This window comes from Terriglobia bacterium (genome assembly GCA_020072845.1).
GTDB lineage: Bacteria > Acidobacteriota > Terriglobia > Terriglobales > Acidobacteriaceae > JAIQGF01.
Genome location: JAIQGF010000015.1, coordinates 1 through 57,671, shown reverse-complemented (window position 1 = coordinate 57,671; position 57,671 = coordinate 1). Strand labels below are relative to the sequence as shown.

The window sequence follows — 57,671 nt, the reverse complement described above, 5'->3', positions numbered from 1 at the left end:
TGGATCGATCCGGCGCGCGGTATCTCGGTGCAGCAACAGTTGATCGAGCCCAGCGGCGACTACCGCCTCGCCAAGTACAGCGACATCAAGATCAACCAGAACATCCCGAACGACATCTTCAAACTGAAGACCTCCGGCAAGACGAAGTGGGTGCGTCCGCAATCGGAATAGCTGGCAGGATCATTCCGGGACGGCAACGAAGCAGGGGCAGAATAGGGAATTTTTGCATCTGCGGGCCGATTCTTTTGTGGAACGTTGGTAGTTCCAAGCTTATACTCGCACTCAGAAACGGGGATATTGTCCCCAGCCAGGCAACAAGGACAAAGCACACGAGCATCCAATGGCTGGTTACTCAGGACCAGCCGCGACCAAGCTTTTATGGCCAAAGTTTTCACTATCCCCGTCACGCCGAATCCTTCACGCCGCAACAAGCGCGACCGCACCTCTGACCCGCGTTACGTCGAGGGCCAGCGCTTGCTGGTGGAAGCGATGAAATATCTGGCACAGAGCAACAAGGACGCGAATCGCGCAGCCATCGACTTTCTCTTCGAGCACTTCCAGACGAATTTCCGCAGCAGCGACACGCCGCTGAATTTGTAGTCAACCGTCGTCCGTTTTCGGTCTTCAGCCAATCCGCATGTGGCCAGAGGACTGACGACTGAAGACTGAGGACTGACGACTCGCACACATCGCCGCGGCGAAGACAATCACCACCGGGTAGCACTCCAGCACGTAGCGCGGCTCGGGATAGGCGAGCGCGGTCATGATGAGGGTGCGCAGGACCACGAAGCCGGCCAACATCCCGGCGTAGCGGATTTCCCGCCAGACGCCGACAGCTCCCAGCAACGCGAGGCCGATGTACATGCCGTTGATCGCCGCCAACGTCACCGACCAGGCGAAGTCGTGGGGATCGTCGCGGAACCTCCACCAGTGCGTGTCCAGCGGCAGCATCTCGGTGCGCGGGCGCAGCCAGAGGTCGAGAATGCGCAATACCGGCAGCTCGACGTAGTAGCGGAAGGGCTTGCGTCGGATGCGCTGGCGAGCGAGTTGCCCAAATTGCGCGTCGAGTTCGCGTGTCATGGTCACGGTTTGGTTGTAGCGGTCGAACACTTCCTGCGTCGCGCGGCGCTCGCCGGCACTGTCGAAGGCGCGATCGGGCAGGGCGTTGATGTCCATCACCGCGTCGTCCATTTTGAAACCGATGTCCTCCAGCGAGGAGTAATCGGCCAGCCAGGTGCGCATCCAGCGTTCGAAGCCGGTGGCGTAGTACTCTCCCGGTGCATTGGCATGAATGGGCGCCAGCGGCATGAATTGACGGAAGGCGCGCCAGTTGCGGGCCGTCCAGGGCGCCAGCGGGAGCAGCGAACAGATGGCCAGCACCACGCCCGCTACCATCGTCTGCCGCGGATTCCCTGCGAGCCGCAAGAGCAGGAATCCGCCGATCGCGATCAGGACGATGCCGCCGTCAGGGCGCAGGTAAATGCCGGCGGCGATGGCCAGCCCGCAGCCAGCCCAGTTGCCGATGCTGACCTCTTCCGTATTCTGCTGCCATGCTCGGGCGGCAACCGCGAAATCAAGCGCCATCGCCGCGAAAAAGATAGCCAGCGTTTCGGTCAAGGGCACAGCGGTGTAGTTGGCGTGAAACGGGCACAGGGCCGCCAGCGCAAACGCCCATTTCGCCGCTTGCCGTGAGCTGAAGTGAACCGCGCCGGCGGTCGCGCGCCGCGCCAGGTCCGCGATGATGAAGCAGGTTCCTACGTCAATGAATACCTGCGCAAAGCGGACGGCGTTGTAATGCTCCACCCCGAGCACCGCCCACATTCCCGCCAGAAATGCCGGGTAACCGGGCAGCCGAATGTAGGTGGGGACGGGGCCACTCGGCCCGCTGAGCCCATACACGTGGCGCAGCAACCAGTTCTTGGCAAGATCGCCATAGACAATGCCGTCCGGCGTCAGATTGGGAAAGCGAATCACGAAGAGCAGCCGCAGGGCGAAGGCCGCGCAGGTCAACCAGAAGAACCACCGGCGGTGCGACCGCAACAACCCGCGCCAGCTCCGATCGTCAGCCGTTTTGGTGCTATTCTGCATCCAATAACCAGGGTCTTTCCCGAGTGACACTGCCACGAACATGCCGCCCCGCGCTGGGGCGGGGGCATCCGTCCGGCACCCCATTTTCATGGAAGTGCGGCGCGGTGGCGCGCAATCGTGTGCGTCATTGTAGGATAAGTAACCGGAATTCATGGCCAAGCCGATTTTTTACGACCCGCAGCACAAACGGTGGAAACGTCTCCGCCGGCTGATGGACGTGTTGGGCCTGGCCGTTTCGCTGCTGATCGTTTTCTTCCTGGTGAGCGCGCTCAGCGGCGTCAGCCTGACCACGCTGCTGCTGCCGGAACAGCACCGTCCTTACAAGGCTCTGAAAGAGAAAGAGCGTAAGCGCCCCAAGGCACGCGCAGTCACCACCAAATCGAAGAAGCCTCCCACCGAACTGGTGCTGAATTCCGGCGACGGCGTGCGCGCCGCGTTTTACGTTACCTGGGACGCCGCTGCTTATTCCTCGCTTCGCGAGTACGTCCGCCAGATCGACATTCTCTATCCCGAATGGCTGCACGTGCTCACCCCCGATGGGCGCATCCAGGCGGTGGACCCGGAACTGAAGTTGTTCAACGTGGTGCAGGGCGCCGCGGTTCATAGTCCCGACAGCAAAGAGCGGCCGGTCATGAAGTTTCTGAAGGACGAAAACGCCGAGACCGAGGTGCTGCCGCTGGTCAACAACTTCGATCCCACGAAGAACCAGTGGGTCTCGAATATTGAGCCGTTCCTGACCAGCCCCGAGGCGCGCGCCGGTTTTCGACGCGAAGCCGCGACCTTGCTCGCCAGCGATAACTACAAGGGACTCACGCTGGATTTTGAAGGCTTCCCGCGTTCTGCGCAGCCCGGCTTCCGCCAACTGGTGGATGAACTGCACGCCGACTTTCAGGCCAAGGGCATGAAGTTACACATCGCCGTCCCGATCAACGACGACGATTTCGACTACGCGTACCTGGCCGCCCACTCCGACGGCCTCATCCTGATGAATTACGACGAGCACTTCCAGGGCGGCGATCCCGGGCCGATCGCCTCGCAGGATTGGTTCACCAAGAACCTGGTGGATGCGCTGAAGGTCATTCCCAAGGACAAACTCATCTGCGCCATCGGCAGCTACGGTTACGACTGGTCGCTGGTCGAGCAAAAGAAGGGGAAGCCGAAAGTTGACAGCGCGCGCAGCATTGACAACCAGGAAGCCTGGCTCAGCTCCTCCGACTCCGAAGCTCCGATCACCTTCGATCCCGACAGTCTGAACCCGCATTTCGCGTACGAGGACGAAAAAGGCAAGCGTCACGACGTGTGGTTCCTCGATGGCGTCACCGCGCTCAACCAGATGCGCGCCGCCGTCAAACTGGGTATCAACACTTTCGCCCTGTGGCGGCTCGGTTCAGAGGACCGTTCGCTCTGGCCGGTATTCGACCTGCCCGGCACAGTCGGCGTGGTGCAGGACCTCCGCCTGGTGCCTCCGGGGCAGGACGTGGACATGGAAGGCGCCGGCGAGGTGATCCGCATTGGCAATCAGCCGTCTTCCGGCGAACGGACCTTTACCCTGGATCCCACCACCGGCCTCATCACCGACGAAAAGATGACGGTGTTGCCGCGGCCCTACCAGCTCGATCAGTACGGCGCGAATCCCAAGCAGATAGTCCTGACCTTCGACGACGGGCCCGATCCTGACTGGACGCCCAAAATCCTCGACGTGCTGAAGCAAAAGAACGTTAAGGCGGCGTTTTTCCTCATCGGATTGCAGGCGGAGAAGTACCCCAATCTCGCGCAGCGCATTTACGCCGAAGGCCACGAGATCGGCAACCATACCTTTACCCATCCCGACATCAGCAACATCCGCAAATCGTATATGCGCGTGGAGCTGAACCTGGCCGAGCGGCTCTTCGCCAGCCGCTTGGGCGTCAAGCCGCTGCTGTTCCGGCCGCCTTATTCGATTGACCAGGAACCCGACACCGCGGACCAGGTGCGCCCGCTGGAGATCGCGCAGCAGATGGGATACATCACCGTGGGGGACAAGATCGATCCCCACGACTGGCAAGACCATCCGGCAGCGGAGATCGCGAGCGATGTCATGGCGCACCTGCCGCCCTGCGATCCCGACGACCAGCGCTGCGGCAACATCGTCCTGCTGCACGATGGCGGCGGCAACCGCGGCCAGACCGTGCGCGCGCTGCCCATGATCATTGACGGCCTGCGCCAGCGCGGTTACCAGATCGTCCCTGTGTCCCAACTTCTGGGCAAACCGTACGACGAAGTGATGGTTCCGCTGGCGCCGAACGAGCGCTGGTCGGCGCGCATTGACAACTTCGGTTTCCTGCTATTCGGTCTGATCGGCTCCGCCATCGTGATCATCTTCTTTCTCGGTGACGTGCTCATGTCGGCGCGGCTCTTCCTGGTCGGCGCGCTGGCCATCTTCGACCGCTTCCGTCACCGCATCCGCCAGCGTGACCGCGCGCAGATCGAGGCGGCGCAGGCCTACAAGCCGGCTGTTGCCGTGGTGATCCCGGCATTCAACGAGGAAAAGGTCATCGAGCGCACCGTCCGCGCCGCGCTCGATTCGGATTACCCCAAGCTGCGCGTCATCGTGGTGGACGACGGATCGGACGACCGCACCCTGGAAGTCACCCAGAAGGCCTTTGCCGCCGAAATCCGGAGCGGCAGGGTCACCGTGCTTACCAAACCGAACTCCGGCAAGGCCGAGGCGCTCAACTACGGGCTGGAATTCGTGCACGAAGAAATTTTCGTTGGCATTGACGCCGACACCGTGATCGCGCGCGACGCCATCTCCCGCCTGGTTCCGCCCTTCCTCGATGCCCGCGTCGGCGCCATCGCCGGCAACGCCAAGGTCGGCAACCGGGTCAACTGGTGGACGCGCTGGCAGGCGCTGGAGTACGTCACCAGCCAGAATTTCGAGCGCCGGGCGCTCAACGTGCTGGGCGCGGTCAGCGTTGTGCCCGGAGCGATCGGGGCGTGGCGGACCGCGGCCGTGCGCGATGCCGGCGGTTTCCACGTTGACACCGTCGCCGAAGACGCCGACCTCACCATGGCGCTGCTGCAGCGCGGCTTCCGCGTCGAGTACGAAGACCGCGCCCTCGCCTATACCGAGGCGCCGATGAACGCCCGCGGCTTAATGCGGCAGCGCTTCCGCTGGTCCTTCGGCATCATGCAGTCGGTGTACAAACACCGCGCCGCCTTTGGGCGCAAGGGCGTGCTGGGCTGGGTGGCACTGCCCAACATCGTCATTTTCCAGATCCTGCTGCCGCTGGTGTCCCCGTTCATCGACATTATGTTCGTCTTCGGCGCTCTCGAGTATGCTGTCGACCGCTACTTCCATCCCGAAACCGCCGACTTCCGCAGCTTCGAGAAGCTCGTCACCTACTTCGCGATGTTCCTGATCATTGACTTCATCGCTTCGGCGCTCGCCTTCGCGCTGGAACGCCGCACCGCCGACAACCGCGAGGACTTCACCCTCCTGCTCCATGTCTGGCTGCAACGCTTTGCCTACCGCCAACTGTTTTCGATTGTCCTGATCAGGACCCTGAAGCGAGCCATGACCGGCAACGCCTTCAATTGGGACAAGCTGGAGCGGACGGCAGCCATGTCGTATGCGAAGGTAGGTAGTCGGTAGCCCGTAGTCCGGCAGGGACTTGATTGCATCACGGACTACTGACTACCGACTACGGACTACCACGTACTTCAGCACCCGTTTTCGCCCCCGCGCGTTTATCATATGCAATGCAATCCGGAAGGCACGGCAATAAGGAGGCGACATGGGCCTGATCATCCTGGTTGGCGTTGTCGTAGTCATCGCCGGCATCCTCATCGGCCTTTACAACAGCCTGGTGCAACTGAAAATCCGCGCCGACTCGGCCTGGTCCGACATTGACGTGCAGCTCAAGCGCCGGCACGACCTGATTCCCAACCTGGTCGAGACCGTGAAGGGCTACGCCGCGCACGAGAAGAGCACGTTCGAGAACATCGCCAAGTGGCGTTCGGCGGCGATGTCGGCTACCGCGCCGGCGGAACGCGCCCAGGCGGAAGGCCAGCTCACCATGGCGCTGAAGTCGCTGTTCGCCGTCGCCGAGGCCTACCCGCAACTCCGCGCCAACGAGAACTTCATGTCGCTGCAGAAGTCGCTGGCCGACATTGAAAACGACGTGCAGAACTCGCGCCGCTACTACAATGCCGTGGTGCGCGACTACAACACCCGCATCCAGACATTTCCGGCCAACATGTTTGCCGGCGCTTTCGGCTTCCAGGCACGCCAGTTCTTCGAGCTGGAAACGCCGGCGGACCGCGAAGTCCCCAGCGTGAAGTTCTGATGAGCGGCAACGCCAACATGCAATCAATCAGTGTGGCTCGGGTCTTCGACCCGGGTTCGCGGGTCAAAGACCCGCGCCACACCGGCCGGTGGCTGCGCCGTGCGACTTTGCTGGTCATATTGCTGTGTTGCCTCTGCTCTCCCGCCCTGGCCCGCAACTGGCGCATCGCCGACTTCCATTCCACGGTTGCGATTGACGACCACGGCGGCGTCAGCGTCAGCGAGCGCATCACACTGGTCTTTGTGGGGCAGTACAACGGCATCTGGCGCAGCATTCCGGTCGAGTACCCCGGCCCGGGCGGCACCAATTACTCGCTCTTCTTGAAAGTCGAAAGTGTCACCGACGAGAACGAGCGTCCGCTGAAGTACGAGATCAGCCGCGACGGTCCCTACAAGAAGGTCAAGATCTACATTCCCGGCGCGGTGGACACCAGCAAGACCGTCCTCATCAGCTACAGCACGCCCAACGCCGTCCGCTACTTCGACGATCACGACGAGTTCTACTGGAACGTGACCGGCAATGACTGGCCGGTTCCGATCGATCACTCTTCCGCCCTCGTCTCGCTCCCCGCCGCCGCCGCCGGAGGCCTGCGCGCGCAAGCCTTTACCGGCGCCTACGGTTCCACCAGCCGGGAGGCCACCGCCGATGTGCGAGGCTCGCACGTCGAATTCGAAACCACCAACCCGCTGCCCATGCGCGGCGGCCTGACGGTGGATGTATTCATCCCCAAGGGCATCCTGCATCGGCCCGGCCCGCTCACTCGCCTGGGCTGGTTCCTGCGCAGCAATCCCGTGGTCTTGCTGCCGCTGTGGACATTGCTGGTGATGTTCACGCTCTGGTACTACAAGGGCCGCGACCCCGATCCCGGCCGCTCCGTCGCTCCCCAGTACGAGCCGCCGAAGGACATCACGCCGGCGGAAGCGGGCACCCTGCTCGACGACCGCCTCGATCCACGCGACATCACCTCCACCGTGGTTGACCTGGCCGTCCGCGGCTTCCTCAAGATTGAGCAGGTCGAGACACCCGGTTTGCTGTTTCACGGCAAGGACTATGTCCTCCACCTGTTGAAGCCCAACTCGCAATGGGGAGACCTGGCGCCGTTTGAGCGCGTCATGCTGGAAAATATTTTCTGGGGCGGGGAAAACACCAACCTGTCCAGTCTGAAAAACCGCTTCTACACCGCGATTCCCGTTATCCAGCAGGACATCTTCTCGGCTCTAAAGCGCAAGGGAATGTACTGGCTCGATCCGCAATCGGCGGCCGGATATTCCGTTCTCGGCGTCATCGTCAGCTCCGCCCCGTTTGTCATCGGCCAGGTTGCCGGCGCCATGAACTTGTTCGAATCGGGATGGCTGGCGGCGCTTTCCATCGCCGTGGCTGTCGTCATCGTCTGGTTATTCGCCCGCCAGATGACCTGCAAGACCGTGCTCGGCGCGCGCACCCGCATCGAAATCCTCGGCTTCCAGGAGTTCATGGACCGCGTGGATCGCGACCGCATCCAGCGCATGCCGCCCGATACCTTCGAAAAGTATCTGCCGTACGCGATGGCCCTCGGCGTCGAGCATCACTGGGCGCAGGCGTTCGCCGGCATCGTGCAACAGCCGCCGAGCTGGTACTCCGGCCCGACCGGCGGCGGCATGTTCAATCCCGTGTTCTTCTCCAGCAACATGCATAGCATGGCACAGACCGCGCATGAAGCCTTCGTGGCCGCGCCGCGCGCCAGTTCCACCGGATCCGGCTGGGGCGGAGGGGGAGGCGGGGGAGGCGGATTCTCCGGCGGCGGCTTTGGCGGGGGAGGCGGCGGCGCTTTTTAGGGCCGCCAGGCGCGAAGAGATGTTCGTGATGCGCAGGCCCGTCGCCTCGGCGGGGCTGCCCCGGATCGGACGCAACTCACCATGCCGTCGGCGCCCGCGTCCCCGGCCTCGGAAGCCGCCGTGGGTAGCCGCCATGACAAGGAGGGCTACGCCTTGATTCTTTTGGTTGCGCGCGCCCTGTGATATAACCCCCCCAGCAATTCAGCTCTCCAGTTTCTGGGAACGATGGAGGAGGGTTTCTTGCCCGACGCGCGCACCGGCCGACGCTTTCCCCTGACCCTGCCAGTCAAGATCAAGGGCGGCAATTCGCGCCGTTCGCAGGCTGCCACCACCAACAACCTGAGCGCCGCCGGCGTCTTTATCAGCACCGACCTGCCGTTCCGGAAGGGCTCGAAGCTCAATTTTCAGATTACCCTGCCCGCGCCCGTCATCGGCTCCAAGAGCGACGTGGAAGTCAAGTGCTCCGGGCGCGTGATACGCGTGGACACGCCGACGCGCGGACAACGCCGGGGTGTGGCTTGCGTGATCGATTGTTACCAGTTCGTGCCGCAGCGCAAGTCGCGGGAGGCCAAGTAAATGCTCAAGATGGTCCTGGCCGATAAGCAGGCAATCTTCCGCGCCGGAATCGCCAAGGTGCTAGGCGTGGAAGATGAGATTCGTATCGTGGCGCAGGTGCAGTCCTCGGACCAGATTTCCATGTCGCTGGAAAAGTTTCGGCCCAACGTGCTCGCCTTTGCCGGCAACCTGGCTCCCAATCTGCAGGAGTTGATCGGCATCGCCACTCGCACCAAGACCCGCCTCATCATCCTCGCCGAGACCGGCGAGAACGGCCATGCCTACGTCAACGCCGGCGTGCACGGCGTCGTGTACCGCAACGTCACCGGCCCGGCTTTATTGGAGTGTGTCCGCAAGGTAGCTCGCGGCGAAACCTGGATCCAGCCGCAGACCCTGGCGCCGGAAGAGGCGGAGAACGACATGGTCGGCGCCCGCGTCCGCGACCGGCTCACGCCCAAGGAACTGCGCATCGTCGCCCTTATCGTGCAGGGCTACAAGAACAAGGACATCGCCGCCGAACTCGGCACCACCGAGCAGGTGATCAAGAACTACTTGCGCAATATCTACGACAAGATTGGCGTCTCCGACCGCTTGGAGCTGGCACTGTTCACCATCCACCACCGCATCCTCGCCGAGGCCGCCGCCGCTACGGGACGCTAACGCCACCTTGCTTAGCGGCGTTCTGCCGCAGAGTACAATCCCCGCGTCCATACTCGCGGTTCATACGCACGCCCAGCGGCACGCGTCGGCGTCTCTGCAAGCACGTTCTCCCGGCACGATGAGATACGTGCATCCGACGCCAGCGCACAAGCAGAGCGCCATGCGGAAGTTGGAGAAGTTCAATGCAGAGCAGGATTCACAGCACTCGCAAGATGAGGGGGCCACAAAAATTCCCACAGGCGTCTGTTTTGGTGCTTCCCTCACGAGACGGAACTTGCTCGCAAGTAATTGAACTGGCGGAGAGGGGGGGGGATTCAACACCGCGCCTAAACAGCATCTCGCGTGCTGTGAACCACTTCGCGTTGAAATCAGCTACAGACAAGCATTTCAAGCGTTTTTCCGTAGTTGACCTAGTATCCTCGCTTATACGCTGTGAAGTGGATTACCGCACTAAACGGTATCACTAGGTATCACTGGCTGGCTGCTCTTGAAGCGAGAGCGTAGCGTACAGACCTCCTGAACCTGTCGATGGAGAACTGTACGTGGGGCGGGATCCTCTTGAAGCGTTTCCTCCACTCGGTCGTGTTCATCACCGTGAAGATGTCTCCATAGAAGCGGTCGAGGCCGAAGAACCTCTGAATGTTCTCTCTGTCGGTCGCCAGCATGAGGTAGGCGTTGTTGTAGGTGTTCCGCGCGACGCGGGTCTCGGCTGTGGTCGGCTTTCGCCGCAATAGCCTCTCTGCCAGCGTCCAGCTCGGCGGACGTCCGCCTTTCTTGCCGTTCTTTCTGGCTGCCGCCGTTTTCGCCTTCGAGCGGCTCTTGCCGCCGATGCGTCCACCGATGCGTCCGAGTTCTGCTGGCGTTTCGCCCAGCCACGATCTGATCTGTTTCGCCATACGCTGCACCCGTACACCCAACACAATTATATCAAGCTTTCGGTTATTCGCTCCGATGATAATAACCTAAAGCCTAGGAAATCGCGCAAGCCGCGTGAAATCAACAAGGCATTCGTCTTGGCGGAAAACCGGAAACACTTAAAGCAATCGGCAGCCACCGAAGCCGGGCCGAAAACTGCCAGCGCTGCCTCGTAACACACACCGGGAACAGTGGCAGGCAGAAAAAAGATGGCGAGTAGAAAATTACAAAGTTTCTTGATCTTCACGTTGGTGCTCGCCATCGTGATCTGCCAAACCGGGGCTGTCCTGCACCGACAGCCCCGGCTGCCCACTTTCCTCAAGGCAGAAGCAAATGGCAGGCACACCAGAACATGAAAATCTCCTAGAGCGCCTCGATCGAATGGATCACGCCATAACGGCGCAGGCTCTCGCCTCCCTGCTCGGACTAAGCCCGATCACTATTTACAAACTTGCTGCTCGCGGCGATCTTCCATCGCTTCGAATAGCGACATGCGTCCGGTTTGATCCGCGGCAGGTTGCGCGCTATCTCCGAGGCGAGCGATGAACGGCAAGCCAAAATCTCATCGCGCCTCCATTCTGGCTGCCTCGTACTGTACGCATCCTGATATTGATGCCGCGGATTCAATGCTGTTTGTTTGCCTGGCTGCGTATGCCGATTATGGAACTGGATCGAATAGTCGCCCAGGCAATGAGAGCATTCAGCATGCGATGAAGCTAACGAACAACCCGTCCAAGATTCGCATCACCAAGAACATCGAGCGCGGATTGATCGAGCGCACGTTCCGTGCAAATGGTCGTAAGCAAGCCAGCATCTATCGGCTTTGCTTCGAGAGTCCTCACTTCCCAGATCAAGCTCCCAACGGTGAATGGTTGATCGAGAAACCGGACCATGGAGATGATCCGGATAAAACCGGACCATGGAAACCGAATTCGGGCCAGAAACCGGACCATGAATCGGCAGAAACCGGACCACGGACGCAGCTAAACCGGACCACCGATCAGCAGAAACCGGACCATAGCTGCGGTACGCACAACAAGAGAGCAATAGAGGAGAAACAGAGGAGTAACAGTTGCGCAGCCCCCTCCCCCTCTTCTCACGTAGAAAAGCAAAAGCCCAGCACTTTGGTTGAAACATTCTATGGAGAGTGTCTGCGTATCTGGAGAGCTAAGCACGGAGAGAAAGCTGGACTGTTGTTTCCAACCTTTGAACGCAAGCTGGCTGCACAACTCCTTGAACGGCATGGAATGGAACTGGTGCTCGCCAAGTTTCAGGATTACATCAAGCCTCGTAACGATCCGAAAGATACATGCGCCTTGCTTCACTTTATCGGCAAAGGAGACAAATCTTGGTAACGACAGCCGCTTTGGTTGAAAACATCCGCGACGCCGAAAGCATCGGTGGTTATACCACCGTGGACGGACACGTCCATGCAGTCCGGTCGCCGCGCCGACCATGTTGTGAAAACCCGAATCCAATTCGGTTCACGGTGTGCCTTCCTCCAGATATCAACCTTAATGGCGGTGTCGAATGGTTCACCTTGGAGTCTGGAGTAAAGCAAGCTAGCGGCAGTTTCGGCACACGTGAACGGCGGAATACCGCTCCGGAAAAGTTCCAAGCGGTAGGACAGGCTGGAATCGAATCAGGATGCATGAACATCTGCGCGTAACGTTCTCAAGATCAACATGGCTCGGCCCAAGCGGACAAGGAGAATGAACATGGATGTCCAGATCGACAACTTGAAAATCGAAGTGAACGAAGAGCCCACCGACGACGCACCCGTAACCCTGGCGTACATTGGTGACCGCCTGTTCCGGAAATCGACGCGCTCACTCCAGTGGCATGAACTGATTGCGGCACCGCCGGAACTGAACGCGAAGCTGAACCGGGCAGAAGAGGCGTTCGAGAAATGCCTGTCCTGAGCAAGTGGCCTTATGCCACCAGCGCGTGGAAGAACCGAACCCGGCCTGCTTTCCTGGCCGCCAACGCGATATGCCAACACATTGACGACCGCACAGGCCGGCAGTGTGATCGGCCCGCCGTGATCGTCCATCACTTGTAGGATCCGAAGGATCGCCCTGACTTGGCGTTCGACTGGGCCAACCTCGTGGGAGTCTGTCAGGCACACCACCCTGGCCAACACAGAGGGGAACCCAGCCCGGAGGCTGGGGGATCTTACTATTGTCACACCATCCAGCACGGCGTGATGGGTTCGCCCGTAGTAGTCCACGAGCACGGCGGACCCTATCCCATGTGGCATAAGGCGTACAAAGAGGGAGCCTGGAAGCCACCCGCCGACAGAGATCGGTCGCCCTGGATCGCCACCACCACGGCTGTCGGTGATGCTGCTCTCGACCGTGCTTTGGCTGAGTCAGATTAAGGAACCATCGGGAGCCAGATCGAGGAACCATCGTCTGACACGCGCGTAGGGATCACCCGGAATCCTGCATAGGATCGTCTGTAGGCAGTGTTGGCTGCTCCTACCCTGGTATCACGTGTCCTGTGTTGGCCTGTGTTGGCAAGCACGCCGATCTACTCCAGTTAGCAGATCGCGGCCTGGGAAAGTCCCGCACTCAGTTCGATGGCCGACGCACGCAGAGACACGCGGAAACACCGAGGGGGCAACACACCTGGCTGTGTCCGGCTAAGTGATTGAAGGGTATGGGTGTTGAAGGATCATTTCTGAACACGCCGGAAACCCAACGTGTAAATTTGTGCACACTACCGCGATTTCGAATTTTTTGAACCTCGAATTCTTCAGGTAATTCAGCCAACATTTTCATCCCGAGAATGTCCACCAGCCCATTCAGAAAATGGCCTGTGCCGCAGACCCCTCTGCCAAAAACTTTTTGGTGTAACAGCTACTCCGCAACTATGTGATACGGAGCATTCAACGCTCCTGAGAGAGCAGCTGCAAAGGCTGTTGGAAAGGAATCATCGTGGACCTCCAGGTCATCAGCACACAGCACAAATTCTACCGAGTGGATGTCGATGCGCTCTGCCACATCTTGCTCGAACTTTTCCCCGAAAACCTGAAGCGCATCAATCCTGCGCCAGTGAACCTGGCTGGACTGCACGGTAATGTCCAGGTTCCGCGTCCGGCGGTCGCGAGCGAGTGGGGACTGGCCAAGTCGTACGGCGACATCAACAAGGTCGTCGGGTTGCAGATCACGCTGGCTGGCGGCGAAGTGCTCGCAGTCGGCGGGCCTGCCGACAAGATCGTCGAGAACTGCAAGCGAAGCTTGGCTGGACGCCCTGCTTCACTTCCGTCTGACCTGCTGATCAGGCTGTACGCGGAGGCCACGGGGCAGATGGACTCCGACGTGATCAGGGAGAGGGAGCACCAGCAGAGGATGGCTCTCCAAACGAAGCTGGAACAACAGAACGCCAGGACGACCCCGGACGCAATCGCTCAAGTCGTGGCCGAGGGGCACAAATAAATGGAACCGGACGCGGAAATTAAGGCCGAGATCGAGCGACTGACGCAAGCCGCGCTGCTGAGTCTCGAACGCAGCGGAGAGGATCTTGAAAGAATACGCACCGCCAACCAGCGGATGCGGGAGGAAAGCAATGCCAAACAGCAAAATTGAAAGACGCAATTTCATCAACATTCGCGCCGAGAGCCAGGGCGAGGAATTCTGCTTGATCGGCTACGCCGCGCTGTACAACGTCGAGTCGAGAGACCTCGGCGGATTCCGCGAGATCATTCAACCAGGCGCGTTCGACCGCTCGTTGTCGGAGGGCGACGAAGTCTACTTCGCCTTCCAACATGATCCCGGCCAGATTTTGGCGCGGACGAGCAACGGCACACTCGCGCTGTCGTGTGACGACAAGGGTCTTAGGTTCAAGGCCACGCTGAATCGCAACATCGGCGCGCACAGAGACGTTTACGAGAGCTGCAAGTCCGGGTTGTACACGGAGTGCAGCTTCGGCTTCATGGTTCGCGACGGCGGACAAAAGTTCAGCGGCAACGTCCGCACTCTGACCGACGTGAAGCTGGTTGACTGTTCGCTCGTTGGCGTGCCGGCATATCCGAACACATCCGCGTCGGCCCGCAGCGCAGTCCCGACCACGCAGCAGTTGAAAGCGCGGCTCGCGAAGCTGGGTGGTAGCGTGTTCGCTACGGAAGATGAGCAGCGCCGCGCCCACGCGGAGAAGCTGGGAAAACAGATCGACGGTCAGGCTGTCGGTGACGGCAAGGACACCATCGCCTGCGAGCGTTCGCTTGACGACAAGGGAGCCTTGCTCGATGCTCTCCAGGATTTGGCTGACGAGCGCTACGGCCCGAGGTACAGGGTCGTGGATGCGGACTGTTCGGAAGGCAGTCGCTGCGGCACCGCCATCATGCGCGACATGCTGAGCGACGCTGAGGACTTTTACGGCGTCGATTACGAAGAGGATGAGCCGGACGAAGACGATCTGCGTTCGCTCAATTATCACATCGCCCGCTTTTCAGGTGATCTTCGTGGCCTGACATCCGACGAGATTTCGGCTATGCGCAAGCTCCGCTTCACCAGCTACCGTCGCAAGATGGTGCCGAGCGGAACAGCGTGGTCGAAAGCTCCGCGAGCTGTGCGCGCCAACGAAGATTGGTTCGCGGGACGCAGTGAGCGCGATCTGAAGTGGCGCATGGAAAGCGCCAGTCGATAAAGGAGAATTTGATGGCAAACCAAACACAAGCCGACCCGACGCGCCCAGGTTACTGGCTCGACCTGCGACAACCACTTCCGAAACCGGGCGATTACAAGCCGCAGCCCAAGCCCACAGAGGTCGTCAGCGGCGGTGGGGAATCACCAGCCGAACTGGCGACTAAGATAGCGCACGCGGTCGGCCTGCGCGAGCTGGCACCCTTCATCCAGCACGTACTGGAACTGGAGCAGCGCATCGCCACGCTGGAGCTGCTCGTCGGCTCGAAGGAATTCACCGAAAGGAAAAGCAGATGAGTGACAACGCATACGCCCGAGAGCTTCGCTACCAGCGCTACGACTGGCAGCAGCGAGAGGTGATCAAGGCGGCCGCGACGCTGCTGAAGCACGGTGTCGTCACAGGCTCCGAAGCGGCTAATTTAGTCGTCAAGCTCTACCTCTACAGCATTACGGCGGATGGAAGCACTGTAATCGTCCAGCCACGGGGCGAGCGCCGCCCGCATCCACGGCATTGGTCTGCGCTTGCGGAGCTCGTGGGCCTTCCGCAGATGGCTAAAGCATTTCCCCGTGCAGAGAACTGAGCTCTTAGTGGCAGCCAACCCCTCGCCTTACTTTTCAATGATTTACCTCAGACCAATTGAATAATTGAGATTGCCCCTCAAGCCCGTGCGCAATGAAAGCGGGCGGGAACTCTGCTGCCCTGTGCCGTATGATTAAAGGTTCTTCCGGCATTGTGCTTGCCTTTTTTCCACGAATGCATAACATCAGCTGTTTTCCACATAACGATAAACTTGCCCATGGACAGACGCTTCGAACATCTGGCCTTAGTTCGGTGGCCATTTCCCGTGGTGCCTGATCAGGCCTTTTCGAATTTCATGGCGGATCGGGTCCAGCTCAAGACCGACATAGAAGATCTCCTGAGAATCCTTTGTCGCCGCGACACCTCGTCAATTCATCTCTTATGGGCCTGGTTCGGCGCGGGTAAGACCCACAGCCTCTTCTACATCAGCGATCAGGCAAGCTTAGCCAATGGCAATTGCACTAACAATGGTCTGTACCCTGTGTACAGTGAATTTCCCCGGGCCGTGAAGGGATTTGTCGACCTTTACCGATCCCTGGCCGAGGGATTCAGCGTTGATTTGCTGGCCGATAGTTTTCTGGAAATCTCCACGTGCAGTGAATCCAAAAGCTTTCAGCAACAAATGTTGCACTCGTCTCCAGACCTGGCGAATGCGCTAACGCAAATTGCGATGGGAGATGCCCACCAGCAACTCACTGCGTTTCGGTGGCTGCGCGCCGAGAATCTCCCATTGGCACAGCTGCGCGGCGTCGGCATTTCAAAGCGGATCGACTCCGCCGAAGAAGCACTTCGAATTGCGGTGGCGTTGATGACGCTCATCCGATTTGCAGATCGCGCGAGAGGCAGGCCGGGCACGATGATCCTGTGGATGATTGACGAATTCCAACGGATCGCAAAGTGTTCGCCGCGCGTTTGCCAGGAAGTAAACGTCGGCCTTCACTCGCTTTTCAATGCGACACCAAACGGCCTTGCAATATTCATCTCCTTTTCGGGAACCCCGCAGAAGAAGCTGCCAGACTGGTTTGGCAGGGAGTTGAAGGATCGACTCGCCCGCGCCAAGATGATGCTTCTCCCGCCGCTCACATTCGAAGAGAGCCTGCTCTTTCTGCGCAACGTGTTGAGTCGGTTCAGACTCCCCGGGTCCAATGCAGATGCGTACTTTCCGTTTACACAAGAAAGCGCCAAACTCGTGCTCACCGAAGTAAACAAGCACGGCCAGCTGAAGCCGCGCGCTATCATGCAAGCGTTCGGGGCGGTTCTCGAAGAAGCCGACCAGAGGATCGAAGCAGGCACGATGAAGTCGATTGACTCCGCTTTTGCGCAACGAGCACTTGCTGAAAGATTGACGTTCTCTGACGGGGAGGAGGACGAACCTAGTGCAGCACTTGAATGAGGCGCTTGCTCGTAGAGGATTGTTTCAGAGCCTTCGTGAACTGGAAGGTTCTTCTAAAACGCTTTATCCAAGAAGTGAGCTTCAGGCTCTGCTGGAAGTTCATGGCGTCGATGAGCCCAAGGGGGCCATCGAAGACCTTGCGGCGGAAGGCCTTCTCCACAGAGTCGGAAACGACTATTACCTATCCACGCGAGGCACGCGCGCAAGCTTGCTCTTACAGGCCCTGAATGGGGCAGATCTGGCCGAGACATTCGACAAGTTGGCGGCGATTGACCCCATGCTCGCTCGCTACGAATTGGTCCGCGAAGGGATCACCGAGATTTTCATCCAGAGCCTCGTGGACAGGCCCGGATTCAGCCGCCTCTACTTTTGTTCGCCGTGGATTCACTTGTCGGCAAAAGAGGGCGAGCTGCTTTTGAAAGCGGTTCGGCGTGCGAGGCAGCAGTACGCAAATCCGGTCGAGGTGTTTCTCCTCACGCGCCCGCAGGACGAGGACGGAGCAATCCCCGGCGGAGCTAAGATTTTCCGGGAATTGAGTGCCGAAATATATCTTCACCCCAGGTTGCACACGAAACTGTACATTAGGGAACCGGATGTGAACGGAGCCGGCGTCGTGATGGGAATCGTCAGCTCAGAGAATCTCACACGATCAAGGTACCTGGAGCTCGGGATCAAGATCACATCCGACGGCCGGATGATCAATCAACTCGTGAGGTACTTCTTCGAATTGAGTCAGCAGAGCCGGGAGGCTTAAAGAGGAGGCAAGACGTGGATACCACCAGCAGCACATTGGGGAAAGGGTATGGTCTTCGTCGCGACAACTTCATCCTGGATCCGCTGCTCGATATCGATTGTTTTGCGCGCGACGACATTCGTACAAACGACATTGCAGAGGGCCTCGATATTGACCTCATCACAGGCCTTGCGCCGAAGCGTCTTGTGTGGGGACCCTATGGAGGCGGCAAGACGCACACGCTTATGCGTACGATGAAAGAGCTATCGCAGCTCACGAACATCGAATACCGACGAATCGAGTGCCCCGATCTTTCCAAGAAATCACGCTTTCATGATCTCTATCGGGAAGGCATTATGCGAGCGCTTGGCCAAGATTTCATTCTCGGCATTCTCGAAGATGCGCTCCATTCGGTCGGCCCCGCGCGAAGGGATGAGCTCCTGCACCGCCTCAAGGCCAAATTCGGTGATGAGGAAATCGCAAAAGCGTCGATCCGAATCGTCGACCCTAATTTCGATCTTTTGCGCTTATGGGCGTGGATCTCGGGCGTGGCCATGGGACGCCAGGAACTCGCCGACCTCGGGCAAACCCAGGACCTCACTGAAACGGAGGCGGCGAGATTGGCGGACATCATTTGTTTGTTCGGCAGACTGCTGCGGGAGCTGAAAGGGAAAACCTTGGTGCTCATCTTGGATGAAATGGAGCGACTCCGGTCGATTGGACCGGAGACGATCCCCACTTTTGAATCGGGCTTTACCCGGCTCGTCGACCCCAATCAGAAGGCCGTTTCGATTCTGGTCGGGGCGTCGGCATCGCTGCAGTCCGAAATGGTCGATGTGTTCAGAGAAAACGGACCGGTCACTTCACGGCTGGGCCCCGACGCGCAAATTGAAATACCGAGCCTTAATGATCCGGACGTGAATAAGTTCATCGGAGGTGTCATTCAGTACCTTCGTGATTCTGAATGCGACCTCAAATCCCTTATGAAAAATGCGGCCAAGGATGCGGGCTCAGAGATACTTTCCGAAGAGTATTTCCCGTTCAGCGAGGAAGCGATCGATTCTATCAAGAGTCATCTGACGACCAGCATGACGCCACGCGACATCACTCTCAAGATGACGCGCGCTTTGGGAAGAGCTCACCGGGCTCAACGGTCCGTCATAACCGCCGACTTGGTCAGCTAGGAGAGCTTGCCTAATGGCTGGATCAATCCCTGACGCCACGTTCCGTTTGGAACACTCGTTTGCGTTGAAACCGGACCTTACACTCGACCGCGTATCAAATTCCGACGTTGTGATGGGTCAAAATGCGCCCGGAAGTCTCGATGCAATCTTCCTGGGAAAGCAGGCCGAGACTCCCTATCGAAACGTGTGGATGGACACGCGCGGGGCCCATGCAGTGTACGTGATGGGTAAGCGCCGGAGCGGGAAGACGTACAGTCTAGGTGTGATAGCGGAGGGCCTGGCCGCGTCGGGGTGGATACGCCAAAGCTCCCTCCAACAAGGCGTACTAGTGCTCGACAGCATGAATGTCTTCCTCACGATGCCGTTTGGAGTAAGCGAAATCCACGACGCCAATTCCCCTGCCGCACAGGAACTACGAAAGTGGCGTCTTGATACAGAACCTTTTAAACCGCTGCTCTTCCGCCCGAAGGGGACATCACCTCCAGCTGGACTGGAGACGATTGAACTCACTCTGAAGCCATCCGATTTCGGCTCGGAGGAATGGTGTGGTTTGTTTGAAGCCGATCCCTTCGCCGACCCACTTGGCCATCTGATCACGGAGCTTTACGCAAAGGTAGCGTACGACGGTTATACGGACGTCCAAGGCATAACCCATCCGCCGCTTCCCGAATTTTCCCTTTCAGATCTCTTGGCGGGCCTCGCAGCAGATCCGGACCTGCAGCGGTACCACCGGGATACCATCGAATCGCTGAGGCGTCGGTTAGATGCGGTACGGCGACTGCCGTTGTTTTCTACGGCCGGACTCGACATCCGTCGGCTGCTGGTACCCGGGCGAGTCACCATCCTCCTCCTCCGTGACCTCGATCAGCAGATGAGGGCTGCACTTGTGGGATTGATAGTTCGCAAGATGATGCATCTCAGAGGTGCCGCGGAACAGGAAGAACGAATGGCGCCAATTTACCACGCAAAGGCGGAACGCCTGCAGCAGACCAACCCAGATGCGGCCCGTGAGTACGCGCGGCTCGCTGAGTCGTGCCAGAGCAGGGCTCAGGCCGGCATCCCACGATCATGGATTATTATCGACGAAGCCCACAACTACATTCCCGCACGTGGTGCGGTCGCGTCCCGAGCGCCGCTCAAGAAGTACGTTACCGAAGGCCGCAATTTGGGATTGTCGATAGTGGTTGCCACCCAGCAGCCTTCGGGTCTCGATCCTGCTATCCAGCGGAATGCTGATTTACTTCTCATTCACGCATTAAGCCATCGGGATGACATCGATGCTGCGGAGGGAATGATCAATACGAGTGTGCCGCCAGAGTTCGTGATGGACAGAAGAGAAAAGGTACAGAGTGGACGCATATTCGAGGCGATGGTGCGCTCGTTACCACTCGGCTACGCAATTGCGTCCACCGATCGCGCCAACCGACTTTTTCCCCTGCTCATGAGGCCGCGCATTACAGTGCACGGAGGCACGGAGTACTAGAAAGTGGTTCCTCGCCTAATCTTCCGCACCCATTACCAGGTCGAAGAGCCCGCCTACATAGAGCTCCTCGTGAAGAGGTGCTCCTCTGCGGTCCAAAGCTGCTACCCGGAAGTTGTGGCCGAGCGACTCGTAAAAGAGGTCAAGAATCGCATTGACAAAGACTTCAACAAAGCGGCTGCACTGTATGCAGTAGATCTCGCTGCTGCCCTTGGTGTCATCACGGACAACAACACATGGACAGACAAAGGGCACCTCGTAGACCTCTTGGCGGATATCGGAGAGCCGAACGAACTGTTGCTGAAGCCTCGGGAGAAGCTGCTTCATTTTCGTCTGTTTCTCGAAGCTGACGGCGCGGTGCTCCTGGAGCTCGCACGATACTTCATCGAACACGGGTCGTTGTCGCATGCTGAAGCCATCGCCTCAGATTTCGTCGAGCAGCTGTTCTCGCGAATTTACAACGAATATTTGAGGCTGACGACCTCGACACCGGAGCGGATGGCACTCCGCGAAGACATTCAGAAGCTTCGGCAAGAGGGATATAGGCCGAAAACGCGTCATCACAAGCTTCGTATTCATATCCAAACTATGTTCCGGCTTGGGCTTATCGACCGCCAGGACAACGCGGATATACGCTACATCGCAGCCGAGCAGCACATTCCGAAGCTGTCCGCATTCGTGCGTGAGATAACCAATGTGGAGGTACTGGAGAAGAGAATTGCGAAAAACGAACATCTCTCTGTTGCGTCTCGTGTGTTTGGAATGGGGGCGCGGAATTTCGAAACTATTCCGCAGGAGCTTCTTTCATCATTGCTTATAGACGCGTATGAGCGGATTGCGTCACATGGCACTCCGATCTGCCCGATTTCCACTATCGTCGAGGCGATGCAGGCGACACTCATCTCCGAACACGATACCGATGCGTCGTTCGATGATTTGCTCGGATTCATAACACACCTCCAGCGGACCAACGCGAAGCAATTCAGGTTTCACGTGGATCGGAGAGGGCGGCCCTCGTTCATCAAGATTGCTGACCAGTGGCTTCAACAGTTCAAGGATGTCAGAGCATGAGCCGCTGGGCGAAGGCTCGCGGCAATGGCTTCATTCGCACGGCGTCCCTCTCGTCACGTCCTAAGCGCGGCGCCAAATACTGGTTGGAGTCCACTCAGCCGGAAACTGATTACATGCACTATCTTTTTCGCTATCCGGCGAAATTTCACCGCCCGATTGTTCGTTGGGCGCTCTCCACCGAGCCGGACAAGAAAGTTCTAGTCTTCGATCCTTTCTCCGGGAGCGGCACGTCGAATGTCGAAGCGTTGGTCGACGGCCGATCCTCGCTGGGGCTCGACATTGATCCGCTGGCCTGTTTCATCGCGCGAGTGAAGACTCGGCCGCTCAACCCCGATGCTCTAGCCCGGCACCTCGACAGAATCCAGCAGCGGCTGGCGAAGGTTTCGCGTCGCCAGGTTGAACTAGAGAAACTGATCGGCGGTGATATCAGCGAATCTCGATATCTGAAGGAGTCGAAGGATTTGTGGATTCCACCGATTCCAAACATAGCTCATTGGTTTCGACGGCATGTTATCGTTGATCTCTCGCGTCTCGTCCAAGTACTCAGGGAATTCCCAACGAGTGACACGGAGCGAGAATTTTACTTGGCCTGTGTCGCAGCGATTATTCGCCGGGTTTCGAACGCCGACCCGGTTCCGGTGTCCGGTCTCGAAGTTACTTCCATACAGGCAGAGCGAAACAAGCAGAGGGAGATAAATGTCCAAGAAGAGTTTCTACATAAGGCCCGCACAGTAATTCACGGTATGCGTGAGTTGTGGGACGTTAGTCGAAGGAAACATCCGGCACCCACCGCGATCATAGAATGTGGTGACGCCCGCAACATGGAAGAGGTGCTGGTCCATGAGGCCGCTCATCTAATGCCCTTCTCGTTTGTGGTAACTTCGCCTCCCTACTTCAGCGCTGTAGAGTACAGTCGGCGGCACAAGCTTGAAATGTTCTGGCTGGGACTCGTGCCGGACTCATACAGCCACCGCAGAATGGCGTGGGATTACTTGGGAGCAAAGCAATTTGGTAAACGCACAGCGGGTCTTCGCGATTTTGGCATCACCAAGCTTGATCGTTTACTGACACGTATTGCTGATATCGATCTGCCCCGCGCATACTCCCTGGAGCGCTATTTTGCCGGAATGGAGCGATTCTTCTGCGAACTCAGTCGCATCACGTCCAAGCGAGCAAACGTGATTTGCGTCATCGGTGATTCCACCTGCGCCGGAATGAAAGTGTCCACTGCGGATCTTATTGCCGAGATTGCTTCAGATCACTACACGCTACGGAGGCACTTTTCGTATGCAATACGCAATCATTACATGCAGTACGGCCTCCGCAACGGTAAAGGTATTCGGCAGGAAATGGTCCTAATGTTCGAGCGGCTCTGAAATGACTTGATTTACCGTCCCGTTCCCGTACCGGTGCTCACCTGCCCGCACGCCCGCGCCGCGCGCAGCCGCTGTTTTACTGATTAGTTAGTAAGTATCCCCCGGCAGAGCCGGGGGCTTTGGTTTGTGAGCCGCTCAAAGCGGCTGTGCGGGGTCGCTAACGCGGCCCCGACGGATTGGTGCCACCGTCGCGGTGGCAGTTCAGCGCCACAGACCCATCTGGTCTAAGCGCTCGTCCTCGTGCTCTTGCTTGCGGATGTACTCGCGGATCACCGCCTCATCGCGGCCCACGGTCGACACCCAGTACCCGCGCGCCCAGAAATGTTGCCCAACAAAATTCCTCTTCCGCTCCCCGTACACCCGTGCCAGATGGATCGCGCTCTTACCCTTGATGAACCCAATCACCTGCGACACCGCGTACTTGGGCGGGATCGCGATCATCATGTGCACGTGGTCCGGCAGCAGATTCCCTTCTTCAATCCGGCTTTCCTTCTGCTCCGCCAGCTTGCGGAACACTTCTCCCAGGTACCGCCTCAATTCTCCGTACAGCACCTTGCGTCGGCACTTCGGGATAAACACCACGTGGTATTTGCACTCCCACTTGGTATGGCTTAGGCTTTCCATCTCGTCCATCGTTGAAATTCCCTCTCGTGTGCTTGGCGGCTCACGTTTGGGAGTTTCCTCGGTGGACTCCTGTATCTGTCAAACTTCTACTGCCTCCCCGGCAGAGCCGGGGGGTCTCCCGCTTGTACTAGACTCGGCAGTTTTGGAGCGCTCTGTATCCTATCCCCCAGCCGGTTTGACGCGTCCGGCGCGTAGCCCGTAAACTTAGATTTCAGCTCCCGCCCTACGCCACTCAAGGCGGGGCGTCGGTGCCCCTTGGGACCGCGGAGAACTTCAGGAGCTGCGCGCCAGCCGGGGCGGACCCCGTGAAAGTATGCGTGCAAGCGAGCCTCATTTCCCGCCTTTCCTGCCTTTGATAGAATCCGCCAATGGCCGTCCCAAACGAGATTACGAAAGCGATTCAGGAGCTGCAATCAGACATCACGACCTTAAGCAATTCGCTGCCAGAATGGGACCGATTCGCCCCTAACTTATGATGGCTCGCGGAGGTACCGCGAGATGGCAAACCGAATAGTTTTGCAGGCCAAAAAGCTGGAATCGCTAATCAAGGAGAACACGTTCGCGCGGTGAAAGGCCTCTCCGGCACTTAATCGAACATGGCATTGACCATCGCTCGCATCGCCTGTCCGCGAGCCGGGGCGAGATACCTCATCGTCGAAGCGATGTCGCCGTGTCCCATCCAGTCCTGGACGGTGCGGAGGTCCACGCCTCCGCGAAGCGCTGTCGTCGCGAACGTCGCTCTGAATTTATGGAGCCACCAGTCGGCAGTGTTAAGACCGGCGCGATTCACGACAGCGTGGCACCGCCGCAGGAGATGTCCGTCGGGCCTGCCGCCAGCAGAAGGAAACACGAGCTGGCTGCGCGATTTCTGCTTCCGCTTCTTCAACTCCGCGATCAGCTTGTCCGGCACAGGGATCTCGCGCTCGCGAAAGTTCTTTGGCGTGAATCCGTACAGTGGCTTCGCCCGGACAGTGATGGACGCTCTGTTGAAATTGATGTCGCTCCATTCGCAGTGCTGTACTTCCTTCTCGCGCATTCCGGTCATGAGGAAGAACTGAAACAGGCTGCGCTCTTCGGCATCGCACGCCTTGAAAAACTGATCGAGGTCTTCCTGTTCGTATACTCGCGGTTCCTCTTCCACGAACTTGGGCGTATCGCCCTTCCTAAGCAGTCCGTCTTTGCCGCTGGTCTGCACACCGGAGGCTTTCAGAAATGAAACGACCGTGCCGAACTGATTGTTGACTGTCCTCGGCGCGAGTTTTTCCACGTCGCGAAGATGGGAGGCGAACTGAAGCAGATCATCGCGCGTGACTGCTTCGATGGTTCGGTTCTTGCAGACGCTGAGGAATTTGTCGAGCGTCGCCCTGTAGGCTACGTCGGTTTTGGGTTTTCTGGTCGCCCTGATGTTCGTGAGGTAGGATTCGACCGCGCCGACGAGCGACGTGCCGTTGCCGGATTCCGCGACAACCTTGATGCCCGCCGCCTTGTTCGCGAGCAACTGCTCCTGCCTGAACCTGGCTGCCGCGGCACTGCTGGCATCCTTGCCGACGGACTTCCGCACGCGGCGTGATCCCTCGCGCCAGTCCAGATAATAAGCACCTTCGACGTGCCTCTCTTGGTGCCCATCGACGACTACCCAGTCCGGTTTCACTCTGCCGTTCGCGGACAGTATGACGGGGCAATACCGCAGCTCGCCCCCGATGTGCACGCGCTTGGTGAGATTGACGTCGCGATTCACCTTGGATCCTCCTGTGAGATTCAGGTATCATCAAGGGTATCACGTTTATATAAGTCATTGAAAACAAAAACACTGGCGGAGAGGGGGGGATTCGAACCCCCGGTACAGGTTTTAGCCCGTACAACGGTTTAGCAAACCGCCGCATTCAGCCACTCTGCCACCTCTCCGGAGGGCGGAGCTTACCGCATTGGATTATAGCGGAGCGGCGGGATTATTGCCGAATTGGCACCGCACCTTTTCTTGCTTTGGTCCGTACCGCCGCGACTTGCGTCCTTCCCATTACAATGCTCGGTTGCCCTGCTCGGGCTGGGCGGGAGGAAATTGTATGTCGCGTGTACGCAAGCTAATCGTAGCCCTGCTGTGGGCCATCACCGCCTCGGTTGCTCTGTCGCAGGAGATGCCGGAGGGCCGGCTGATGCGCTTCCCCGACATTTCCCAGGACAAGATCGCCTTCAGCTACGGCGGCGACCTGTGGCTGGCCGCGCGCGACGGCGGCGTGGCGCGCCGCATCACGTCGCATGCCGGCCAGGAGCTGTTTCCTAAATTCTCGCCCGATGGCAAGTGGATCGCCTTCACGGCGCAGTATGACGGCAACTACAACGTCTACGTGATGCCCTCCGATGGCGGCGACCCCCGCCAGTTGACCTTCCATCCCGGCGGCGGGCACCTGAGCGAGCGCATGGGAATTCATAACCAGGTCATCACCTGGACGCCCGACAGCCGGAACATCATTTTTCTATCGCGGCGCGATACATTCAATACCTGGTTTGGCCGGCTCTACCGGATCGGCATTGAGGGCGGGCTGCCGCAGGCACTTCCCCTCGACAAGGGTGGCCTGACCTCGTTCTCGCCCGATGGCAGCAAGATCGCATACAACCGCATCTTCCGCAATTTCCGCACATGGAAGCGCTACACCGGCGGCATGGCGCAGGACATTTCCATCTACAACCCGAAATCGCACCACATCGAGACCGTGCCGCACACGGAGTGGACCGACACCTTCCCCATGTGGCACGGCGACACCATCTACTTCAGCTCCGATCGCGGTCCCGAGCACCGCCTGAACCTGTACAGCTACAGCCTCGCCAGCAAGGAAGTTCAGCAGCTCACGCACTTCACCGATTTCGACGTCATGTGGCCCAGCCTCGGCCCGGACGCGATCATCTTCGAGAACGGCGGCTTCCTGTACCGGTTCGACCTCAACACGCAGCAGCCGCGCAAGCTGACCATCTACCTGCCCGGCGACCGCGATCTCGCGCGCCGCCACTGGGCCGCGGTCAACAAGCTGACCACCGACTTCGATATCTCCCCCGACGGCAAGCGCGCCGTCTTCACCGCCCGCGGGGACATCTTCACCGTGCCGGCCAAGGAAGGCAGCATCCGCGACCTGACGCGCACCCCGGGCATCCGCGAGAAGTACGCCGCCTGGTCGCCCGACGGACGCTGGATCGCCTACCTGTCGGACCGCAGCGGAGAAGACGAGCTTTACCTGGTTCCGCAAGACGGGTTGGGAGAGGAGGTGCGCATCACCACCGACGGCAAAATGTTTCGCCTGCCGCCCACCTGGTCACCCGACAGCCGCAAGCTGCTCTTCGCCGACAAGCAAGCCCGCCTCTTCTACGTGGACATCGATCAGAAAAAACCGGTGCTGATTGACCAGGGCAAGTACGCCGACCTGACCGATTACAACTTCTCGCCCGACAGCAAGTGGGTGGCGTATGCCAAGGCCGCCGACAACCGCAACAACGTCGTCTATCTCTACGACCTTGCCGGCAGCAAGATCACGCCGGTAACCACCAGCGCCAGCGACAGCTCGGCGCCGTACTTTGATCCCGAAGGCAAGTATCTCTACTTCCTGTCCAATCGCGACTACAACGAAGTGCTCGGCGTGTACGACTTCGAGTTCGCCAATCCCAAGGCCGGGCGGGTGTACATCGCCACGTTGCGGGCCGATGAGCCTTCGCCGCTGCCGGTGCTGAGCGACGAAGTCACCACCCGCCGCCCGCCGGACGTCTTGCTGGTGCCCACGCCAGCCGGTCAGAAGCAGCCACCGGAACCGGCGCCGCAACCGGCCGGAACCAAGGCGAAAAAGACACCGCCATCGCAGGCGGAGAAGCAGCCCGGCGCGGGAAAAACTGCCCAGGAGAAAAAAGAAGAAGAGCAGCCGCCGGGCACCCGAGCGTTGCCGAAGGACTTCCGCATTGACCTTGACGGCATCCAGAACCGAATCGTCGCGCTGCCCATTCCGCCCGCCAATCTCCAGAACCTGGCCGCGGCCAAAGGCGTGATTTATTACGTGACCGTGCCGGTGACAGGCTTGTCGGGCCCGCTGCCCGGCGAGACTCCGGCGATTCACGGATTCGATCTGAAATCGCGCAAGGACTACGTCGTGCTGGAAGGCGCCGATCTCTTCGCCCTCTCCTTCGACGGGCGCAAGATGCTGTACCGCGCTCCCTCCGCACCGGCGGGAGAAGGCGGCGGGGCCAATGCCTACGGGATCATCGATCCCAAGGTGCCGAGCGAAGAAGCCAAAGGTCCGGCGCCCAAGTCGCTAAACAGTGTAGGCGACGGCGCGCTCAAGCTGGACGGCATGCGCATGGAAGTGGACCCGCGTGCGGAATGGAAGCAGATCTTCAGCGAGGTCTGGCGGCAACAGCGCGATTACTTCTACGAGCCCTCGATGAATGGCGTCAACTGGCCCGCCGAACGTGACAAGTACGCACAGTTGCTGCCCTATGTCGCCGACCGCTTGAGCCTCACCTACGTTTTGGGCGAGATGATCGGCGAGCTTTCCAACTCGCACACCTACGTCGGCGGCGGCGACTATCCCGACCTTGACGCGGTCAATGTCGGCCTCCTGGGCGCCGACCTGGAACCCGACGCCGGCAGCAGCCTGTACCGCATCGCCAAAATCTATCCCGGCGAAAACTGGAACCCCAACCTGCGCTCGCCGCTCACCGAACCCGGGGTGAACGTCAAGCAAGGCGAATTCCTGCTGGCGGTAAATGGGCGAGCGCTGAAGGCGCCGCAGAATCCGGACGAGCTGTTCATTAACACCGTCAATCAGGCGGTCACCATCACAGTGAACGCGAAGCCCACGTTCGAGGGTGCGCGCAACCTGCTGGTGCGCCCCATCCCCAGCGAATTCGGCCTGCATGAGCTGAATTGGATCGAAAGCAACCGGCGCAAGGTGGAGCAGGCCAGCGGCGGCCGCATCGGATACGTCTATCTGCCGGACATGGGGGACCACGGGCTGAACGAATTCGTCAAGCAGTACTTCCCACAGATTCGGAAGGAGGGCATGATTTTCGACGTGCGCTACAACGGCGGCGGCTTCGTGGATCAGATCATCTTCGAACGCCTGCGGCGCGTGCTCGCCGGCATGGAGTCGGCGCGCAACTGGGAGAGTGACACCGAACCTCCGCTCGTCTTCCACGGCGCCATGGCCTGCGTCACCAATCGCTACGCCGCCAGCGACGGTGATTTCTTCAGCTACTTCTTCAAGGTGTACAAGCTGGGGCCGCTGATCGGGGAACGCACCTGGGGCGGAGTGCGCGGCATCCGCGGCGCGATCCCGCTGATCGACGGCGGCTATATCACGCGCCCGGAGTTCGCGCTCTATGGGCTCGACAGCAAATGGCTGATCGAGAACCGCGGCGTGGCGCCCGACGTCGAGGTGGATAACCGCCCCGACCTGGTGATGGCCGGACAAGACCCGCAATTGGAAACCGCCATCAAGATGGTGACCGAGGAGATGAACCAGCACCCCAAGAAGCTGCCGCCGCGTCCGCCTGACCTGCCCGCGTATCCGGCCGGCCCGGGAATGTAGTGCGGAGAACAAATCAACATCCCCGCCCTGTCGCTCCCCTTCGACTGCGCTCAGAGGCTGTGACTTTTTTGTTTCTGCGCAGGAAGCGACCCTGAAAACAAAAGTCTTAGGCGGCCTAGGAAGCGCATGAATCGAAAAAGGTTGGGAGATTACGAGATCAGCGCGAGGCAGCCCGCTCGCTGGTCTTCAGCAACTCGTTCACGATCGTGACCAGCTCCTTCGGGTTCACCGGCTTTTCCAGGTAGAGGTCGGCCAGCGGCTCGGTCGACTGGAACGCCTCCGTCACGTAACCGGAAACCACCACCACGGGCGTGCTGGAGCGCGACTTGGCGGCCTGCACCACCGCGAGGCCGTTGGCGTCGCCCAGCCGCCAGTCGGTGACGACGGCGTCGTAGCTGTTGCTTTCCAGTTTCTCGATGGCGTCGTGCGCCGAAGTGGAGGCGGTCACGATGTGGCCGGCGGCTTCCAGGATTGCGCATTTCAAAGTGACGACGTTTGGCTCGTCGTCAACGCAAAGAATTCGCGCCATAGAGAGGACCTCGCGGCCGGTACCCGCACGACGGCCGCTGCAACGTTGCCCGTATTGTTAGGCAGCGCTGTCAGGGTTGTCAAATGCGGCACAGCTTTAGGGCAAGCCATTGGCCCCGAAGTTTACGGCAACCCGAGCCATACACAAAAGACAAACACAGAGTCCCGGAGACACAGAGACCACAGAGATTGAAGAATCCTTCTGTGTCTCTGCGTCTCTGTGTTCGTCATTCCCAGCCTGCCGCCTGGCGACTGGAGCCTATCCCAGCTTCTCTCCGATCGACTTCGCCTGCGTGAACAGGTAGAGGTAATCGGGCCCGCCGGCCTTGGAATCGGTGCCGGACATGTTGAAGCCGCCGAAGGGATGCGCGCCCACGATGGCTCCGGTGCACTTGCGGTTGAGGTACAGGTTGCCGACGTGGAACTCGCGCTTGGCCTTCTCCAGCTTCTGCGGGGAGCTGGAATAGACCGCGCCGGTGAGTCCGAACTCGGTGTCGTTGGCAATCTCCAGCGCATGATCGAAGCTGTGCGACTTGATCACCGCCAGCACCGGCCCGAAGATCTCTTCCTGTTCCAGCTTCGACTTCGGCTTGATATCGGCGATCACGGTGGGCTGGATGAAGTAGCCGTCGCCGTGCTTGGCGTCGCGGCGTCCGCCGGTGATGATGCGTCCGTCGCGCCGGCCGTGCTCGATGTAGTCGAGAATACTCTTCATCGAGCCCTCGTTGATGACGGCGGCCATGCCCGGATTCTGCGTGGGATCGCCGATGGTGATTTTCTCGACGCGCTCTTTCAGCTTGTCGAGGAACGAATCGTAGATCTTCTCGTCCAGGATCAGGCGCGAGCAGGCGGAGCACTTCTGGCCCTGGAAGCCGAAGGCGGCAGCGGCAACGCCTTCGACGGCGGCGTCGATGTTGGCGGTGTCGGCGTCCACGATGATGGCGTCCTTGCCGCCCATCTCCAGCACCGTGCGCTTGATCCAGATTTGTCCGGGAGCGGTCTGCGCGGCAACGTGGTTGATGCGCAGTCCCACTTCGCGGGAGCCGGTGAAGGCGATGTAACGGGTCTTGGGGTGCGCCACCAGCGCGTCGCCGAAGCTGGCGCCGGCGCCGGGACAGAAGTTCACCACGCCTTCGGGCATTCCGGCCTCGATCAGCGCTTCCACGAACTTCTGCGCGATGGCGGGCGAGTCGCTCGACGGCTTCAGGACGACGGTGTTGCCGCAGACGATGGAGGCGACGGTCATGCCCGCCATGATGGCGCCGGGGAAGTTCCACGGCGGAATCACGATGCCCACGCCCAGCGGGATGTACCACAGATAGTCGCGCTCGCCGGGGAGTTGCACCGGAGGCTCCGCCTTGGCGAGGCGCAGCGCCTCGCGGGGGTAGAACTCGAGGAAGTCAATCAGCTCGGCGATGTCGGCGTCGGCCTCGGCGTAGTTCTTGCTGACCTCGAAGATCATCCAGGCGGAAAACTCGTGCTTGCGCCGACGGATGATGTCGGCGGCGCGGAACAGCAGGCTGGCGCGCTCCTCGACCGGAGTGCGGCTCCACGACTCGAACGCCTTCAGCGCGGCCTTCATCGCCGGCTCAACTTCTTCCTTGCCCGCTTTCTGGAACAGGCCGACAAGCTCGCCCGGTTTTGCGGGGTTGATGGACCTGATCTTGTCCTTGGTGGTGACGGTTTTGCCGCCGATGATCAGCGGGTATTCACGGCCGAGCTGCGCGCGCACTTTCTCGACGGCGGTGCGCATGGCCTGCACGTTTTCCGGCTTGCTGAAATCTGTGAGGGGCTCGTTGCGGAACGGGCCAACGGCAGTTGCTACGGGCGCATGGACGGTAGCCATAAATGCAATCCTTGTAGTAGGTCCCCACAGGAAGCAGGGACCGAATCCAAAACTGAACATTTTATCAGCTACCACAGGAGAGCATTGCGAATTCCGGATAGGCGGAAAATGATGTCGGTTTACGGTGTTCGGTACTCGGTTCTTGGCCGGAAAATTCATTGTCGATTGCCGATTTTCGATTGCCGATTTGCAAAGGGGGTGGCGGTGAAATAATCTAGAAGTGCTCGCCGTCAGATGGCCGGGATGGCGGAACTGGCAGACGCAGCGGACTCAAAATCCGCCGGGCTTCGGCCCTTGGGGGTTCAAGTCCCCCTCCCGGCACCACAGAGTTTCAGTTTCGAGTCTCAGTTTCAGGCAAAGTCCGCTTCGACCTCCCGCCCGCAAAACGGCTCCCCTAGTGCCAGCTTCCGTAGCGCACGACGAGTTCTGCGCGGTCGTTGTAGATGAAGATCGGGGTGCCGGTTCCCGCCTTCTCCTTGGCAGCTTGCTTGGCGGCGTCGAGAGAGTTGAAATCCCCGGCGAATTTGGGTGACGCAAGGGTGCGGATTCTAGCACGTCTAATGCTGGTGTTCGGCTGTTGAGCAGGCCGCTGCGCTCTCACGCCGCGAAAACGGCTAATTCGCCTTCAACTCGACGACCTTGTCGTCTTCGAGTTCGACCGTGATGTCTTGGTATTTGAGGATGGTCTTCTTACCGAACTGGATGCGCTTGGCGGGTTCGCCTAAAGCTCCAATCACGTCCTTCTCGGACATACCCGGCTCGATACGAACGTTGTTAGCCGCTTCCGCTGCGGCCTTTGTCGTCTGAAGGTATTCTTCCGTCGGAAGGAAGTAGTGCCCGATCTGTTCCGTGAGGTACCCAAAGTAGTCGTCGTCCGATACTCCCGGCGACCTGGGGGGAATGAGAAAACGAAAATGGCAACCCCAATCAACCTTCCAATCCACTCCGGCGACGCCGCCGTAAATGTTTTGTGTTGAGGCCGTGCGCTTGCCCGCCAGAGGAACGAGGTAAAAATCTATCCGCAGAACGTCGTGGCCCAACGTCTCAACATAGAAGAGCCGGACCTGCACCATTTCGCCCGGAGCAAGGGCGTCAGTAAATCGCGCACCGGCCTCCACCTCCTCGGTCGTATTCTCGTCAAGTAAGTTCCGACCCTGATACTTCTTGGGCCGATCGGTGAAATGAGGGTCGAAGTGGTCGTAGTTCACTGAATACTCGAGGCGGTTGCCGCCCCGTCCTGAGAACCCCGTGCCTGCCTGGAGCAGCGCAACCAGAATGTTGCTGTGCGCTACGTTGAGATTCTTCTTGTCGTACCGCTCAAACAGCCGCTGCTTCAGCCGGTCATTGTTGCCCGCGTGTGCCGAGGACGCATTCCAGAGCAGGATCAGCAGAATGATTCCGCCCAGCCCGAAAACAGACCTCCATCTCATGGGTGCCTTTCCTTTACATTTTTCTCCTAAGCGCAAGGGCTCACTCCGAAGCGGAGTGGATGCCAGTAATGCGAGAGCTTCTGTACATCAGCCAACTTGCCGTCAATGAAGACGATTTTCATGTCGCCCCTTCACGGCCTCCCGCCTTAGTGCCTACATGCTTTTTCCAACGCCGAAGTCATAGTCGTGGTCGGCATCGACGGAGAGCAGGTACTCCCCGGTAGCCAACGGCGCGGCTGGCGTCACCGTGAGAACGTCAGCGCCGAGCCGCGAAACGGTCGCTGCATGGATCTTCTTGTCATCAATTGACGAACTGCTCCCTCGCAGCGCACTGGCTGATGCAAACTGCACTGCGCGGCTGTCTTTCTTGACTTCAAGCCGGATGATCTGAACATCCCTCCCGAACTTCCCGAGTCCTCGAACATAAAAAACAGGTTGCGGCGTCATGAATTGGGCGGGTGCGTGGGCGCCTCGATACACGTAATAGACCCGCATCTTGCCGACACCTGTGGCGGCGCCGAACAAACCCTTCGATTTCGTCTTTGGCATCGAAGCGTCCTGCAGTTGAACCCAACCCGTGGGATCTTGGTAGTAGACGCCGGAAGCCTTGGGAAGCCCAGGGACTACCTCGGGTGCCCGCTCGACTCTCGGACTCATCTCAACTTTCGTCTTGGCCCGCGCTTCAAGCATCGCGTCGATTACGGTCTTGCTAAGACCGGCGTTCTTGAGCTGCAGCAAGGCGTCGGGTGAGGTGTCGAATGCGGTGTCGCTCGCTTTTATCGCTTTAACTACAGTGTCGTCACCCAGATCTGCCTTGACCATCTTGATCACGTCCTCATTCGTGAGGGGCTTGGTTTGCGCGGAGGCAGTGGCGACCACAAATGTGAAAACGAATAGGAGTAGGAAGAGGAAAACGGCAACCCGACGCATGGCGCGCCTCCCGCTTTTGTTATTTCGCTTAGGTTCGCTCGGCCCGGGAACTGGGGCCTTGCCTCAGAGGGTGGGCACTACGTTGTGGACTTCCTCTTCAGTGAGGCTATGGCAAAATGCTCGGCTCGTAAGCGAGGCACGTCAATAGGTGCTCGATGTTTTCTGAAAACTGCATGCCGATTCGGGAACGATGAGAGCTTAGCTGTGGTGTCTCAAGACGTTGCCCCCTCCCGGCACCAATCCAGTTTCAGTTTCGAGTTTCAGTTTCAGGCAAAGTCCGCTTCGACCTCACGCCCGCAAAACGGCTTCCCTAGTGCCAGCTTCCGTAGCGCACGACGAGTTCTGCGCGGTCGTTGTAGATGAAGATCGGGGTACCGGTTTCCGCCTTCTCCTTGGCAGCTTGCTTGGCGGCGTCGAGCGAGTTGAAATCGCCGATGGAGAAGACAGACTCGGCGTTGGAGTGGGTCTCGACTCCGAGCACGCGGTACTGGGCCGGGGGCGCGGTGAGTTCCTCTTTCGTAGCGTTCGGGTACCGCATAGCCGTTTCCTCTCGATTTTTCGGAATGATACAGGGATTCCGGGCGGTCGGGAGGTGATAATCGTGCTTCGCGGAGACGCGGGTCAGACAGGCCCATTACGGGCGCATGGACAGGCGAAGCTTGGCGACGGCGCGGGTGAAAATGCGGGCGACGGTTTCTTCCGGGAGATCGACAATTCGCGCGACCGTGGGCAGCGCGAGGCGCTGATTGCTCTTGAGAGCGAACACCAGGCGCTCGCGCGCGGAGAGTGTGCCGAGCACATCCGCCGGAGAAACATGGAACGGCGCATCCTGCGGAGCGTGAGCGCGGTTGCCGGCCCAGGCGAGCCACTGGTCGGCCGCGAGGCGGTAGAACCAGATGTACAAGGATTGCGCGCGACGCCGCTGCATTTCCCGATAGGCGTTCAGCAAGGTGGAATGGCACAGATCGAGCGCGACCTGCTCGGAGCCGGTCAGAGTAAGCAGGAGCGCCAGGATCGCCCGGTCGTAGCGGGAGGCGATCTTCTCAAATGCGGCGGCGTTGCCCTGGGCGGCGTCGCGGAACAGATCGGCGCCGGAATCGTCGCCGCCGGACAAGCCCACACAAGGCGCAGCTTGGCTTTGCTGCGTGCTGCCGAGCGGACGAATTGTTTCTCGTGCGGCCATGCACAAAGTTTCAGTTTCGAGTTTCAGTTTCAGCAAAACCGGACCCTCGGCGATCGGCAATCGGTCAAACGCAGATCGGAGACCCGCGCCACGCAATCAGCCAACCATCGACACAATCAGCGGTCCTTGGCTCCTGCGTGGCGAATCACCAGCAAGCTGACGTCATCCTGACGCGGCATGCCGACGGCGAAGTCCTGCAATCCACCGAGAATCGAAAACAAAACGGCATGAGCCGGCTCGCCGGCGTGCTCGCGGGCCTTGGCTCGGAAGCGGGCGTCGCCGAACTCTTCGTCGCTGCGGTTGCGGCATTCCAGGACGCCATCGGAGCAGCCGAGCAGCATGTCGCCGGGACGGAGCGCGACCCGCGCCGACTCAAACGACGCACCGGCGATGACGCCCAGCACCGGACCTCCGGTTTCGAGGCGCTCGAGGGCGGAATCGCGGCGCAGGAGCAGCGCCGGCGGGTGGCCCGCGTTGCAATACTCCAGTTCGTCCGAGTGCCAGTCGAGGCGCAGCAGAACCATGGATGTAATCGGCGGCGAGGGGCGCAGCGCGCACAGCTCGCGATTCACGGCGGTCATGACCGCGCCCGTTTGGTCGTGGGCAGCGGCGTGGCAGCGGATCAGGCTGACCAGGTGCGTGAACCACATGGCGGCGGCGACTCCCTTGCCGGCGATGTCGCCGAGGAAGATCCAGGTGCGTTCGCCGACATCCATAGCGCTGACGAAATCGCCGGCGAGATAGCGCGCCGGGAAAACTTCGCCGGCGATGTCGAACACTCCCCGGGACATTTGCCGCGGACCGCTCAAGCGCCGCTGCACGTGCGCCGCCTCCAGCAGTTCCAGATGGAACTCGCGGCGCTCGCGCTCCAGCACGGCGAGATTAAATTCCAGGCCGGAAGAGGGCTGATGCTCGGCGCGCGCGACTTCAGGCGCGAGCGTCATCAGTATCTGCTCGAATTCAGCTCCCGCATGATGACGACTGGTGGCCATGACCGATCTCCCTGAATTTCAGTTTCCGGTTTCCAGTTCGCGTGTTCGAGATTGAAGCTCGAAACTGTTTCGATACCTAGCCGACGAACTTGTACCCGATGCCGTGGACGGTGAGGAAAAAGTGCGGCTGTTCGGGCGAGGGCTCCAGTTTCTGGCGCAGGCGGACGATGTGCGCGTCCACGGTGCGCGTGGTCGGAAAGTGCTCGTAGCCCCACACCTCGGTCAGCAGGCGCTCGCGGCTGAGGGTTTCCCCGGAGTGGCAGATGAAGTACTTGAGCAACTCGAATTCTTTTGCCGACACCTCGACGGGCTTGCCACGACGGGTGACGCGGCAACTTTTCAGGTCGATGGCAACGTCGGAAAAACCGAACGCATCGCCGTTGCCGGTGGACTTGGAAGCGCGGCGGAGGACGGCCTTGGTGCGCGCGATCAATTCGCGGATGGAGAAGGGCTTGGTGACGTAGTCATCGGCGCCGAGTTCGAGGCCGACCACTTTGTCCACCTCCTGGCCGCGCGCGGTGAGCATGATGATGGGCATGCCCGGGCGCTTGACCTTGAGCTGCTTGCAGACGTCGAGGCCGCTCATTTTGGGCATCATGACGTCCAGCAGCACGAGGTCGGGAGAGTCTTTCAGGGCGCGCTCCAGGCCCTCGACGCCGTCGTAGGCGGCGGCAACCTGGTAGCCTTCGAATTCGAAGTTGTCGCGCAAACCGGCGACCATGTTGGGCTCATCTTCAATGATCAGGATTTTCGTCATTACGCCACCCCCACACCCTGGCCGATGTCAGGTTTGCTACCAGAGTTACGCATCGCCGCGACCGGCGGTTCCACCGGAAGTACGAGACTGAACTTGCTGCCTTTGCCGGGCGTGCTCTCCACCGAGACATCGCCGCCGTGCGCGTGCGCGATGTGCCGCACCAGGCAGAGGCCGAGACCGCTGCCCTTGGTGTTGTGCACCAGCGGATCGCTCACGCGGTAGAACTTTTCAAAAATCTTGGACTGCTCATCGCGGGAGATTCCGATGCCGTGGTCCACCACTTCCAGCTTCACCGAGCCATTCGTGCGCCGCAGGCTGACTGCGAGATAGCGGTTGTCGGAGGAATACTTGATCGCGTTGTTCACCAGGTTCAGCAGCGAACGGGCGATCGCCTCGCGGTCCACCACCACGGGCGGGATATCGTCGGCGATGTGTTCCTCGAATCGGAATCCATGCTGCTCGATCTGGTAGCGGTACGATTCCAGGGTGGTGCGCACCAGTTCGGGAAGATTGGTGGCGCGGAAGTCGTATTCCTTGCGGCCGGCCTCGATGCGCGAGAAGTCGAGGATGTTGTTGATGAGCGCGGTCAGGCGCTCGCTCTCCTTGCGGATGGTGCAGTAGTACTCATGCTGCTTGTCGGGGAGGGAGACGCGTCCGAGCTCGAGCGTTTCGGCGTACAGGCGGATGAGCGCCAGCGGCGTGCGCAGCTCGTGCGAGACGTTGGAGACGAAATCGGACTTGGTCTTCGCCAGCTCCATTTCCTTGTTGACGCCGCGGTAGGTGAACACGATCCCGGCGGCGAGCAACAGCGATAATCCGCCGAGGACCAGGAAGCTGGTGCGCAGGAATTTCTGTCCGATGGCTTCGACGGTGGTGCCGCGGAATTTCATCGCCAGCATCAATCCGGGGAAGCCCGCTTCCAGCTTGCGCTCCATCTCAGGCATACCGCCGTCCCAATCCGAACAGGCGGCCAGCGGCGGCTCCTTGGGAGCGTGGATCATCATGACCGCTTCCGAACGTGTGTTGCTGTTGTCCTTCTTGGCTTCGACCTCGCTCTCCGCCATCATGGTGTTCATCATCTCGGGGAAAAACTTATCCTGAAGAAAATCGGGATCGAAGACCACCCCACCGATGCCGGCCTTGTTTTCATTGATCGGGAAAAAGATGAAGGCTTGATAGACCGGTTTGCCGTTGCGGGTGATCCACTCTCCGTGCGGCATGTACGGGCGCTCGCCCTTGCTTTGCATTGTGCGGAGTTTTTCCACGATGAGCGCGCCTTCCAAGTCGAACCAGCCGGTGATCATGGTGCCCAGCTTTTCGCCTTCGGCGTGCACCTCGGCCGCATTCGTATATCGCGACTGCGAGCGCACCACCGTTCCCTTTCCCTTGCTCCAGGTGAAAATCTGGGCGAAATGCGGGTGCTTATCGAGCATGGCCTGTAAGCGGGCGCCGGCGTCGGAGTCGTATGAGCAAGGCACCTTGGGCTGCACCTCGTCCGCCATCTCGTAGGCTTTGCGCGCCATGCGCTTTTCGGTGATGGCCATCATGTGCTGGAAATCGCGCTGGATGGCGGCCTCGATGGCGCGGTCGCGCTGGATGGAGCGCAGGTGGAGCACGCTGAAGCCGATGAGCGCCGCCGCCGGGAATACCACGAAGGCCAGCGTGATCAGCAGCCGCAGCCGCTCGCTGCGCTGTCTTTTTGCCATAGGGACCTCGCACGAAACACCGCGAATGACGGGCCTAACAATAGCGAATTCGTGCCAGGTTTGTGTGAAGCCGGAGTAAAAAGACGTAAAAAATTGTGAATTGACGCGACTTCAGCCAGCGATGAAGCGGAACGTTCTGATGATGGTATCGCAACCAGCGCGTGTTAGCCCACGGGGGGCGATCCGGTGGGCGGCATGATCGTGCTGCTGCCGTGGCGCCGACGCAGCCGTCGTGACGCCAGAAATCTAGCCACGGATCGCCACGGATTCTCACGGATCAACACGGAAACGATTTTTCATCCGTGGGAATCCGCGTACATCGGTGGTTAAGGTTCTTGATTACTCAGGTGGTTACTTTCCGGTTACGGAAGTGACATTTACACCGGCTGGCGATGCGTCATAATCCAGCCGTTCGAAGGCAGTTCTGGGGGAGGGCTGCCGTGGCGTCCCGGTGATGAGCCGGGACGTCACATTTTTAGGACAAGCTTCAGGCGCCGGCATCCAACTCAGCAGCGTAGTGTCCCCTGCCTCTGGTCAACTCCGAATCCACACTCAACCATAAGCCCGACGCCTGTTTCCGGGCTCCAGGCCGGCAGGCCGAAGGCTTCAGGCCGGCAGCGCTGCGTCTTCTCATGCTCTGGCGCATCCAATGTGATGGTACGATGTTTGGCCGCCTGGCCTGCCTGGGCGGAGAGGCCCAGGGACGAGTAACTGCGGTAGGCACTCATAGCGGGGAGGATCGATGGCAAGCAACGCGATTTTTGAAGTGACGGATGCGAATTTCGACCAGGCGGTATTGAAGTCGGATCAGCCGGTGATCGTGGACTTTTGGGCGGCCTGGTGCGGCCCTTGCCGCGCGCTGGCGCCGATTGTGGACGAGGTGGCCAGCACCTACACCGGCAAGGTGAAGGTCGGCAAGATGGACGTGGACAAGAACGCCGCGACGCCGCAGCGCTATGGCATCCGCGGCATTCCCACGCTGCTGATTTTCAAAGGCGGCCAGGTGAAGGAGCAGATCGTCGGCTACGTGCCCAAAGAGCAGATTGAGAAGGCGCTGGAGCGGCACATCGGGGGATAGGCTTTGGGTTTTAGGCGTTAGGTTTTAGGCAAGAGGAAGCCCGGCAAAATTGCCGGGCTTTTTCATTTCCCGAATTCCGCCGCCTGACGCCTAAGACCTAAAGCCTAACGCCTAAAACCTATTTATCCGACCACACCGCCAGCAAGTTTCCATTGGGATCGGTGAAGTGGAAGCGGCGGCCGCCGGGAAATTCAAAGGTCGGTTTGGTGATCCTGCCGCCGGCGGCAATGATCCTGGAGTAGATGAGCGCGAGGTCGTCGGCGTAGATGACCAGCAGCGGGCCGCCCTTCACCACAGGCACGCCCTTGGCAAAGCCGCCACTGATGCGGCCATCATGGAAGCTGGTGTAGTCCATGCCGTAGTCTTCAAATTTCCACCCAAAAACCGTGGAATAGAAGTTCTTTGTGCCTTTGATGTCGTTGGCCGGGAACTCGACGTAGTCGATGCGGTAGTTGTTTTCGCTCATGGCAGGGAACTCAGCCGTTACTTATACCGCAGAGGAGCGAACCGCGGAAAGCCGCTGTGCCAAAATTCTCAATATTTGCGCAGCACGCCGATGACGCGTCCCTGCAACTGTACGGCAGCCGCGGCAACGATGATCGGCGGCATGGCGGCATTGGACGGCTGCAAGCGGATGCGGTCGCCTTCCTTGTAGAAGCGTTTGAGCGTGGTTTCGGCGCCATCCACCAGCGCGACCACGATCTCGCCGTCGCGCGCCGCCGGGGCTTTTTCCACCAGCACGTAGTCGCCGTCGAGGATGGCTTCGTCCTGCATGGAATCGCCGCGCACCTGCAGCACGAAGACGTCCTTGGAGCCGGTAAAATCCTGCAGCGAAATCGTTTCCGGATTTTCCATGGCTTCAATCGGCCGCCCGGCCGCGATGCGTCCCAGCAACGGCAGCGAGAACGGCGCCGCCATCGCCTGCTTCATGCGCCCGCGCGGCGGCAGCAAATCAATCGAGCGGCTGCGGTTGTAGTCGCGGCGCAGCAGGCCCTTCTTTTCCAGGTTGCTGACGTGTTTGTGCACCGTGGCCAGCGAACTGAGGCCGAGGCCGCCGCCGATCTCTTCAAACGAGGGCGAGTAGCCGTGCGAGTGCACAAACCCGGCAATGAAGTCGTAAACCTGCCGTTGGCGGCGTGTCAGGGCCATGGGAGCGCTCCTCTGAGGCGAGTATGAGCGAATAAAAGGCGAAATGTCAATGAGTTTGTGGATATAATCCTGTGACCGCCCTTCGCGCCATTTCCGTCAATGCGATTGTACTGCGCAAGGGCTGGCGGAGGTGTACATGGCAAAGCGTCTCCGGCGGCTCGTTCGCATTCTGTGGCTGGCGTTGCGACCAATACCGAGATGGAAGGACACGATGCAAAGCATTGTGAGCTTCCTTGTCATAATCGCGCCGACACTTGCGGGAATATTCAGGAAACTCAAGGGACCGGAGGGCTGGACCTTAAGAGATGGATTCTTTGCCAGCATCGGCCTGTTCGCGGTGGCGGTTGCAGTTGCGGCGTACCGGATACAAGAGAAACTTGATGACGTCCTAGAAGGCGTCCCCAAGTTGGTGTGCAAGGGAGCGTCCTTCCATGACAATCCTATTGTCAGAAACTCTATGGAAATGGAGGGATCGCCGGCGGTGCCAGTACTCAGAAGTAGGATTGTTGGCACGCCTACCTTCTATCACCTGAGAATAACCAATGAACCGACTGGGGTAATAGACCGAAAGGTGGCGGAGAAAGTGGCGGCGAGGGTGCAAGTGTTCCACGAGAACGGAACGCCCGCCGCTAAGGAGAGGTTGCATCGCTGGGAGCATTCCCCAGGACCCGCCGAAGCGGGCAAGAGCGCTGACCAATTGTTGCCCCTGGATATTCCGCCCAGCGGCATCGAATGCAATCTTGATATTGCTATGAAGTACGACGAGGACGATTCCTTTCACACCCCAAACAATGAAACGGTAATGAGAGGAAGTCCGGATTGGAGAGAAGAAGATTTCAAGTTTCCCCCCGGGATATATGTTGCGGAGATTCGCTTCAGGGGCGCAAACGTCGTAAGTAATCTTAAGTGTCAGATTGTGAACAAAGGCAAGGGGTCGAAACTGGAGATCACTCCACTAAGCAGCTAGCTCTTTTGAACTCAACGTTGTCGGAAGCGATCATGCGCTTGAGAGTGTCGCGAAACAGGTAGGGATTCTGGCGATTGTCGAATCGGAAGCACATTTCGTCGAGGTAGGCCTGCAGGTGTTTTGCCAGACGAACTACTGGCTTGCGCGAGCAGAGTTTGACCACACCAAACCAGGCACGGCGGTCAGCGACTCCACCACCGCCACCGGCCGGTAGCTGGTGAAGGCGTGCCTGGGAGTCACGCCGGTGAGCACGGCGACAAACGGAAGCTGCGCGCGGCGGGCGGTTTCCGCGTCCACCACGCTATCGCCCACGTACAGAACTTCGCTGGCGGCGGCGCCCAGCGCTGCCACCGCTTTGAGCGCGCCTTCGGGATGAGGCTTGTGATTGGCGACGTCCTCGCCGCCGACGATCACGTCAAAGTAGCCGCACATTTTCTCGCGTTCCAGCACGGCCGCAATGCGCCGCCGGAACTTGGTGGAGAGGACGCCGATGGCCAGGCCGCGCTGTTTGAGATCGGGGATCACGGTGCGCGCGGTGTCGTAGAGCATGGTCGAGCCCACCATCACCTGGTCGGCATGGGCGATAAAGTGTCGCGAGAATTCGGCACACTGCTCGGGCGAGGCCGGGCCGGTGAGACGGCAGAACGTCTCCGCCAGGGACAAGCCCACCGTTTCCGACACGGCGCGGGCCGACGCTGCCGGCAACTCCATTTCCGCCAGGGCGTGATTGACGCAGTCTTCGATTCCGCGCGAGGAGTCGGCGAGGGTGTAGTCGAAATCGAACAGGACAGCACGGTAGTTCATCGGGCTAGGGCGCCGCGCGCACTCAGGATTTCTTCGACGGCGCGGATGGCGACTTCCAGCTCCTCATCTTTCGTGTAGAAATGCGGCGACATGCGCACCCCGGCGTTGGGACGAAAGTCCACCAGGATGTTGCGCTTGATCAGCTCGGCGCAGACATCCGGCGCGAACGGCATATCTATGGACACGGTGCCGCCGCGGCGCTCGGGATCGCGCGGCGTGTTCACGCGCCAGCCGCGCTTCTCCGCCAGCTCAATCAGCTTCGCGGTCTGGCGCTTCGATTTTTCGCGGATCTTGTCGACGCCCACTTCGCGGATGATTTTCGCGCCGGGCTGGGCTGCGTAGAGCGCGGGAATGTTGGGCGTGCCGTTCATGAAGCGGTACTGCCCGGCGGCGTAGCGCTGTTCGCCGATCTGAAAGGCGAAGGGCTGCTGGTGCGCGATCCAGCCGGTGAGTGTGGGTTCGAGCCTGGAGGCGAGGTCGGGACGAACGTAGAGATAAGCCACGCCGGGCCCGCCGCACAGCCATTTCAATACCCCGCCGCAGGCGAAATCGGTGTTCAGCGCCTGCACGTCCACCGGCACGGCGCCGAGGGACTGGAAGGTATCGAGCACCACGAGCGCGCCGACCTGGTGCGCGCGCTCGATGATCGCCTGGGCATCGTTGATATAGGCGCTGCGAAAGATGACGTGCGAGATCGGGACCAGCAGCGTCTGCTCGTCAATGGCGGCGAGCATGCGGTCGAGCGGCACGTGAATGCCGTCGGTGGGGACCATCTCGACGCGCGCCCCACGCGAGCGTTGCGCATTCCAGAAATACATGACCGAGGGAAAATTGAGATCGCTGAAGACCACCTTGTTGCGCCGGCCGGTGAAGTCGAAGCAGGAAGCCACAATGGCCTGGCAGAAGGTCACATTCTGATGCACCGACACCGAGCCCGCCGGCGCGTTCATGAGGGCGCCGATTTCGTCGCCCAACTCGGCCGCCAGCATCCACCATTTTTCTTCCCAGGCACGGACGCCGCGGTGCGCCCAGGCGCCGGCGTAGTCGCGCAGGCTGTCAAAGACGGCGCGCGGCATGGCGCCCAGCGAGTTGCTGATCAGGTACGTGGTCTCTTCCAGGATGGGGAACTGCGGTCGGTAGCGCAGCAGGTCGTCCGGCATCAGGGAATTGTAGCCGAACATTCGCCACTCCCGAGACGCGAGTCCCGAGCCAGCTTCCCGCGACACGGGACTCGGGACTAAAGTAAGGCGAATGGGCAATTGCCCCGGGCAGTGCTTGTGCATACAATAGCCCGGCGCTACGGGGCCCCTTGCACGCGCGGAACGGGTCCTGGACCCGCCCCAGTACGACGCGGAAACTCCTCCTATGCCGGACATCAGCCGACGCCTCGAGCGTGCCGAGAAGCACCTGCAAAAAGGCAGGCAGGATGCCGCTTTGGAGGAATACCTCGGCGCCCTCCAGGAAGACCCCGGCAACGATGTGGTGCGGCAGACGGTGGCCGACCTGTACGTGGCGCTGGGCCACGCGAGCGAAGCCGCGAAACACCTCTCGACCCTCTTCGACCATCATTCGATGATCGGTGACACCGTCAAGGCTGTCTCCACTTACAAGAAGCTGGTGCGGGTGGGCGCGCCGTCGGTGGACCAGACATTCAAGTACGGGCAACTGGTGGAGAAGTCCAACCGTCACGACGCCATGGAGGCCTACAAGGCGGCGCTGCACGGGTTTGATTCGCAAAAGAGAAAACAGGAAGCGCTCGCGGTCTTAAAGCGGGTGATCGCGCTCGACCCTAGCGAGGAACACTACAAGCAAGAAGGAGAACTCGCGGCCGAGTTGGGCGACGGCAAGACGGCGGCCGTGGCCTTTCATTGTGTTGGGATGTTTGAAGCCAAAGCCGGCGCCGATCCGCTTCCCTGGTATCAGCGCGCGCACCAGATGGATTCGCGCAGTCCTGACGTGGCGCTCTCCTACGGAAAGGCGCTGCACGCCGCCGGGCTGGTCCAGCCGGCCATCACCGTGCTGGAGCCGTTCGCCACCGCCGACAAGAGCCGGATCGAGGACCGCGAGGCCTATGCCGACGCCCTGGTCGCCGCCAAGCGGCTGGTGGAGGCCGAGCCGCTGATCTGGGAACTGTTCGAGCGCGATCCCAAGGAAGTCGGCGAGGTCGGCGAGCTGATCGCCGCGCTGCTCGACGAAGACCACCAGGCGCACGCGCTGGAGTTGGCGCACAAACTCGAGGTCCACCAGCTCAAAAGCGGCAACCAGCGCGAATTCGTTGCGCTGATGAAGGACATTGCCGACAAGCATCGCGCCGGGATCGAGTTCCTGGAATACATGGTCGAGGTGTACAACGCCTCCAACCGCGAGCACGATTACTGCGGAACGCTGCTCAAGCTGTTCGAGCTCTATTACGCGACCGGGACTTTCATCAAGGCTGCCGACTGCCTGGACCGCGCCGCCGAGGTGGACGCCTACGAGCCCGGCCACCAGCGGCGCCTGGAGATGCTGCACGGCAAGATTGATAGCAATCATTACAACGCCATCGCGTCGCGGTTTACCTCGGTGCTGAAGCTGGAGGAGGCCGAGAGCGACACGCCCGAAACGCCCGAGGGCGAAACCACCGTCCTGGAAGACCTGATGCTGCAGGCGGAGATCTTCCTGCAGTACTCGATGCGAGCCAAGGCGGTGGAACGGCTGGAACGCATCCACAAGCTGTTTCCGCACGAAGAAGAGAAGATCGAAAAGCTGAACGAGCTGTACCTGAGCGCCGGCTTCACGCCGCATTACAGGCCCGAACCGGCCCCGGCGCCCGCCACCCAGCCCGCGCCGGCGACCGCGGTTTCATCACCCGCGCCGGCCGCCGCAATTGAAGGCGCGGTGGACAATTTCGCGCGCATCACCGAGATCACCCGGAACATTTACCGCCAGGGCAGCGTTAAGGGCGTGCTGTTCACCGCGGTCAACGAAATCGGGCGGCACTGGAATGCCAGCCGCTGCATCGCTGGGCTGTGCACGCCGGGCAAGCCGCCATCGGCGGCGCTGGAATACTGCACCCCGGGCGTGAAGCCGGCCGACGTCATGGCGGTGGTCAAGCTGGTCATGAGCTGCCTCGCGCTTTCGGTGCGGCATGGCACGGTCATGCTGCTCAACGTGCCCAAGGCGCCGGAAATGGATTCTATCCGCGAACACATCCAAGGTCTGGAGATCGAATCCCTTCTGGCCGTGCCGCTGATGGATGGCGATGAGTTTGCCGGCATCCTGATCCTGGAGCAGTGCGGCGCGCCGCGCAACTGGCGCCCCACCGACGAAGCCGTGCTCAAGACCATCGCCGAGCAGATGATCCTGGCGGTCAACAACGCCCGCCTGCGCAGCCTGGTCAAGACCCTCGCCATCACCGACGAGCGTTCCGGATTGCTCAAGCGCTCCTCCTACGTTGACGTGCTGCTGTCGGAGGTGAAGCGCTGCCTGGAGCAGAGCTCGACCTGCTGCATCATGCTCATGCACTTCGGCAAGACCTCGTCGCTGATCAAGGAGTACGGCGAAGCGGCGGTGGAAACGCTGGTTCAGCAGCTCGGGCAGGTGATCAACGGTCACATCCGCCAGGCCGACGTGGCGGTGCGTTACGATCTCACCACCATCGCGCTGCTGCTGGCCGACACCGGCGAGAAGAACGCGTTCTTTGTCGTGGACAAGCTCCGCAAGGTGCTGGCCAATGTCCATCTCCCGGGTAAATCCACGCCGCCGTCGATGACTGTCGGAATTGCCGAAGCCGTCATGCAGGCGCGCTTCGATTCGGTGGACATCGTCTGCGAGCTGATCAACCGCGCCGAACGCGCCCTGGAAGCAGCCAAGTCCGGGGGCGCGAACACCGTCAAGGCGCTCGCCAACGTGCTCGATGCCGACGCGGTTACAGCGTAAAAAAGCTCAGGGCACAAGGCACAAGGTTTGATTCCTCTTCGATGTCTGTCGCGGCAGCACTTCGAATTTTCACTACAGTTTTCAAAACGAAAATCGAAGTCTCCGCCTTCCACCTTGTGCCTTGCGATTTGCGCCTAGCGCCTTGCGCCTAGAGCCTTGCGCCTACTAGACTGAACGGTTCAGTTACTCTCCAGGGACCTCTCTGTATGCTGAAGCCAAGTGATATCGCTATCGTCAGCGGGGCGCGCACCCCGATGGGCCGCTACTGCGGCAAGCTGCGCGACTTTACCGCCATGGAACTGGGCGCGGTGGCCGCCAAGGGCGCGATCGAGCGCGCCCAGATGGACCCCAAGGAATTCGACCACGCCATCTTCGGCAACGCGCAGCAGACTTCGGCCGACGCCATGTACGGCGCGCGCCACGTCGCCCTGCGCGCCGGATTGCCGATTGAAACGCCGGCCTTAACCGTGAACCGCCTGTGCGGGTCGGGCATGCAAGCCATCGTGACCGCGGCGCAATTGATTCAGCTCGGCGAAGCGCAGCGCGTGCTCGCCGGCGGGATGGAGTCCATGTCGCAGGCGCCGCACGTCATCCGCGGCGCGCGCTGGGGCCTCGGTTTCGGCGAAGGCAAGCTGGAAGATTCTCTGATGGTCGCGCTGCTCGACACCTGGTGCGGCCTGCAGATGGCCAACACCGCCGAACTTTACGGAGAGCAGCAGGGCATCACGCGCGAGATGCAGGACGAGCTTGCCTTCCAATCGCAGCAGAAAGCCGCGGCGGCGCAGAAGGCCTGCCGCTTAAAGGAAGAAACCGTCCCGGTTCCGCTAAGGAACCGCAAGGGCGAGCCCTCGGGCGAAATGTTTGAGCAAGACGACCACCTGCGCCCCGAAACGACAATGGAAGGTCTGGCCAAGCTCAAGCCCTCGTTCGGCAAGAACGGAACGGTGACCGCGGGCAATGCCAGCGGTATCGTGGACGGTGGCGCGGCGGTTGTCGTCATGTCGGTTGAAGAAGCGCAGAAGCGCGGCAAGAGACCGCTGGGGCGCATCGTGAGCTGGGGCATTGCGGGCGTGGAGCCGAAGTTTATGGGACGCGGCCCGGTGCCGGCCTCGCGCATTGCGCTCGAAAAAGCCGGCCTGAAGCTCGAAGACATGGACCTGATCGAGGTCAACGAGGCCTTCGCGGCGCAGTACCTCGGCGTAGAAAAAGAACTTGGCCTCGATCGTAGCAAAGTGAACGTGAACGGCGGCGCGATTGCGCTCGGGCATCCGTTGGGCGCCACCGGCACGCGCTTGGTCATCACCATCTTGCACGAAATGCGGCGGCGGAATGCGCGATACGGCTTGGCCACGGCTTGTATCGGCGGCGGTCAGGGAATTGCGATGATTGTGGAGAATTTGGCCTAGGGTTTAACCACGGATCGCCACCGATTCTCGCGGATCGGAATTACTTTGCAATGATTTTTCTTTATCCGTGTGCATCCGTGAAAATCCGTGGTTAATAAGAGAGGGCATATGGACATCAAGAAAGTAGGCGTTCTCGGCTGTGGGCTGATGGGTTCCGGCATTGCCCAGGTGTGCGCCACCGCCGGGTTCGACGTCACCGTGCTCGAGGCCGAGCAGCGCTTCCTCGACAAAGGCTTTTCCGGCATCGAGAAGTCGCTTGCCAAGTTTGCCGAAAAAGGCAAGCTCAAGGAAACGCCCGACGCGATCCGCGCGCGGCTCAAGGGCACGCTCAAGCTTCAGGATCTTGCGGACTGCGACCTGATCATCGAAGCCATCATTGAAAACGTGGAAGAGAAGAAGAAGATGTACGCCTCGCTCGACGCGGTGGTGAAGCGCGACGCCATCTTCGCCAGCAACACTTCTTCCATCTCGATTACCGAGTTGGCGGCGGCCACCAAGCGTCCCGACCGCTTCATCGGCCTGCACTTTTTCAATCCCGTGCCGCTGATGCAATTGGTCGAGGTGGTGCGCACCATCACCACCGCGCCCGAGGTCTTCGAAACCGGATACGCCTTCGCGCAGAAGGTCGGCAAGGTGCCGGTGCGCACCAGCGACAAGACCGGGTTCATCGTCAATCGCCTGCTGGTGCCGTACCTGCTCGACGCCATCCGTGCCTACGAAGAGGGCGTGGGCTCGATCACCGACATTGACACCGCGATGAAGCTCGGCTGCGGCTACCCGATGGGGCCGTTCACGCTGCTGGATTTTGTCGGGCTGGACACCACCTACTACATCACGCAAGTGATGTTCGACGAATTCAAGGAGCCGCGCTTCGCTTCGCCGCCGCTGCTCAAGCGCCTGATCATGGCCGGGTGGTATGGCAAGAAATCCGGCAAAGGCTTCTACGACTGGTCCGATCCCGCGAAGCCCGTGCCGCAGGACGCCGCGCTGCAAGGGGTCGCTACGACGGAGAAGGCAAGCGTCGCGGCAGATTAACTGTACGGGTTGTGGCGCCCCTCCGGGGCTCAGATGTTCTTAGTTGTGCTTACCCACGGCTGCCGCCGTGGGCTAACGAAGTCCGCCGCTCCGCGGCTGCTGTTGCGTCATATTCCGCATAATGGAGAAGCTTATGGCCTCTTCTGCAGTTCCAAGTTCGTTCGCGAACATCCTTTTCGAAAAGAAAAACTCCATTGCCTACGTCACCATCAACCGGCCGAAGGTTCTTAACGCGCTCAACATGGCGACCATGGAAGAGCTGCGCGCGGTGTTCCACGCCATCAAGGCCGACGATGCCATCCGCGTCGTCATCCTGACGGGCGCGGGCGAAAAAGCCTTTATTGCTGGCGCCGATCTCAACGAGCTTGCCAAGCACAACGCGGTCGAAGGCAAGGCGTACACGCACAAGGGCCAGAGCGTGCTCAACCTGATCGAGAACCTGGGCAAGCCGGTGATCGCCTGCATCAACGGCTTTGCGCTGGGCGGCGGTTGCGAGCTCGCCATGGCGTGCACCATGCGCCTGGCCAGCGACAACGCCAAGCTCGGACAGCCCGAGGTCCACCTCGGCATCATTCCCGGCTACGGCGGGACACAGCGCCTGCCGCGGCTGGTCGGCAAGGGTATTGCCATGCAGTTGGTGCTCTCCGGCGAAATGATCACCGCCGCCGAAGCGCACCGCATCGGGCTGGTCAATGAAGTGGTGCCGCAGCCGGAGCTGATCGCGCGCGCCGAGGCCATCGCGCAGAAGATCATTGCCAACGCCCCGCTCGCCGTGCAGTACGCCATCGAGGCGATCAACAAGGGCATGGAGATGACGCTGCAGGAAGGCCTGTACCTGGAAGCCACGCTGTTTGGCGTCTGCTGCGCGACGGAAGACAAGACCGAAGGCACGAAGGCGTTCCTGGAAAAGCGCGCGCCGAACTTTAAAGGAAAATAGTTAGCCACAGAGGACACAGAGGAACGAATGTTTCTCGCTAAGCTGTCCTCAGTGTCCTCTGTGGCTAAGTCTTCGAGATGATCAAATCACTACACAAGCTGCTGGTGGCGAGAAGCGAGCAGGATTACCGCGCGCTGGTGGAGTTTTTCGACGCGCTCGGCCTCACGCGGGGAGAATCCTGGGAAGGCCGCCGCAGCAAGGGAGTGAAGTTCGACGCGCGTGAAGCCGGCGTGGAGATCGGCATCGGACACGGCTTTCCCGACGCCGACCTGGTGATCGAAACCGACAGCGCCGATGTGACGTACGAAATCGCGACCAGGCGCGCCTTCAAAATCACCGGCGAAATTTCCGACACCGACTGGGGTGCACGCATGTTCACCCTGGAAATGCCCGCGGGCGCCGGCCGCCTTACGGTCTTTTCGTATAAGGAAAACTGGCGCGCCGCCAACACGCGCGAAGGCAAACTGGACGCAACCGGCCTGCGCTTCGCGATTGTTGTCGGCCGGTTCAACGCGTTCATCACCGAGCGTCTGCTCGCCGGGGCGCAGGACGCGCTGCACCGTCTGGGAGCGGATGCGCAGAACATCGCCATCGTTCGCGTTCCCGGCTCGTTTGAAATTCCTGCGGCGGCGCGGATGCTGGCGAAAACCGGGAAACACGACGCCATCATCTGTCTCGGCTGCCTGATCCGCGGCGAGACGGCGCATTACGAAGTCATTGCCAACGAGGTCACGCGCGGCATCGGACAGTCGGCGCAGGAAACCGGCGTGCCGCATGCGTTTGGCGTTCTGACTTGCGACACGCTGGAGCAGGCGATTGACCGCGCCGGACTGAAAGCCGGCAACAAGGGCTGCGACGCCGCCTTGGCTGCGGTGGAGATGGCGCAACTGAAGTCTTCAGTCGGCAGTCTTCAGTCGTCAGCCAGTGCTGCGCTGCCGATAGGCAAGCGCCCTGCATCCAATCGCAAGGCGAAAAGGAAACAGGCAAGCCGGAGGCACGCGCGACGAAAGTAGGTTGAGAGCAGCGTCCGCGACTCACAACTCAAAACTCATAACTCACAACTGCTGAAGACTGAAGACCGAAGACTGACGACTATGGGTTCTCGCCGCAAATCCCGCGAACTGCTGTTGCAGATGCTGTTTCAGTCCGACATGGGCAAGCAGCCTCCCGAGGAGGTCCGCCGCACTTTCTGGGCCGAGCGCAACGACATGGACGACGAGGTCCGCGATTTCGCCGAAAAGCTGTTCGGTGTGGCCCAGGAACGAGCCGGCGAAATTGACCGCATTATCGAGCAGCACGCCGTGAACTGGCGCATGGAGCGGATGGCGGCCGTGGACCGCAACCTGCTGCGCGCCGCGGTGGCGGAATTTTTCGCCATGCCGCAGACGCCCCGGCCGGTGATCATCAATGAGGCAATCGAGATCGCGCGCCGCTACTCCTCCCCTGAGTCCATCGTCTTTATTAACGGCGTGCTAGACTCGATCGCCCGCGGCCTGGATAAACAAACTCCCTAGCGATTTCTTGACGCACGATTTATTGTTTTGCCGTCGATGGCCGACCGCCGACGGTCGGCGCGGATCACCGATCAACGATCACCGACAGCCATGACCTGGTCCGACGAAGCCAACGAAATTGTTGCCGAACTGATCGGCGCGCTGCCGGCGCCGGTCCGCGACGCTGTCAAAGACAACATGGAAAACCGCGCCGAGTCGCTCACCGCCGATGAGGGCGAGGACGAAGTCTCGATGGAAACCGCGGTGCGCGCTTTCATCGAGGCGACGCCCGGCGATCTCCGCAGCCGCCTCAAGCACACCCTCACCTACCACGGCATCGATCCCGAGGATTACGAGGAAGCGTTCAGCTCGTAGCAGGCTCCAGGCTGCAGGCTCAAGGCTACAGGCAAGAACGATAGAAGCAATGACGATAACAAAGAAGCCCTCGCATTTCGCGAGGGCTTTTTGCCTGAAGCCTGAAGCCGAGAGCCTGAAGCCTACTTGGGTCTAACCGCCACCAGGTCCGGCGTGAACGACACGGAAATTTGCTGCGCGTCGCTGCCGCCGGCCACGTCAATGCGATGAACGGCGTTGTCGCTGCCGCCGACGTACAGCTTGGCGCCGTCGAGTGTCGCTCCGCCGGTCAAGGCATTGGCGCCGTTCGCCAGCGGAATGGCAAACGGCGTCGCCGTCGCCGTCGTTAGCCCGAGCAATTGTCCAAGGTCACTGGTCACGAACGCCTTGGATCCGTCCGATAACACGATCAGCTGGCGCGCCGTGAACGCTCCCACGCCAAAATTCACGCTGGTCAGAGTATCGGACAACGGTGGCGGACAGGCGACGCGGGTGGTCGTGACTTTGATCACGTCAATCCCTGGGGAATCCACCGCCAGCACGGTACCCGCGTTCGGCAGCGGACTCAGGAAGCTGGGCGCTCCGGGTGTTGCAATGCTGTCGTCCAGCGAATTGTCGCAAGCCGCGCGCGCCGTCACGGCTGCTCCCGGCGCGCCTCCGGCAAAGTAGGCGAACGCGCCGTTCGGCAGGAATTTCACGTCGTTCGCGGCGCCGCCCAGGGAAATGGGGTGGAACGATCCCTGCGTCCAGAAGTACAGGTTGTTGCCGGCAACGATGTACGCTCCCCGGCTGTCGGGGGTGAAGTCGGCGGCGTTAGCTGCCAGGATCGGCGAGGTCTCGGTCGCGATCCCGCTTCCCACGGCAAGCACCCACAGCGTGTTGGAGCCGGCCACAATCAGCCGGTTGCTGTCCGGAGATATCGCCAGCACGGTACCGACCACGCCAGTGTTCTGCGCGACCGCGCCACTGGCTGTATCGAACGCCATCAACCCGGCGCTGCTGCCAAGATACCCGGCGGAGCCGATCCGATTGAAGAGGAATGAATTGGGCATGGCGGGCAGCGTGATTGCGGTGCCCGCGGTGTTGGTGCCGGTGTCGATCGGCACCAGCGAGGTGGCGCCGGTTCCGGTGGCGTAGACCGTCGTTGCCGACGTTCCCCCCACCGTGCCGGTGGCCGCGTTGCTGTACACCGAGGCCAATCCGATGTTGCAGGATCCGGCGCAACTCGCCGAAATGCTAGTCGCTCCCGCCGCCACTGCCGTGACCAGCGCCACCGAGTTCACGTTCGCAACCGCCGGCTGGGTACTCGACCAGTTCAGCGGCGCGCTTACCGACACTCCGTGGCTGTCCACCACGTCGGCTGCCAGGCTGACCGTGCTCCCCGCCGCGCCCAGGGAGAACGTCGTGTCCGGCCCGCTGGCGAGGTGAATGTTAATGCTCTGCACCGGGCAGGTCACCCACGTCGCTGCCGTACTGTTGACCGACGTTACGGACGCGACAATGCCAGTCTGGCCGGGCGTCTTGCCGGTCACCAGCCCGTTGGTGTCCACCGTGCCAACGACGACCGAGAGAGTCGACCACGTAAACGGGCCCACCGTCGAGGTGATATCCACGTTATTGTTGAACGCCCTGGCCGACAGTTGCTGCGTCTGCCCTGACGAAACGCAATTCACCACCGAAGGGCTGACCGTTACCCGGTCAACGTGCAGGTGCGTGTACACCGGCACCGTGCCGGTGGCTGTACCGCTGGTAATGGTGATGCTAGCCGTGCCCGGCTGCACGCCCGTCGTGTCACAGACGATGAAATTCGTGTCCCACTTTCCCGCACACACAGCACCCGCGGTGGAGACGGTTGCGACCGCGGTATTGCTGGATGAGTAGGTGAAGGTCGGCGGGTTGCTGACCGCGGTTCCGTTCGCGTCGGTCACCGTGGCGCTGATCGTGGCCACGTCGCCCAAATTGAGCGAGATGGAGGAAGGAGTCGCCGTGACCGTATTCGTACTCGTACTCGTACTGCTGCTGCTGCTGCCGCCGCATCCGGCGAGCGCGAGCATGAGGACAACGACAAGCGCCGCGCCCAGACGCGGGCGGGCAGGGAGTTGCAACTTGCCAATTGCCTGGATCCTGAACTCTGATGCCTGAAGCCTGGATATGACTGCCGACCGCCGCATGCTTCCTCCCCGCCCGACCTTCAGGCCGGACGGTTCCTTTTGCAAGGTCTTGGGAAAGAACTCAGTGTAGAAGCTGATGAGATTTTCGGCAACTTGAGGCGTTAAGGCGGCGTGAGCGCAGCGGGAGCCGCCTGCCGAAATCCCGACCCTGAGCGCAGCGAGGGGGAGGGATCTCTCGTCAGCATGAGCCGAGCGCAGCGCGGGATCTCAGCGCTCGGGAGCCTGCAGAGCCTGCCCTGAGCGAAGTCGAAGGGCGAAATCCCGAGCGCAGCGCGGGACCTGCTCCATCGCTGGTGCGCCGAGTCGAATCCACGGCCCACCCTGGTGAATCCAAGAACTGGAGCGAATTCACCTTTCGCCTGCGGTTGACGCCTCGCGCCTGAGTTGTTATATTCAAAAGGTTCTGCGAGTTAAGTTTGGCTTGCTTGTAGCGGCTGAGTTTCACCTGTAAGGGTGCCCTCGCTGAAACGTTCCTGCGCTGCCTCACCGTCTTCGGTGGGGGTATGCAGGACGAGGAAGACGAAACGGAACACCTACCGCTTCGGCTCGGTGTCACCGTCGTCCTTCCCAGCCTAACGGAAACCGAAATCTCCCGCTCCGTGGCGGGATTTATGGCGGCCTCAGGCCGGCCAGCAACGAATGCACGAGCGTGCGGCGCTGTGCCCGCCGGAGTTTGCGGAGAGGCGCGGTTGCGCATTCTCGGGAGTGACGGGTCCCGGGCACGCGCCGGTTTGGCGCGGGATGGGGCAGAAGGAGCAGCCAAGAGTGCCTACGTTTAATCAGTTGGTGCGCAAGGGGCGTACTGCCCCGAATTACAAGACGGCCAGTCCGGCCCTGCAGTCCTGCCCGCAGAAGCGCGGCGTCTGCACCCGCGTCTATACCCAGACGCCGAAAAAGCCGAACTCCGCCCTGCGCAAGGTCGCCCGCGTCCGTTTGACCAACGGCATCGAGGTGACCACGTACATTCCCGGCGTCGGCCACAACCTGCAGGAGCACTCCATCGTGCTCATCCGCGGCGGCCGCGTGAAAGACCTTCCGGGCGTGCGTTATCACGTGATTCGCGGCACTCTGGATGCGGTCGGCGTCGCCAACCGCAAGCAGGGCCGCTCCAAGTACGGCGCCAAGAGACCCAAAGCTTAGTGGTCAGTGGCCAGTGGTCAGTGGCCAGCGAATCAACGATTTGAACGCTCAAGCCGGCAGCAAGCGGCCAAGAGCGAAGAGCTAAAAGCTATGCCAAGAAAAGGACACACTCCGAAGCGTGAAGTTGCCGCCGACCCGATCTACGGTTCGACGCTGGTCACCAAGTTCATCAACTCGATGATGTGGGGCGGCAAGAAGTCCACCGCCGAGAACATCTTCTACTCGTCGATGAAGAAGATGCAGGAGAAGGGCGGCGACGAAGCTTTGAAGCTGTTCAAGAAGGCGGTGGAGAACGCCAAGCCGGTGCTGGAAGTCAAGACCCGCCGCGTCGGCGGCGCCAACTACCAGGTCCCGGTGGAAGTGAACCCCGATCGCCGCACCTCGCTCGCCATCCGCTGGCTGATCGGTTACAGCCGCGGCCGTGCCGAGAAGGGCATGACCGACAAGCTCAGCAATGAACTGCTCGACGCCGCCAACAATCGCGGCGCCGCGATCAAGAAGAAGGAAGACGTTCACCGCATGGCGGAAGCCAACAAGGCCTTCGCTCATTATCGTTGGTGACAACGACTACGAAATTACGCAATGGCTAGACTGGTTCCATTAGATCGTTGCCGCAACATCGGCATCATGGCGCATATCGACGCCGGCAAGACCACGACGACGGAGCGCGTCCTGTTCTATACAGGCCGCACCCACCGCATCGGCGAGGTCCACGAAGGCACCGCCACGATGGACTGGATGGAGCAGGAGCAGGAGCGCGGGATCACCATCACCAGCGCCGCTACCACCTGCACCTGGCGCGATGAGCGGATCAACATCATTGACACGCCCGGCCACGTGGACTTCACGGCCGAGGTGGAGCGATCGCTGCGCGTGCTCGACGGCGCGGTCGCCGTGTTCGACGCTGTGCATGGCGTCGAGCCGCAATCGGAGACGGTCTGGCGCCAGGCCGACAAGTACGGTGTCCCGCGCATTTGCTTCATCAACAAAATGGACAAGACCGGCGCTGATTTCGAGCGCGCCGTCGAGACCATCCGCAAGCGCCTCAACGCCCGTCCGGTCGCCATCCAGCTTCCCATCGGCAGCGAATCCAATTTCAAAGGCGTCATTGATCTCTTCGAAATGAAGGCCATCGTATGGCTGGAAGAGACCCTGGGCGCCAAGTTCGAAATCCAGGACATCCCCGAGAACCTGAAGAAGAAGGCCAACGCGTTCCACAGCCAGTTGGTGGAGACCATCGTCGAGAACGACGACGACCTCCTCCACAAATACATGGAAGGCGAGATCATCACGGCGGACGAGCTCAAGAAGTCGCTGCGCAAGAGCGTGATCGGCCTGAAGCTGTTCCCGGTGCTGTGCGGCTCGGCCTTCAAGAACAAGGGCGTGCAGCCCATGTTGGACTCGGTGGTGGATTTCCTGCCCTCCCCGGCCGATATCCCGCCGGTCAAGGGCATGGATCCCAACACCGGCAAAGAAGTGGAGCGCGCCCCCGACGACAACGCCCCGCTGGCTGCGCTGGCATTCAAGATCATGACCGACCCGTTTGTCGGCCAGTTGGCATTCATCCGCATCTACTCCGGCCAGCTCAAGACCGGGGACAGCATCTGGCTGCCGGCCAAGAACAAGCGAGAGCGCATCGGCCGCCTGCTGAAGATGCACGCCAACAAGCGTGAGGAGATCAGCGAAATCTACGCCGGCGACATCTGCGCCTGCGTTGGGCTGCGCACCATCACCACCGGCGACACCATCTGCGACGAGACCAGCCCCATCGTGCTGGAATCGATCGTATTCCCGGCGCCGGTGATCGCGGTCGCGGTCGAACCCAAAACCAAGGCCGACCAGGAAAAGATGGGCGTCGCGCTCGGGCGCCTGGCGCAGGAAGATCCGACCTTCAAGGTCAACACCGATCCCGACAGCGGCCAGACCATCATCAGCGGCATGGGCGAGCTGCACCTGGAAATCATCATTGACCGCATGATGCGCGAGTTTAAGGTGGAGGCCAACGTCGGCAAGCCGCAGGTCGCCTACCGCGAGACCATCCGCAAGCCGTCGCAGGCGGAGGGCAAGTTCATCCGCCAGACCGGCGGGCGCGGCCAGTACGGGCACGTCAAGATCAAGCTCGAACCCAACCCGGGCAAGGGTTACGAATTCGAGAACGAAATCGTCGGCGGCTCGGTGCCCAAGGAATTCATCAAGCCGGTGGACCACGGGATCAAGGAAGCTCTGGAAGGCGGCATCCTGGCGGGCTACCCGATGGTGGACGTCAAGGCCATCCTCTACGACGGCAGCTACCACGACGTGGATTCCAGCGAAATGGCCTTCAAGATCGCCGGCTCCATGGCGTTCAAGGAAGCCGCGCGCCGGGCCACGCCGGTGCTGCTGGAGCCGGTGATGTCGGTCGAGGTCGTGGTGCCGGAAGATTTCATGAGCGCCATCATCGGCGACCTGAACTCCCGCCGCGGCCGCATCGAGGGCATGGAACACCGCGCCGGATCGCAGGTCATCAAGGCGATGGTGCCGCTGAGCGAAATGTTCGGCTACGCCACGCAGATGCGCTCCAACACCCAGGGCCGCGCGACTTTCTCGATGCATTTTTCGCGTTACGAAGAGGTGCCGCGCTCGGTGTCGGACGAAATTATCGCCCGGGTGCAGGGCAGGGCAGTGAACAGGTAAGAGCCATAGCCCGGCGCGTTAGCGCCGGGGAAGTGAAGAGATTAGAAAACAAGTCCCGCAGGGACGATTGACGGAGCAAGTATGGCGAAAGAAAAATTTGCGCGCACCAAGCCGCACGTAAACGTGGGCACGATCGGTCACATCGATCACGGCAAGACGA

52 protein-coding genes, 2 tRNA genes and 1 pseudogene (1 of these 55 running past the window's edge) are annotated in these 57,671 nt (G+C 60.4%); 35 read left to right on the top strand and 20 right to left on the bottom strand.

Annotated features, from left to right (window positions below):
- Positions 1–171: the final stretch of an outer membrane lipoprotein carrier protein LolA gene (locus tag LAN70_15740; GenBank protein ID MBZ5512603.1), read on the top strand. It extends 561 nt beyond the left edge of the window; 171 of the gene's 732 nt are visible here — the last part of the coding sequence; the start codon falls outside the window, past its left edge; it ends in the stop codon at positions 169–171.
- 207 nt (positions 172–378) lie between these two features.
- Positions 379–600 carry a hypothetical protein gene (locus tag LAN70_15735; GenBank protein MBZ5512602.1) on the top strand — a complete coding sequence of 74 codons (222 nt, stop codon included), beginning with the start codon at positions 379–381 and terminating at the stop codon, positions 598–600.
- 24 nt (positions 601–624) lie between these two features.
- On the opposite strand, the gene LAN70_15730 is transcribed toward LAN70_15735, so the two are convergent.
- Positions 625–2,088, bottom strand: coding sequence for a glycosyltransferase family 39 protein (locus LAN70_15730; protein MBZ5512601.1), 1,464 nt, complete (start codon positions 2,086–2,088; stop codon positions 625–627).
- Between the two features lie 151 nt (positions 2,089–2,239).
- On the opposite strand from LAN70_15730, the gene LAN70_15725 reads away from it, so the two are divergent.
- The 5 genes from LAN70_15725 (at position 2,240) to LAN70_15705 (ending at position 9,445) form a co-directional block, all read left to right on the top strand.
- Complete coding sequence (locus LAN70_15725) at positions 2,240–5,722, top strand: glycosyltransferase (protein ID MBZ5512600.1); 3,483 nt, start codon at positions 2,240–2,242, stop codon at positions 5,720–5,722.
- Between the two features lie 142 nt (positions 5,723–5,864).
- Positions 5,865–6,416 carry a LemA family protein gene (locus tag LAN70_15720; GenBank protein MBZ5512599.1) on the top strand — a complete coding sequence of 184 codons (552 nt, stop codon included), beginning with the start codon at positions 5,865–5,867 and terminating at the stop codon, positions 6,414–6,416.
- A complete protein-coding gene (locus LAN70_15715) occupies positions 6,416–8,230 on the top strand; it encodes a DUF2207 domain-containing protein (protein MBZ5512598.1) in 1,815 nt (604 codons plus the stop codon). The genes LAN70_15720 and LAN70_15715 overlap by 1 nt, the downstream gene beginning before the upstream one ends.
- 240 nt (positions 8,231–8,470) lie before the next feature.
- Complete coding sequence (locus tag LAN70_15710; GenBank protein ID MBZ5512597.1) at positions 8,471–8,806, top strand: PilZ domain-containing protein; 336 nt, start codon at positions 8,471–8,473, stop codon at positions 8,804–8,806.
- The gene (locus tag LAN70_15705) at positions 8,807–9,445 is read left to right on the top strand and encodes a response regulator transcription factor (GenBank protein MBZ5512596.1); all 639 of its coding nucleotides are present in this window, start codon (positions 8,807–8,809) and stop codon (positions 9,443–9,445) included. It begins immediately after the preceding gene.
- Positions 9,446–10,197: 752 nt separating this feature from the next.
- Here the strand turns inward: LAN70_15705 and LAN70_15700 are convergent.
- Both LAN70_15700 and LAN70_15695 read right to left on the bottom strand, forming a co-directional pair.
- Positions 10,198–10,281 (bottom strand): annotated as a pseudogene (locus LAN70_15700) (DUF2442 domain-containing protein).
- An 86-nt stretch (positions 10,282–10,367) separates the two neighbouring features.
- Entirely contained in the window at positions 10,368–10,622 is a 255-nt protein-coding gene (locus LAN70_15695) for a hypothetical protein (protein MBZ5512595.1), read from the bottom strand.
- A 71-nt stretch (positions 10,623–10,693) separates the two neighbouring features.
- On the opposite strand from LAN70_15695, the gene LAN70_15690 reads away from it, so the two are divergent.
- From LAN70_15690 to LAN70_15625, 14 genes are all read left to right on the top strand, one after another.
- On the top strand, positions 10,694–10,906 hold the full coding sequence (locus LAN70_15690; GenBank protein MBZ5512594.1) for a helix-turn-helix domain-containing protein: 213 nt from the start codon (positions 10,694–10,696) through the stop codon (positions 10,904–10,906).
- Positions 10,903–11,715 carry a hypothetical protein gene (locus LAN70_15685; GenBank protein MBZ5512593.1) on the top strand — a complete coding sequence of 271 codons (813 nt, stop codon included), beginning with the start codon at positions 10,903–10,905 and terminating at the stop codon, positions 11,713–11,715. The genes LAN70_15690 and LAN70_15685 overlap by 4 nt, the downstream gene beginning before the upstream one ends.
- Positions 11,716–12,078: 363 nt before the next feature.
- Positions 12,079–12,282, top strand: coding sequence for a hypothetical protein (locus LAN70_15680; protein MBZ5512592.1), 204 nt, complete (start codon positions 12,079–12,081; stop codon positions 12,280–12,282).
- Positions 12,283–13,299: 1,017 nt separating this feature from the next.
- Positions 13,300–13,800: a hypothetical protein gene (locus LAN70_15675; protein ID MBZ5512591.1), complete on the top strand. Its 501-nt coding sequence runs from the start codon at positions 13,300–13,302 to the stop codon at positions 13,798–13,800.
- Positions 13,801–13,950 carry a hypothetical protein gene (locus LAN70_15670; protein ID MBZ5512590.1) on the top strand — a complete coding sequence of 50 codons (150 nt, stop codon included), beginning with the start codon at positions 13,801–13,803 and terminating at the stop codon, positions 13,948–13,950. It begins immediately after the preceding gene.
- Positions 13,931–15,010 carry an HK97 family phage prohead protease gene (locus LAN70_15665; GenBank protein MBZ5512589.1) on the top strand — a complete coding sequence of 360 codons (1,080 nt, stop codon included), beginning with the start codon at positions 13,931–13,933 and terminating at the stop codon, positions 15,008–15,010. Before LAN70_15670 ends, LAN70_15665 begins: the two co-directional genes overlap by 20 nt.
- Before the next feature lie 11 nt (positions 15,011–15,021).
- Positions 15,022–15,303, top strand: coding sequence for a hypothetical protein (locus LAN70_15660; GenBank protein MBZ5512588.1), 282 nt, complete (start codon positions 15,022–15,024; stop codon positions 15,301–15,303).
- A complete protein-coding gene (locus LAN70_15655; protein MBZ5512587.1) occupies positions 15,300–15,587 on the top strand; it encodes a hypothetical protein in 288 nt (95 codons plus the stop codon). Before LAN70_15660 ends, LAN70_15655 begins: the two co-directional genes overlap by 4 nt.
- 216 nt (positions 15,588–15,803) lie before the next feature.
- Positions 15,804–16,979: an ATP-binding protein gene (locus tag LAN70_15650; protein ID MBZ5512586.1), complete on the top strand. Its 1,176-nt coding sequence runs from the start codon at positions 15,804–15,806 to the stop codon at positions 16,977–16,979.
- Positions 16,963–17,733, top strand: coding sequence for a hypothetical protein (locus LAN70_15645; protein ID MBZ5512585.1), 771 nt, complete (start codon positions 16,963–16,965; stop codon positions 17,731–17,733). Before LAN70_15650 ends, LAN70_15645 begins: the two co-directional genes overlap by 17 nt.
- Positions 17,734–17,747: 14 nt before the next feature.
- Positions 17,748–18,896 (top strand): hypothetical protein, encoded by a 1,149-nt coding sequence (locus LAN70_15640; protein MBZ5512584.1) that lies wholly within the window; start codon positions 17,748–17,750, stop codon positions 18,894–18,896.
- A gap of 13 nt (positions 18,897–18,909) precedes the next feature.
- Entirely contained in the window at positions 18,910–20,379 is a 1,470-nt protein-coding gene (locus LAN70_15635; GenBank protein ID MBZ5512583.1) for a hypothetical protein, read from the top strand.
- A gap of 114 nt (positions 20,380–20,493) precedes the next feature.
- Positions 20,494–21,447 carry a hypothetical protein gene (locus LAN70_15630; GenBank protein MBZ5512582.1) on the top strand — a complete coding sequence of 318 codons (954 nt, stop codon included), beginning with the start codon at positions 20,494–20,496 and terminating at the stop codon, positions 21,445–21,447.
- Positions 21,444–22,823 (top strand): hypothetical protein, encoded by a 1,380-nt coding sequence (locus LAN70_15625; protein MBZ5512581.1) that lies wholly within the window; start codon positions 21,444–21,446, stop codon positions 22,821–22,823. Before LAN70_15630 ends, LAN70_15625 begins: the two co-directional genes overlap by 4 nt.
- Before the next feature lie 201 nt (positions 22,824–23,024).
- Here the strand turns inward: LAN70_15625 and tnpA are convergent, their stop codons facing one another.
- From tnpA to LAN70_15610, 3 genes are all read right to left on the bottom strand, one after another.
- The gene (tnpA, locus tag LAN70_15620) at positions 23,025–23,456 is read right to left on the bottom strand and encodes an IS200/IS605 family transposase (GenBank protein MBZ5512580.1); all 432 of its coding nucleotides are present in this window, start codon (positions 23,454–23,456) and stop codon (positions 23,025–23,027) included.
- 577 nt (positions 23,457–24,033) lie between these two features.
- Positions 24,034–25,185: a tyrosine-type recombinase/integrase gene (locus tag LAN70_15615; GenBank protein ID MBZ5512579.1), complete on the bottom strand. Its 1,152-nt coding sequence runs from the start codon at positions 25,183–25,185 to the stop codon at positions 24,034–24,036.
- Positions 25,186–25,258: 73 nt separating this feature from the next.
- A tRNA-Ser gene (locus LAN70_15610) sits at positions 25,259–25,352 on the bottom strand.
- Between the two features lie 158 nt (positions 25,353–25,510).
- Here LAN70_15610 and LAN70_15605 point away from each other — a divergent pair.
- On the top strand, positions 25,511–29,014 hold the full coding sequence (locus LAN70_15605; protein MBZ5512578.1) for a PDZ domain-containing protein: 3,504 nt from the start codon (positions 25,511–25,513) through the stop codon (positions 29,012–29,014).
- 157 nt (positions 29,015–29,171) lie between these two features.
- Here the strand turns inward: LAN70_15605 and LAN70_15600 are convergent, their stop codons facing one another.
- Together LAN70_15600 and pruA are read right to left on the bottom strand one after the other, a co-directional pair.
- The gene (locus tag LAN70_15600; GenBank protein MBZ5512577.1) at positions 29,172–29,543 is read right to left on the bottom strand and encodes a response regulator; all 372 of its coding nucleotides are present in this window, start codon (positions 29,541–29,543) and stop codon (positions 29,172–29,174) included.
- A gap of 258 nt (positions 29,544–29,801) precedes the next feature.
- A complete protein-coding gene (gene pruA, locus LAN70_15595; GenBank protein MBZ5512576.1) occupies positions 29,802–31,388 on the bottom strand; it encodes an L-glutamate gamma-semialdehyde dehydrogenase in 1,587 nt (528 codons plus the stop codon).
- A gap of 237 nt (positions 31,389–31,625) precedes the next feature.
- Between pruA and LAN70_15590 the strand changes: the two genes are divergently transcribed.
- Positions 31,626–31,712, top strand: a tRNA-Leu gene (locus LAN70_15590).
- Positions 31,713–32,002: 290 nt separating this feature from the next.
- On the opposite strand, the gene LAN70_15585 is transcribed toward LAN70_15590, so the two are convergent.
- The 7 genes from LAN70_15585 to LAN70_15555 form a co-directional block, all read right to left on the bottom strand.
- Positions 32,003–32,854: a hypothetical protein gene (locus LAN70_15585; GenBank protein MBZ5512575.1), complete on the bottom strand. Its 852-nt coding sequence runs from the start codon at positions 32,852–32,854 to the stop codon at positions 32,003–32,005.
- A gap of 117 nt (positions 32,855–32,971) precedes the next feature.
- Positions 32,972–33,649, bottom strand: coding sequence for a hypothetical protein (locus LAN70_15580; protein ID MBZ5512574.1), 678 nt, complete (start codon positions 33,647–33,649; stop codon positions 32,972–32,974).
- A 409-nt stretch (positions 33,650–34,058) separates the two neighbouring features.
- The gene (locus LAN70_15575; GenBank protein MBZ5512573.1) at positions 34,059–34,286 is read right to left on the bottom strand and encodes a hypothetical protein; all 228 of its coding nucleotides are present in this window, start codon (positions 34,284–34,286) and stop codon (positions 34,059–34,061) included.
- Positions 34,287–34,382: 96 nt separating this feature from the next.
- The gene (locus tag LAN70_15570) at positions 34,383–34,967 is read right to left on the bottom strand and encodes a hypothetical protein (protein MBZ5512572.1); all 585 of its coding nucleotides are present in this window, start codon (positions 34,965–34,967) and stop codon (positions 34,383–34,385) included.
- A gap of 80 nt (positions 34,968–35,047) precedes the next feature.
- The gene (locus tag LAN70_15565; protein MBZ5512571.1) at positions 35,048–35,923 is read right to left on the bottom strand and encodes a serine/threonine-protein phosphatase; all 876 of its coding nucleotides are present in this window, start codon (positions 35,921–35,923) and stop codon (positions 35,048–35,050) included.
- Between the two features lie 76 nt (positions 35,924–35,999).
- Complete coding sequence (locus tag LAN70_15560) at positions 36,000–36,680, bottom strand: response regulator transcription factor (protein MBZ5512570.1); 681 nt, start codon at positions 36,678–36,680, stop codon at positions 36,000–36,002.
- A complete protein-coding gene (locus tag LAN70_15555; GenBank protein ID MBZ5512569.1) occupies positions 36,680–38,353 on the bottom strand; it encodes a HAMP domain-containing histidine kinase in 1,674 nt (557 codons plus the stop codon). The genes LAN70_15560 and LAN70_15555 overlap by 1 nt, the downstream gene beginning before the upstream one ends.
- 775 nt (positions 38,354–39,128) lie before the next feature.
- Between LAN70_15555 and trxA the strand changes: the two genes are divergently transcribed.
- On the top strand, positions 39,129–39,464 hold the full coding sequence (gene trxA, locus LAN70_15550; GenBank protein ID MBZ5512568.1) for a thioredoxin: 336 nt from the start codon (positions 39,129–39,131) through the stop codon (positions 39,462–39,464).
- 118 nt (positions 39,465–39,582) lie between these two features.
- On the opposite strand, the gene LAN70_15545 is transcribed toward trxA, so the two are convergent.
- Both LAN70_15545 and lexA read right to left on the bottom strand, forming a co-directional pair.
- Positions 39,583–39,930 carry a VOC family protein gene (locus LAN70_15545; protein MBZ5512567.1) on the bottom strand — a complete coding sequence of 116 codons (348 nt, stop codon included), beginning with the start codon at positions 39,928–39,930 and terminating at the stop codon, positions 39,583–39,585.
- 68 nt (positions 39,931–39,998) lie between these two features.
- Positions 39,999–40,613, bottom strand: coding sequence for a transcriptional repressor LexA (lexA, locus tag LAN70_15540; protein ID MBZ5512566.1), 615 nt, complete (start codon positions 40,611–40,613; stop codon positions 39,999–40,001).
- A 136-nt stretch (positions 40,614–40,749) separates the two neighbouring features.
- On the opposite strand from lexA, the gene LAN70_15535 reads away from it, so the two are divergent.
- Complete coding sequence (locus tag LAN70_15535; GenBank protein ID MBZ5512565.1) at positions 40,750–41,580, top strand: hypothetical protein; 831 nt, start codon at positions 40,750–40,752, stop codon at positions 41,578–41,580.
- 132 nt (positions 41,581–41,712) lie between these two features.
- On the opposite strand, the gene LAN70_15530 is transcribed toward LAN70_15535, so the two are convergent.
- Entirely contained in the window at positions 41,713–42,384 is a 672-nt protein-coding gene (locus LAN70_15530; protein ID MBZ5512564.1) for an HAD-IA family hydrolase, read from the bottom strand.
- Positions 42,381–43,544 (bottom strand): aminotransferase class V-fold PLP-dependent enzyme, encoded by a 1,164-nt coding sequence (locus tag LAN70_15525; GenBank protein ID MBZ5512563.1) that lies wholly within the window; start codon positions 43,542–43,544, stop codon positions 42,381–42,383. Before LAN70_15525 ends, LAN70_15530 begins: the two co-directional genes overlap by 4 nt.
- A 205-nt stretch (positions 43,545–43,749) precedes the next feature.
- Here LAN70_15525 and LAN70_15520 point away from each other — a divergent pair, with 205 nt between their 5' ends.
- The 7 genes from LAN70_15520 to LAN70_15490 all read left to right on the top strand — a co-directional run bounded on the left by LAN70_15520 (position 43,750) and on the right by LAN70_15490 (position 51,548).
- A complete protein-coding gene (locus LAN70_15520) occupies positions 43,750–46,302 on the top strand; it encodes a diguanylate cyclase (protein MBZ5512562.1) in 2,553 nt (850 codons plus the stop codon).
- A gap of 206 nt (positions 46,303–46,508) precedes the next feature.
- Positions 46,509–47,708, top strand: a complete 1,200-nt coding sequence (locus LAN70_15515; GenBank protein MBZ5512561.1) for an acetyl-CoA C-acetyltransferase — start codon at positions 46,509–46,511, stop codon at positions 47,706–47,708.
- 108 nt (positions 47,709–47,816) lie between these two features.
- Positions 47,817–48,743 carry a 3-hydroxyacyl-CoA dehydrogenase family protein gene (locus tag LAN70_15510; GenBank protein MBZ5512560.1) on the top strand — a complete coding sequence of 309 codons (927 nt, stop codon included), beginning with the start codon at positions 47,817–47,819 and terminating at the stop codon, positions 48,741–48,743.
- A 133-nt stretch (positions 48,744–48,876) separates the two neighbouring features.
- Positions 48,877–49,680, top strand: coding sequence for an enoyl-CoA hydratase/isomerase family protein (locus LAN70_15505; GenBank protein ID MBZ5512559.1), 804 nt, complete (start codon positions 48,877–48,879; stop codon positions 49,678–49,680).
- Between the two features lie 386 nt (positions 49,681–50,066).
- Positions 50,067–50,693, top strand: coding sequence for a 6,7-dimethyl-8-ribityllumazine synthase (gene ribH / locus LAN70_15500; protein MBZ5512558.1), 627 nt, complete (start codon positions 50,067–50,069; stop codon positions 50,691–50,693).
- Positions 50,694–50,774: 81 nt separating this feature from the next.
- Positions 50,775–51,194 (top strand): transcription antitermination factor NusB, encoded by a 420-nt coding sequence (nusB, locus tag LAN70_15495; GenBank protein ID MBZ5512557.1) that lies wholly within the window; start codon positions 50,775–50,777, stop codon positions 51,192–51,194.
- A gap of 90 nt (positions 51,195–51,284) precedes the next feature.
- The gene (locus tag LAN70_15490) at positions 51,285–51,548 is read left to right on the top strand and encodes a DUF2621 family protein (protein MBZ5512556.1); all 264 of its coding nucleotides are present in this window, start codon (positions 51,285–51,287) and stop codon (positions 51,546–51,548) included.
- Positions 51,549–51,670: 122 nt separating this feature from the next.
- Here LAN70_15490 and LAN70_15485 read toward each other — a convergent pair whose 3' ends face one another.
- Entirely contained in the window at positions 51,671–53,632 is a 1,962-nt protein-coding gene (locus LAN70_15485; GenBank protein ID MBZ5512555.1) for a hypothetical protein, read from the bottom strand.
- An 831-nt stretch (positions 53,633–54,463) separates the two neighbouring features.
- Between LAN70_15485 and rpsL the strand changes: the two genes are divergently transcribed.
- The 3 genes from rpsL (at position 54,464) to fusA (ending at position 57,511) form a co-directional block, all read left to right on the top strand.
- The gene (gene rpsL, locus LAN70_15480; GenBank protein MBZ5512554.1) at positions 54,464–54,838 is read left to right on the top strand and encodes a 30S ribosomal protein S12; all 375 of its coding nucleotides are present in this window, start codon (positions 54,464–54,466) and stop codon (positions 54,836–54,838) included.
- A gap of 90 nt (positions 54,839–54,928) precedes the next feature.
- Entirely contained in the window at positions 54,929–55,399 is a 471-nt protein-coding gene (gene rpsG / locus LAN70_15475) for a 30S ribosomal protein S7 (protein ID MBZ5512553.1), read from the top strand.
- 21 nt (positions 55,400–55,420) lie between these two features.
- The gene (gene fusA, locus LAN70_15470) at positions 55,421–57,511 is read left to right on the top strand and encodes an elongation factor G (GenBank protein ID MBZ5512552.1); all 2,091 of its coding nucleotides are present in this window, start codon (positions 55,421–55,423) and stop codon (positions 57,509–57,511) included.
- Positions 57,512–57,671: the final 160 nt, after the last annotated feature.

Excerpts from the sequence above, each read along its gene's own strand:
- LAN70_15735 (MBZ5512602.1), top strand. The coding sequence starts at position 379 with ATGGCCAAAGTTTTCACTATCCCCGTCACGCCGAATCCTTCACGCCGC.
- LAN70_15730 (MBZ5512601.1), bottom strand. The coding sequence starts at position 2,088 with ATGCAGAATAGCACCAAAACGGCTGACGATCGGAGCTGGCGCGGGTTG.
- LAN70_15725 (MBZ5512600.1), top strand. The coding sequence starts at position 2,240 with ATGGCCAAGCCGATTTTTTACGACCCGCAGCACAAACGGTGGAAACGT.
- LAN70_15720 (MBZ5512599.1), top strand. The coding sequence starts at position 5,865 with ATGGGCCTGATCATCCTGGTTGGCGTTGTCGTAGTCATCGCCGGCATC.
- LAN70_15715 (MBZ5512598.1), top strand. The coding sequence starts at position 6,416 with ATGAGCGGCAACGCCAACATGCAATCAATCAGTGTGGCTCGGGTCTTC.
- LAN70_15705 (MBZ5512596.1), top strand. The coding sequence starts at position 8,807 with ATGCTCAAGATGGTCCTGGCCGATAAGCAGGCAATCTTCCGCGCCGGA.
- LAN70_15695 (MBZ5512595.1), bottom strand. The coding sequence starts at position 10,622 with ATGGCGAGCACCAACGTGAAGATCAAGAAACTTTGTAATTTTCTACTC.
- LAN70_15690 (MBZ5512594.1), top strand. The coding sequence starts at position 10,694 with ATGGCAGGCACACCAGAACATGAAAATCTCCTAGAGCGCCTCGATCGA.
- LAN70_15685 (MBZ5512593.1), top strand. The coding sequence starts at position 10,903 with ATGAACGGCAAGCCAAAATCTCATCGCGCCTCCATTCTGGCTGCCTCG.
- LAN70_15680 (MBZ5512592.1), top strand. The coding sequence starts at position 12,079 with ATGGATGTCCAGATCGACAACTTGAAAATCGAAGTGAACGAAGAGCCC.
- LAN70_15670 (MBZ5512590.1), top strand. The coding sequence starts at position 13,801 with ATGGAACCGGACGCGGAAATTAAGGCCGAGATCGAGCGACTGACGCAA.
- LAN70_15665 (MBZ5512589.1), top strand. The coding sequence starts at position 13,931 with ATGCCAAACAGCAAAATTGAAAGACGCAATTTCATCAACATTCGCGCC.
- LAN70_15660 (MBZ5512588.1), top strand. The coding sequence starts at position 15,022 with ATGGCAAACCAAACACAAGCCGACCCGACGCGCCCAGGTTACTGGCTC.
- LAN70_15655 (MBZ5512587.1), top strand. The coding sequence starts at position 15,300 with ATGAGTGACAACGCATACGCCCGAGAGCTTCGCTACCAGCGCTACGAC.
- LAN70_15650 (MBZ5512586.1), top strand. The coding sequence starts at position 15,804 with ATGGACAGACGCTTCGAACATCTGGCCTTAGTTCGGTGGCCATTTCCC.
- LAN70_15635 (MBZ5512583.1), top strand. The coding sequence starts at position 18,910 with ATGGCTGGATCAATCCCTGACGCCACGTTCCGTTTGGAACACTCGTTT.
- LAN70_15625 (MBZ5512581.1), top strand. The coding sequence starts at position 21,444 with ATGAGCCGCTGGGCGAAGGCTCGCGGCAATGGCTTCATTCGCACGGCG.
- tnpA (MBZ5512580.1), bottom strand. The coding sequence starts at position 23,456 with ATGGACGAGATGGAAAGCCTAAGCCATACCAAGTGGGAGTGCAAATAC.
- LAN70_15605 (MBZ5512578.1), top strand. The coding sequence starts at position 25,511 with ATGTCGCGTGTACGCAAGCTAATCGTAGCCCTGCTGTGGGCCATCACC.
- LAN70_15600 (MBZ5512577.1), bottom strand. The coding sequence starts at position 29,543 with ATGGCGCGAATTCTTTGCGTTGACGACGAGCCAAACGTCGTCACTTTG.
- pruA (MBZ5512576.1), bottom strand. The coding sequence starts at position 31,388 with ATGGCTACCGTCCATGCGCCCGTAGCAACTGCCGTTGGCCCGTTCCGC.
- LAN70_15575 (MBZ5512573.1), bottom strand. The coding sequence starts at position 34,286 with ATGCGGTACCCGAACGCTACGAAAGAGGAACTCACCGCGCCCCCGGCC.
- LAN70_15565 (MBZ5512571.1), bottom strand. The coding sequence starts at position 35,923 with ATGGCCACCAGTCGTCATCATGCGGGAGCTGAATTCGAGCAGATACTG.
- LAN70_15560 (MBZ5512570.1), bottom strand. The coding sequence starts at position 36,680 with ATGACGAAAATCCTGATCATTGAAGATGAGCCCAACATGGTCGCCGGT.
- trxA (MBZ5512568.1), top strand. The coding sequence starts at position 39,129 with ATGGCAAGCAACGCGATTTTTGAAGTGACGGATGCGAATTTCGACCAG.
- LAN70_15545 (MBZ5512567.1), bottom strand. The coding sequence starts at position 39,930 with ATGAGCGAAAACAACTACCGCATCGACTACGTCGAGTTCCCGGCCAAC.
- lexA (MBZ5512566.1), bottom strand. The coding sequence starts at position 40,613 with ATGGCCCTGACACGCCGCCAACGGCAGGTTTACGACTTCATTGCCGGG.
- LAN70_15535 (MBZ5512565.1), top strand. The coding sequence starts at position 40,750 with ATGGCAAAGCGTCTCCGGCGGCTCGTTCGCATTCTGTGGCTGGCGTTG.
- LAN70_15530 (MBZ5512564.1), bottom strand. The coding sequence starts at position 42,384 with ATGAACTACCGTGCTGTCCTGTTCGATTTCGACTACACCCTCGCCGAC.
- LAN70_15525 (MBZ5512563.1), bottom strand. The coding sequence starts at position 43,544 with ATGCCGGACGACCTGCTGCGCTACCGACCGCAGTTCCCCATCCTGGAA.
- LAN70_15520 (MBZ5512562.1), top strand. The coding sequence starts at position 43,750 with ATGCCGGACATCAGCCGACGCCTCGAGCGTGCCGAGAAGCACCTGCAA.
- LAN70_15515 (MBZ5512561.1), top strand. The coding sequence starts at position 46,509 with ATGCTGAAGCCAAGTGATATCGCTATCGTCAGCGGGGCGCGCACCCCG.
- LAN70_15510 (MBZ5512560.1), top strand. The coding sequence starts at position 47,817 with ATGGACATCAAGAAAGTAGGCGTTCTCGGCTGTGGGCTGATGGGTTCC.
- LAN70_15505 (MBZ5512559.1), top strand. The coding sequence starts at position 48,877 with ATGGCCTCTTCTGCAGTTCCAAGTTCGTTCGCGAACATCCTTTTCGAA.
- ribH (MBZ5512558.1), top strand. The coding sequence starts at position 50,067 with ATGCCCGCGGGCGCCGGCCGCCTTACGGTCTTTTCGTATAAGGAAAAC.
- nusB (MBZ5512557.1), top strand. The coding sequence starts at position 50,775 with ATGGGTTCTCGCCGCAAATCCCGCGAACTGCTGTTGCAGATGCTGTTT.
- LAN70_15490 (MBZ5512556.1), top strand. The coding sequence starts at position 51,285 with ATGACCTGGTCCGACGAAGCCAACGAAATTGTTGCCGAACTGATCGGC.
- rpsG (MBZ5512553.1), top strand. The coding sequence starts at position 54,929 with ATGCCAAGAAAAGGACACACTCCGAAGCGTGAAGTTGCCGCCGACCCG.
- fusA (MBZ5512552.1), top strand. The coding sequence starts at position 55,421 with ATGGCTAGACTGGTTCCATTAGATCGTTGCCGCAACATCGGCATCATG.